Annotated in this window: 55 protein-coding genes and 1 pseudogene (1 of these 56 cut by a window edge); 26 read left to right on the top strand and 30 right to left on the bottom strand. The window is 45.4% G+C overall.

Annotated features, from left to right (window positions below; all coding sequences use genetic code 11):
- Positions 1-301: 301 nt before the first annotated feature.
- Entirely contained in the window at positions 302-1,081 is a 780-nt protein-coding gene (locus K7B07_RS02625) for an FkbM family methyltransferase (protein ID WP_223707189.1), read from the top strand.
- 47 nt (positions 1,082-1,128) lie between these two features.
- Here K7B07_RS02625 and rsmG read toward each other — a convergent pair whose 3' ends face one another.
- Entirely contained in the window at positions 1,129-1,779 is a 651-nt protein-coding gene (gene rsmG, locus K7B07_RS02620; protein ID WP_223707187.1) for a 16S rRNA (guanine(527)-N(7))-methyltransferase RsmG, read from the bottom strand.
- Between the two features lie 347 nt (positions 1,780-2,126).
- Between rsmG and dnaB the strand changes: the two genes are divergently transcribed.
- The 5 genes from dnaB (at position 2,127) to K7B07_RS02595 (ending at position 6,482) form a co-directional block, all read left to right on the top strand.
- The gene (gene dnaB, locus K7B07_RS02615; RefSeq protein ID WP_223707185.1) at positions 2,127-3,710 is read left to right on the top strand and encodes a replicative DNA helicase; all 1,584 of its coding nucleotides are present in this window, start codon (positions 2,127-2,129) and stop codon (positions 3,708-3,710) included.
- A gap of 74 nt (positions 3,711-3,784) precedes the next feature.
- Positions 3,785-4,495, top strand: a complete 711-nt coding sequence (locus tag K7B07_RS02610) for an RsmE family RNA methyltransferase (RefSeq protein ID WP_223707183.1) — start codon at positions 3,785-3,787, stop codon at positions 4,493-4,495.
- Positions 4,496-4,551: 56 nt separating this feature from the next.
- Positions 4,552-5,469, top strand: a complete 918-nt coding sequence (locus tag K7B07_RS02605; protein WP_223707181.1) for a phosphotransferase — start codon at positions 4,552-4,554, stop codon at positions 5,467-5,469.
- 87 nt (positions 5,470-5,556) lie between these two features.
- The gene (locus K7B07_RS02600; RefSeq protein WP_223707179.1) at positions 5,557-5,964 is read left to right on the top strand and encodes a GNAT family N-acetyltransferase; all 408 of its coding nucleotides are present in this window, start codon (positions 5,557-5,559) and stop codon (positions 5,962-5,964) included.
- A gap of 35 nt (positions 5,965-5,999) precedes the next feature.
- Positions 6,000-6,482: an anthrone oxygenase family protein gene (locus K7B07_RS02595; protein WP_223707177.1), complete on the top strand. Its 483-nt coding sequence runs from the start codon at positions 6,000-6,002 to the stop codon at positions 6,480-6,482.
- Between the two features lie 30 nt (positions 6,483-6,512).
- Here the strand turns inward: K7B07_RS02595 and K7B07_RS02590 are convergent, their stop codons facing one another.
- Positions 6,513-7,010, bottom strand: coding sequence for a deoxycytidylate deaminase (locus tag K7B07_RS02590; protein ID WP_223707175.1), 498 nt, complete (start codon positions 7,008-7,010; stop codon positions 6,513-6,515).
- Between the two features lie 95 nt (positions 7,011-7,105).
- On the opposite strand from K7B07_RS02590, the gene nagA reads away from it, so the two are divergent.
- Both nagA and dxs read left to right on the top strand, forming a co-directional pair.
- Positions 7,106-8,236: an N-acetylglucosamine-6-phosphate deacetylase gene (gene nagA, locus K7B07_RS02585; protein ID WP_223707173.1), complete on the top strand. Its 1,131-nt coding sequence runs from the start codon at positions 7,106-7,108 to the stop codon at positions 8,234-8,236.
- Between the two features lie 74 nt (positions 8,237-8,310).
- A complete protein-coding gene (gene dxs, locus K7B07_RS02580) occupies positions 8,311-10,251 on the top strand; it encodes a 1-deoxy-D-xylulose-5-phosphate synthase (protein ID WP_223707172.1) in 1,941 nt (646 codons plus the stop codon).
- A 130-nt stretch (positions 10,252-10,381) separates the two neighbouring features.
- Here the strand turns inward: dxs and K7B07_RS02575 are convergent, their stop codons facing one another.
- Positions 10,382-15,241, bottom strand: coding sequence for a translocation/assembly module TamB domain-containing protein (locus tag K7B07_RS02575; protein WP_223707170.1), 4,860 nt, complete (start codon positions 15,239-15,241; stop codon positions 10,382-10,384).
- Between the two features lie 244 nt (positions 15,242-15,485).
- Here K7B07_RS02575 and K7B07_RS02570 point away from each other — a divergent pair, with 244 nt between their 5' ends.
- Positions 15,486-18,293, top strand: a complete 2,808-nt coding sequence (locus K7B07_RS02570) for a PQQ-like beta-propeller repeat protein (RefSeq protein ID WP_223707169.1) — start codon at positions 15,486-15,488, stop codon at positions 18,291-18,293.
- A 28-nt stretch (positions 18,294-18,321) separates the two neighbouring features.
- On the opposite strand, the gene K7B07_RS02565 is transcribed toward K7B07_RS02570, so the two are convergent.
- The 3 genes from K7B07_RS02565 to K7B07_RS02555 form a co-directional block, all read right to left on the bottom strand.
- Complete coding sequence (locus tag K7B07_RS02565; protein ID WP_223707167.1) at positions 18,322-18,876, bottom strand: DinB family protein; 555 nt, start codon at positions 18,874-18,876, stop codon at positions 18,322-18,324.
- Positions 18,877-18,927: 51 nt separating this feature from the next.
- On the bottom strand, positions 18,928-19,461 hold the full coding sequence (locus K7B07_RS02560; protein ID WP_223707166.1) for a Crp/Fnr family transcriptional regulator: 534 nt from the start codon (positions 19,459-19,461) through the stop codon (positions 18,928-18,930).
- Positions 19,462-19,525: 64 nt separating this feature from the next.
- The gene (locus tag K7B07_RS02555; RefSeq protein ID WP_223707164.1) at positions 19,526-20,410 is read right to left on the bottom strand and encodes a LysR substrate-binding domain-containing protein; all 885 of its coding nucleotides are present in this window, start codon (positions 20,408-20,410) and stop codon (positions 19,526-19,528) included.
- A gap of 110 nt (positions 20,411-20,520) precedes the next feature.
- Between K7B07_RS02555 and hutH the strand changes: the two genes are divergently transcribed.
- From hutH to hutG, 4 genes are all read left to right on the top strand, one after another.
- Entirely contained in the window at positions 20,521-22,095 is a 1,575-nt protein-coding gene (gene hutH, locus K7B07_RS02550; RefSeq protein WP_223707161.1) for a histidine ammonia-lyase, read from the top strand.
- A gap of 2 nt (positions 22,096-22,097) precedes the next feature.
- Positions 22,098-23,348 carry an imidazolonepropionase gene (hutI, locus tag K7B07_RS02545; RefSeq protein ID WP_223707159.1) on the top strand — a complete coding sequence of 417 codons (1,251 nt, stop codon included), beginning with the start codon at positions 22,098-22,100 and terminating at the stop codon, positions 23,346-23,348.
- A 160-nt stretch (positions 23,349-23,508) separates the two neighbouring features.
- Positions 23,509-25,509 (top strand): urocanate hydratase, encoded by a 2,001-nt coding sequence (locus K7B07_RS02540; protein ID WP_223707157.1) that lies wholly within the window; start codon positions 23,509-23,511, stop codon positions 25,507-25,509.
- Between the two features lie 55 nt (positions 25,510-25,564).
- The gene (gene hutG / locus K7B07_RS02535) at positions 25,565-26,551 is read left to right on the top strand and encodes a formimidoylglutamase (RefSeq protein WP_223707155.1); all 987 of its coding nucleotides are present in this window, start codon (positions 25,565-25,567) and stop codon (positions 26,549-26,551) included.
- Between the two features lie 27 nt (positions 26,552-26,578).
- Here the strand turns inward: hutG and K7B07_RS02530 are convergent, their stop codons facing one another.
- Together K7B07_RS02530 and K7B07_RS02525 are read right to left on the bottom strand one after the other, a co-directional pair.
- Positions 26,579-27,097, bottom strand: coding sequence for a hypothetical protein (locus K7B07_RS02530; protein ID WP_223707154.1), 519 nt, complete (start codon positions 27,095-27,097; stop codon positions 26,579-26,581).
- 86 nt (positions 27,098-27,183) lie between these two features.
- Positions 27,184-28,311 (bottom strand): 5-(carboxyamino)imidazole ribonucleotide synthase, encoded by a 1,128-nt coding sequence (locus K7B07_RS02525; RefSeq protein ID WP_223707152.1) that lies wholly within the window; start codon positions 28,309-28,311, stop codon positions 27,184-27,186.
- Positions 28,312-28,506: 195 nt separating this feature from the next.
- Between K7B07_RS02525 and K7B07_RS02520 the strand changes: the two genes are divergently transcribed.
- On the top strand, positions 28,507-28,941 hold the full coding sequence (locus tag K7B07_RS02520; protein WP_223707150.1) for a carboxymuconolactone decarboxylase family protein: 435 nt from the start codon (positions 28,507-28,509) through the stop codon (positions 28,939-28,941).
- Positions 28,942-29,014: 73 nt separating this feature from the next.
- On the opposite strand, the gene leuB is transcribed toward K7B07_RS02520, so the two are convergent.
- The 10 genes from leuB to K7B07_RS02470 form a co-directional block, all read right to left on the bottom strand.
- A complete protein-coding gene (gene leuB, locus K7B07_RS02515) occupies positions 29,015-30,085 on the bottom strand; it encodes a 3-isopropylmalate dehydrogenase (protein ID WP_223707148.1) in 1,071 nt (356 codons plus the stop codon).
- Between the two features lie 192 nt (positions 30,086-30,277).
- Positions 30,278-30,823 (bottom strand): hypothetical protein, encoded by a 546-nt coding sequence (locus tag K7B07_RS02510; protein ID WP_223707146.1) that lies wholly within the window; start codon positions 30,821-30,823, stop codon positions 30,278-30,280.
- Complete coding sequence (locus K7B07_RS02505) at positions 30,820-32,337, bottom strand: alpha-isopropylmalate synthase regulatory domain-containing protein (RefSeq protein WP_223707144.1); 1,518 nt, start codon at positions 32,335-32,337, stop codon at positions 30,820-30,822. The genes K7B07_RS02510 and K7B07_RS02505 overlap by 4 nt, the downstream gene beginning before the upstream one ends.
- Before the next feature lie 113 nt (positions 32,338-32,450).
- Complete coding sequence (leuD, locus tag K7B07_RS02500) at positions 32,451-33,047, bottom strand: 3-isopropylmalate dehydratase small subunit (RefSeq protein WP_223707141.1); 597 nt, start codon at positions 33,045-33,047, stop codon at positions 32,451-32,453.
- 50 nt (positions 33,048-33,097) lie between these two features.
- Positions 33,098-33,493 (bottom strand): hypothetical protein, encoded by a 396-nt coding sequence (locus K7B07_RS02495; protein ID WP_223707139.1) that lies wholly within the window; start codon positions 33,491-33,493, stop codon positions 33,098-33,100.
- Between the two features lie 108 nt (positions 33,494-33,601).
- Positions 33,602-35,017: a 3-isopropylmalate dehydratase large subunit gene (gene leuC, locus K7B07_RS02490; RefSeq protein WP_223707138.1), complete on the bottom strand. Its 1,416-nt coding sequence runs from the start codon at positions 35,015-35,017 to the stop codon at positions 33,602-33,604.
- Positions 35,018-35,388: 371 nt separating this feature from the next.
- On the bottom strand, positions 35,389-35,889 hold the full coding sequence (locus K7B07_RS02485) for a GNAT family N-acetyltransferase (protein ID WP_223707136.1): 501 nt from the start codon (positions 35,887-35,889) through the stop codon (positions 35,389-35,391).
- A gap of 36 nt (positions 35,890-35,925) precedes the next feature.
- A complete protein-coding gene (locus tag K7B07_RS02480) occupies positions 35,926-36,090 on the bottom strand; it encodes a hypothetical protein (RefSeq protein ID WP_223707134.1) in 165 nt (54 codons plus the stop codon).
- 101 nt (positions 36,091-36,191) lie between these two features.
- On the bottom strand, positions 36,192-36,566 hold the full coding sequence (locus K7B07_RS02475; protein WP_223707132.1) for a PorT family protein: 375 nt from the start codon (positions 36,564-36,566) through the stop codon (positions 36,192-36,194).
- A 157-nt stretch (positions 36,567-36,723) separates the two neighbouring features.
- Positions 36,724-37,425, bottom strand: a complete 702-nt coding sequence (locus K7B07_RS02470; RefSeq protein WP_420847745.1) for a porin family protein — start codon at positions 37,423-37,425, stop codon at positions 36,724-36,726.
- 362 nt (positions 37,426-37,787) lie between these two features.
- On the opposite strand from K7B07_RS02470, the gene K7B07_RS02465 reads away from it, so the two are divergent.
- From K7B07_RS02465 to K7B07_RS27770, 4 genes and pseudogenes are all read left to right on the top strand, one after another.
- A complete protein-coding gene (locus tag K7B07_RS02465; RefSeq protein WP_223707128.1) occupies positions 37,788-38,627 on the top strand; it encodes an RteC domain-containing protein in 840 nt (279 codons plus the stop codon).
- 262 nt (positions 38,628-38,889) lie between these two features.
- Complete coding sequence (locus K7B07_RS02460; RefSeq protein WP_089766143.1) at positions 38,890-39,243, top strand: helix-turn-helix domain-containing protein; 354 nt, start codon at positions 38,890-38,892, stop codon at positions 39,241-39,243.
- Between the two features lie 22 nt (positions 39,244-39,265).
- Positions 39,266-39,556, top strand: coding sequence for a helix-turn-helix domain-containing protein (locus tag K7B07_RS02455; protein ID WP_166537405.1), 291 nt, complete (start codon positions 39,266-39,268; stop codon positions 39,554-39,556).
- Positions 39,557-39,657: 101 nt separating this feature from the next.
- Positions 39,658-40,605 (top strand): annotated as a pseudogene (locus K7B07_RS27770) (DUF3945 domain-containing protein); the annotation flags it as partial.
- A 30-nt stretch (positions 40,606-40,635) separates the two neighbouring features.
- Here the strand turns inward: K7B07_RS27770 and K7B07_RS02445 are convergent.
- From K7B07_RS02445 to K7B07_RS02425, 5 genes are all read right to left on the bottom strand, one after another.
- Positions 40,636-40,851 carry a DUF417 family protein gene (locus K7B07_RS02445; protein ID WP_223707126.1) on the bottom strand — a complete coding sequence of 72 codons (216 nt, stop codon included), beginning with the start codon at positions 40,849-40,851 and terminating at the stop codon, positions 40,636-40,638.
- Positions 40,852-40,854: 3 nt separating this feature from the next.
- Positions 40,855-41,991, bottom strand: a complete 1,137-nt coding sequence (locus tag K7B07_RS02440; protein ID WP_089765055.1) for an L-dopachrome tautomerase-related protein — start codon at positions 41,989-41,991, stop codon at positions 40,855-40,857.
- 16 nt (positions 41,992-42,007) lie between these two features.
- Positions 42,008-42,943, bottom strand: coding sequence for an NADP-dependent oxidoreductase (locus K7B07_RS02435; protein WP_223707124.1), 936 nt, complete (start codon positions 42,941-42,943; stop codon positions 42,008-42,010).
- 42 nt (positions 42,944-42,985) lie between these two features.
- The gene (locus K7B07_RS02430) at positions 42,986-44,056 is read right to left on the bottom strand and encodes an L-dopachrome tautomerase-related protein (protein ID WP_223707122.1); all 1,071 of its coding nucleotides are present in this window, start codon (positions 44,054-44,056) and stop codon (positions 42,986-42,988) included.
- Between the two features lie 131 nt (positions 44,057-44,187).
- On the bottom strand, positions 44,188-45,081 hold the full coding sequence (locus K7B07_RS02425) for an MBL fold metallo-hydrolase (protein WP_223707120.1): 894 nt from the start codon (positions 45,079-45,081) through the stop codon (positions 44,188-44,190).
- A 102-nt stretch (positions 45,082-45,183) separates the two neighbouring features.
- On the opposite strand from K7B07_RS02425, the gene K7B07_RS02420 reads away from it, so the two are divergent.
- Positions 45,184-45,540, top strand: a complete 357-nt coding sequence (locus tag K7B07_RS02420; RefSeq protein ID WP_089765049.1) for a winged helix-turn-helix transcriptional regulator — start codon at positions 45,184-45,186, stop codon at positions 45,538-45,540.
- A gap of 41 nt (positions 45,541-45,581) precedes the next feature.
- Here K7B07_RS02420 and K7B07_RS02415 read toward each other — a convergent pair whose 3' ends face one another.
- From K7B07_RS02415 to K7B07_RS02400, 4 genes are all read right to left on the bottom strand, one after another.
- Positions 45,582-46,472 (bottom strand): helix-turn-helix domain-containing protein, encoded by an 891-nt coding sequence (locus tag K7B07_RS02415; RefSeq protein ID WP_223707118.1) that lies wholly within the window; start codon positions 46,470-46,472, stop codon positions 45,582-45,584.
- Between the two features lie 35 nt (positions 46,473-46,507).
- The gene (locus K7B07_RS02410) at positions 46,508-47,332 is read right to left on the bottom strand and encodes an SDR family NAD(P)-dependent oxidoreductase (protein WP_223707116.1); all 825 of its coding nucleotides are present in this window, start codon (positions 47,330-47,332) and stop codon (positions 46,508-46,510) included.
- Between the two features lie 187 nt (positions 47,333-47,519).
- Positions 47,520-48,059, bottom strand: a complete 540-nt coding sequence (locus K7B07_RS02405) for a carboxymuconolactone decarboxylase family protein (RefSeq protein ID WP_089765042.1) — start codon at positions 48,057-48,059, stop codon at positions 47,520-47,522.
- A gap of 108 nt (positions 48,060-48,167) precedes the next feature.
- Positions 48,168-48,995: an AraC family transcriptional regulator gene (locus K7B07_RS02400; protein WP_089765040.1), complete on the bottom strand. Its 828-nt coding sequence runs from the start codon at positions 48,993-48,995 to the stop codon at positions 48,168-48,170.
- 81 nt (positions 48,996-49,076) lie between these two features.
- On the opposite strand from K7B07_RS02400, the gene K7B07_RS02395 reads away from it, so the two are divergent.
- From K7B07_RS02395 to K7B07_RS02380, 4 genes are all read left to right on the top strand, one after another.
- Complete coding sequence (locus tag K7B07_RS02395; protein WP_089765038.1) at positions 49,077-49,469, top strand: DoxX family protein; 393 nt, start codon at positions 49,077-49,079, stop codon at positions 49,467-49,469.
- A 4-nt stretch (positions 49,470-49,473) separates the two neighbouring features.
- A complete protein-coding gene (locus tag K7B07_RS02390; protein ID WP_223707114.1) occupies positions 49,474-50,436 on the top strand; it encodes a polysaccharide deacetylase family protein in 963 nt (320 codons plus the stop codon).
- A 111-nt stretch (positions 50,437-50,547) separates the two neighbouring features.
- Complete coding sequence (locus K7B07_RS02385; protein WP_223707112.1) at positions 50,548-51,351, top strand: SDR family oxidoreductase; 804 nt, start codon at positions 50,548-50,550, stop codon at positions 51,349-51,351.
- Positions 51,352-51,391: 40 nt separating this feature from the next.
- Positions 51,392-52,309, top strand: a complete 918-nt coding sequence (locus K7B07_RS02380) for a helix-turn-helix domain-containing protein (protein WP_223707111.1) — start codon at positions 51,392-51,394, stop codon at positions 52,307-52,309.
- A 12-nt stretch (positions 52,310-52,321) separates the two neighbouring features.
- Here the strand turns inward: K7B07_RS02380 and K7B07_RS02375 are convergent, their stop codons facing one another.
- From K7B07_RS02375 to K7B07_RS02365, 3 genes are all read right to left on the bottom strand, one after another.
- Positions 52,322-53,143: a helix-turn-helix domain-containing protein gene (locus K7B07_RS02375; RefSeq protein ID WP_223707110.1), complete on the bottom strand. Its 822-nt coding sequence runs from the start codon at positions 53,141-53,143 to the stop codon at positions 52,322-52,324.
- A gap of 172 nt (positions 53,144-53,315) precedes the next feature.
- On the bottom strand, positions 53,316-54,533 hold the full coding sequence (locus K7B07_RS02370) for an MFS transporter (RefSeq protein WP_223707109.1): 1,218 nt from the start codon (positions 54,531-54,533) through the stop codon (positions 53,316-53,318).
- A 63-nt stretch (positions 54,534-54,596) separates the two neighbouring features.
- On the bottom strand, positions 54,597-55,421 hold the full coding sequence (locus K7B07_RS02365; protein ID WP_223707108.1) for an SDR family NAD(P)-dependent oxidoreductase: 825 nt from the start codon (positions 55,419-55,421) through the stop codon (positions 54,597-54,599).
- Positions 55,422-55,574: 153 nt separating this feature from the next.
- Here K7B07_RS02365 and K7B07_RS02360 point away from each other — a divergent pair, with 153 nt between their 5' ends.
- The 3 genes from K7B07_RS02360 to K7B07_RS02350 all read left to right on the top strand — a co-directional run.
- Positions 55,575-56,432, top strand: coding sequence for a helix-turn-helix domain-containing protein (locus K7B07_RS02360; protein ID WP_223707107.1), 858 nt, complete (start codon positions 55,575-55,577; stop codon positions 56,430-56,432).
- Between the two features lie 119 nt (positions 56,433-56,551).
- A complete protein-coding gene (locus K7B07_RS02355) occupies positions 56,552-56,965 on the top strand; it encodes an OsmC family protein (RefSeq protein ID WP_223707106.1) in 414 nt (137 codons plus the stop codon).
- Between the two features lie 5 nt (positions 56,966-56,970).
- Positions 56,971-57,671 carry the 5' portion of an alpha/beta hydrolase gene (locus K7B07_RS02350; RefSeq protein WP_223707104.1) on the top strand. It continues 343 nt past the right edge of the window, so 701 of the gene's 1,044 nt are visible here — the first part of the coding sequence; it begins with the start codon at positions 56,971-56,973; its stop codon lies off the right edge, out of view.

Below are 57,671 nucleotides of genomic sequence, written 5' to 3'. Positions count from 1 at the left end.
TGCTGCACCGCTGCAGCAACAATACTTTGTGCGATACCGGTAGCCCGGAGGGCATCCGTTTGAATAGCCCTCCGTGGTGCGCTTGAGGGCTATTCACATTGAGGCTTTCAGGCCTCTTTCTTGATTAAGGATCAGATTATTTTTAGTCTGAGGAATGCGCTTGGACAGCCGGCAATACTGGCTTTTGGTACCGCCTCCCCGCTTCTTCTGGTAATGCCTGCCGGCAGTTGTTCCGGACCACAGCTGAAAACCCGGCAGCCGAAAAGAAACAGTAAGTCATAATGCCCTATTTTTACACCCCATGAAACGCAAGCATGTTCCACAGGTTGTAACAACAGTTGCCAAAAAACTGGCATACCGGTTCTATCATTTTAGCGAGAAGGTTTTTCAGCCGCCGTTCGACCGGTATGATTTTGAAACCTTTGATGTAATCAACCGTGTGGTAAAAAGAGACAGTAACTGTATCGACATCGGCGCACATAAAGGAGAGATCCTGAACGCACTTATAAAAAAAGCTCCTGCCGGCCGGCATATTGCATTTGAACCCATACCTTACCTGTTTCAGCGGTTGAAGAAAAAATATAAGGACCGGGTACAGCTTTTTAATACAGCGCTTTCCAGTGAAGTCGGGGAAGCGACCTTTACCGTTTTTAAGGACCGGCCCGCCGTCAGCGGTCTGAAAGAACGCAATTTTGATAATGCCGCTTACAACAAGGAACAGATCATTGTAAAGGTAGAGCGACTGGAAGACCTTGTTCCTGCCGGGCAGCCGGTACACCTGATCAAGATCGACGTGGAAGGGGCAGAGCTGGAAGTGCTTAAAGGGGCGAAACGTATATTAGAACAGTACCATCCCGTTGTACTGTTTGAGTTTGGAAAGGGCGGCAGCGATCTGTACGGCGCCACGCCGGAACTGATGTATGATTTTTTTGATGCGCTGGGATATACACTTACCCTGCAGCAATATTTTCTGAAGAACCAGCCGGGGTTCAGCCGCGCGGAATTTATCGGGCAATTTGAAAAAGGCTATAATTATTTTTTCCTGGCGCATAAGGCAGACAAACCGGTTTTAACCTCGTAAGCTGCAGCAATGCATTGACGGACCCTTTGTTGTTTCCGCTTTACCGGTTATTTAGGGACATATACCAGGTATTTTTCCTGGAAAAAAGGCTCAGTGAACAGATCGCTGACGGCCATGATATGTGGCCGGGTGCCGCTATCAAAGATCTCTTGCGCGAGATCGCCGCCCTTCAGGCAGATCAGCCCGGGGGCGTGTTCCCCTTGCTCTATAAGCCGGGTCGTATGCAGCGTATGATCCTTGCGGATCAGCGGCCTGCTCCATTGCCACAGATCTTTCAGGGGCGCCACTGCGCGGGAAACAACAAAATCAAATTTTTTATCTTTAATGTCTTCGATCCTGCAGTGACGGGTCTGTACATTTTTTAACCCGATGGCTTCCGCCACACCATCCACCACTTTTAGTTTTTTCCCGATACTGTCTACCAGTAAAAACTCCACTTCCGGGAAAAAGATGGCCAGGGGGATACCGGGGAATCCGCCTCCGCTTCCAAGATCAACGATCTGTGTGCCGGGTCTGAAACGGAAGATTGCCGCGATGCTGAGCGAGTGCAGTACATGTTTTTCATAAAGGCTGTCAATATCTTTTCTGCTGACCACATTTATTTTCTCGTTCCACTCCTTATACAATCCGGAAAGGGCGGAGAACCGGGCTGCTTGTTCCGGTGTAAAATCATCGAAATATTTTGAGACGATATCCATGCTGCAAAGAAAACAATTTCCCGGCGATCGGACGGTATTTATCCGGCAGGGGGAGCGCCTGCACTTCCTGATGACCCGGGGAACCGGGCCCTGGATTAGCATCCGGTTCCGGGGCCTGTTGTTTATTTCTTTGTGAATAACCCTGTTAATAATTCGTACACAAATAAAGATTTTTTTCTACCCTTTTTAGGGTCTAAATTCGCTTCCTGATTTCAAGGGCACAAAGCGGAATCCCCTCAAAAATCAATAAATTTAAGGTTGGAATAGTTACCCGCGGAAATGTTAATTAAAGACCCGAGGTGTCGGTTTCTTGTCTTAAGAGGCAGGAGGTCAACTTTTTTAATATAATGGATTTAAAGAATGTAAATAAAGACAGGAAGCAGAAACGCAGAACGGCGGTAGACCTTGGAACCATGGTATACGGGAAAGTGCCGCCGCAGGCGCGGGAGCTGGAGGAAGCCATCCTGGGTGCGATCATGCTGGAGAAAAATGCTTTTGATGCTGTTATCGAAGTATTAAAACCGGAATGTTTTTATGTGGACGCCAACCAGCGGATTTTCCGTTCCATGCAGTCGCTGGCCAATAAAAGTCAGCCCATCGATATCCTTACCGTTGTTGAAGAGTTAAAGACCCGGGAGGAACTGGAAATAATAGGGGGTGCGTATTATGTTACCAAACTGACCAATACCGTAGTATCGGCCGCAAATATTGAATCGCATGCCCGTATCGTGCTGCAGAAATTCATACAACGGGAGCTGATCCGCATCAGCGGAGAGATCATCAATGATGCTTTTGAAGACAGTACGGATGTATTTGAGCTGCTGGATGATGCCGAATCAAAGCTTTTTGAAATAACCAACTCACACCTGCGCAGTACCATACAGCCGATCGATTCGGTGCTGGTACAGACCATACAACGGATCGAGGACCTCCGGCACCGCAATGAAGATATTACCGGTGTGCCCAGCGGCTTTAAAATGCTGGATAAAGTGACGTACGGATGGCAGAATACGGACCTGATCATCCTTGCTGCCCGCCCTGCGGTGGGTAAAACGGCGTTTGCCCTTAACCTGGCCCGCAATGCTGTGATGAATAAGGTCAAGGAACATCCCACCCCGGTGGCCTTCTTCTCGCTGGAGATGAGCGCCGCACAGCTGGTACAGCGGGTGCTCTCCGCCGAAAGCGAGATCATGCTGGAAAAGATCGCCCGTGGTAAAATGGAAGACCATGAGATGAAACAGCTTTATACCAAAGGGATCCAGCGGCTTTCCCAGGCGCCGTTATTTATTGATGACACCCCTGCGCTGAACATCTTTGAACTGCGTGCCAAATGCCGTAAGCTGAAAAACAAGCACAACATCGGTATGATCATTATCGACTACCTGCAGCTGATGAGCGGCAGCGGCGACAGTAAGGGGAACCGGGAGCAGGAGATCAGCTCCATCAGCCGGAACCTGAAAGGATTGGCTAAGGAATTAAGCGTACCCATTATTGCGCTTTCACAGTTAAGCCGTGCCGTGGAACAGCGGGGCTCCAAGGATGGCAACCGGGTACCACAGTTGAGTGACCTGCGGGAATCGGGTGCTATTGAGCAGGATGCCGACATGGTGATGTTTCTCTACCGCCCGGATTATTATGATATGAACACCAATTCGGAAGGTGAGGATCAGCGCGGACTTACGGAGGTGAAGATCGCCAAGCACCGGAATGGTTCGCTGGAAACAATCAAGCTAAAAGCGCTGCTGCATATCCAGAAATTCATCAGCTGGGAAGAAGATCCTTACAATATCATGAACACCCCTGGAAGCAGCTGGAAGCGTATTGATGAAGAAGAAGGTGCGGGCGGAGGCGCCAAACTGTTCCAGGTAGAGAGCAAAATGAATAAGATGAAGGATGATGAGTTTGATGATCTGGAGGATGCCCCCTTCTAAAAAAATAAACCTTCCCGGTTTACTGTCTGATATTGTCCCGAACTTTGCCTTGAAACTTAAACGATATCCAGGTTTTGCAGCTTCCTTTTTTTTATATCAGTGCGTATGCGCCCGGCCAGCAGGCATTGGTGCTGGATGAAAATAATTCCCGGCATGTGGTGCAGGTGCTGCGTATGCAGACCGGAGAACAGCTGCATCTGACAGACGGATGCGGGCATTTGCTTACTGCATCTATTGTGCAACCGCATAAAAAACACTGCGAAGTAGCCGTGGAACATGTGGTCTTTACGGAACGGCAGCGACCAGAGATCACGATAGCTATTTCTTTGCTGAAGAATGCAGGCCGCTTCGAGTGGTTCCTGGAAAAGGCAACAGAAATAGGAGTGGCGGCGGTGCTCCCGCTGATCTGCGAACGTACGGAAAAAGAAAGGGCCAAATCGGAACGGTTGCAAAATATACTGATCAGTGCCTTATTGCAAAGCCGGCAGGTATGGCTGCCGCAGTTGCCCGATCCGGTTAAATTTGCCGACCTGCTGAAGGAGACTGCCACCTACAGCACCGCTCAGCGGCTGATCGCACATTGCATCGATGATGAAAAATATTCCCTCAGGGAACAACCGGTTGAAGAGAGGGGCATTATCCTGATCGGACCGGAAGGCGATTTTACCACCGATGAAATTGGCGCCGCTCTGCGGCAGGGCTATAAACCCGTAACACTTGGTGCCACCCGGCTGCGAACCGAAACCGCAGGAGTGGTTGCGGCCGCGCTGCTTTGTGTGCGGTGAGCAGCGACCGTTAAAAGAGCGGTCCCGGCAGTGACACCACACGATAATAAAGCACAATGAGTTCCAACAATACAATGAAACCTCCGGAATACCTGCGGGAGCTTGTGGAAGACCGGCTCCGGAAGAAAGCGGTTGAATGGACCATTCCCGAATGCGGCCTCTCGGCGGCCTACCGTTTTTCTGTAACATTTACGGACCATAGCAGCGTATTTGTAAAAGCAGCTACGGATGCTCCGACATCGGATTGGCTCCGCCGGGAACACCTGGTGCTGTCTTCGGTGGAAGCACCGTTTCTGCCCCGCCTGATCGATTGGATCGACATCCCCGGAACAGATCCGGTATTGCTGACACAGGATCTGAGCGGAGCCTACTGGCCCGCAGGCGCTTTGGGGGTGCACTGGAGACCCGGAGATATGGAGCGGCTTTTTCAAGGATTGAACAGTGTGGCTGCCTGCAGCGCTTTACCCGGTCTGCCGGCCCTGGGCAACGGGCCCCTGTGCTGCTGGCCGGGAATCGCCGCAGATCCCGGATCCTTCCTGGCGCTCCGCTTGTGCACTGAGCACTGGTTTCGTAAGGCGGTGGATGTGTTGACCGCCGCAGAACCGCTTGCAGACCGGTCGGGGGATCAGCTGGTGCATGGTGATGTACGAAGCGACAATATCTGTTTCGTGGGAGATCAGGTGGTGTTTGTAGACTGGAGCCATGCCGCCGGAGGCAATGCCGATGCGGATCTGGCCCTGCTGCTGCCGACACTTCACCTGGAGGGCGGACCACTTCCTTCGGAGATCATGCCCGGCGGCGGCAACATTTCGGCAGCGCAATGTTCGCAACATTTTATGCGGCTGCAACAGGATCACCTGATGCCGCCGTGGCTAAAGACCGTTTTTATAAAGCTCATTGCCATAACGTTGGAATGGGCAGCAGACGGCCTGGAACTCGGAAAGCCCGATGGAATATCCTGGCATTCCCTGTAATGCTATTTGGAATTGACGGCAAAGCAAATTACTTTTAATACAGGAGTTACCGGTATGCCGGTGCTGTTCTGTCTACAAATCGTTACGATGATCACTTATCAGGAAGAAAAAAATCTGAGCGCAGAGGAATTTATTGATGTGCTGGTACGGTCGACACTGGCCAAAAGAAGACCCGTGGATGAAACGGAACGGATCCGCAACATGCTGGAACAGGCCGGCCTGGTGATTACCGCCCGTGACGGGAAACGGCTGATTGGAGTGGCGCGCTCTTTAACGGATCATGTATATTGTACTTATCTTTCCGATCTGGCGGTTGACCTGGTCTATCAGAAAATGGGGGTCGGGAAAGAATTGATACGGGCTACAAAAGAAGCAGCTCCCCGGGCACGGCTGATCCTGCTGGCAGCACCTAATGCGGTTCAGTATTATCCCAGTATGGGAATGAAACAATGGCCGCATTGTTATTTCCTGGATGATGCCAACGAGCTGAAGTAACGCCTGAACCGGCATTGCCATCAAAATTATATAATATGATACTGGATAAAATCTTGTTTTTTACTGCCCTGCTGCTGGTAGCACTGATGGCGGGTCTTTTCTTTTCCTTCAGCGTATCGGTAACACAGGGGTTGGGAAAGCTGGACAACCTGAATTATTTAAGGGCCATGCAGCACATCAACCGGGAAATACTGAACCCCGTATTCCTCCTTTGTTTCACGGGAGCTCCTTTTGCGCTTATCGGCGCCACGATCACAAAGTTTATATACCACCGCGAGTTATTCGTATTCATGACAGGGATCACGCTTCTGTACATCATAGGTGTATTCCTGGTGACCATGCTGGCAAATGTGCCGCTAAACAATTACCTGGCAGCTCTTCATCTCGATCAGTTGAGCGCGGCAGAACTGGAAGCAGCCCGGTCGAAATTTGAACAGAGCTGGAACCGGTTCAATCATATCCGGACGGTTTTTTCTATTGCCGCCTGTGCATTGCTCATTTATATCAAGATAAAATAACCTGCAAGGGACCGACGCGGAGAGGTGCTGTTATACTGCGTGCGCGTCAAAGGACAGTACTACGTCGGTAATACCGGGTTTCATCTGCCGGAGGGCCACACCCGCTGTTTCCAGCATTTTCTTGGCTGCTATAAAGCTTTCCCTGGTGGCGTATTTATCGGAGAGATAAATGACCTCTTTAATGCCCGATTGTATAATGGCTTTACTGCATTCGTTGCAGGGGAATAATGCCGTATAGATCTTACAGCCGCCGAGGTTGATCCCGATATTGTTCAGGATCGCATTCAGCTCTGCGTGGCAGACATAAGGATACTTTGTTTCCAGGAAAGCGCCTTCGTTCTGCCAGGGAAAAGCATCGTCGCTGATGCCGATGGGCAGCCCGTTGTAGCCTACACCCACAATTTTGTTCTGCTCATTTACGATACAGGCCCCAACCTGTGTGGATGGATCTTTGCTGCGCTTTCCGGAAAGCAGCGCCACACCCATAAAATATTCATCCCATGAAATGTAATCAGTTCGCTTCGACATGATATAACGGTTCCTGTAAATATACGGTAAGCTGCCAATATGTAGCCATCGCCTCCCGAATAGGATTATATTTGTAACGCAAAAAAAAGAAAGGAATGAAAGCGATCAGCAATGTGGTGATTTATACGGGTGATGAGGTCTTGAGGGATCAGTGTATTCTCATAGATCAGGGTACGATCGTTGCAGTACAGCCGGAGATCCCCGCCGATGCGGAGGTAACGGACCTTGGCGGGAAGAATATTTCAGCAGGCTTTATTGACATCCAGCTGAACGGGGGCTATGAACATTATTTTTCACGGGACCCGGGCCGTGCGGCATTGGAAGATATGTGCAGGGCGAGCGATGCCTATGCCACGCCCTTTTTTCTGGCCACGCTTATTTCTTCTCCCCATGAAACCATCCTGGAGGCCATCACGGCCATCCGCAGCTTTAACAACGAAGGCCCGGGAATATTGGGTATGCACCTGGAAGGGCCATTTATGAATCCCCAGAAGAAGGGCGCACACAGCAGCAGCATTATCCGGAAACCCACGGATGAGGAACTGGATACCATCATCTCCCTTGGAAAGGAGGTGATACGCGTGATGACCATTGCCCCGGAATGCTTTACTGATCGTCAGCTGGAACGGTTGCTGGAAACCGGTATCGTTCTGTCTGCGGGCCATTCCATGATGACCTATGAGCAGGCGCAGCATTGTTTTTCCAGGGGAATTACCCTGGTGACCCACCTCTATAATGCCATGACCCAACTGGGGCACCGCGAATGCGGGCTGGTGGGCGCTACTTTTGATAATGACAACGTATACGCGCCGATCATTTTGGACGGCGGACATTGCGATTATGCAGCAGCGCGGATCGCTTACCGCCAGAAAAGGGATCAACTTTTTCTGATCAGTGATTCCTCCTTCCTGGGGCGTAAAAAAAAGCGTTTTGACTGGGAGGGGCTCGATATTGAAATGATCGATGGATATTACCGTGATAAAGCAGGACATCTTGCCGGTGCGGCGATCTCCATGCCCGAAGCGATGAAGAACGCCATGGATTTTGTGGGCGCCACCTTACAGGAAGCCGTGGAAATGGCCACCAGCAGGCCCGCCCGCGCCATCCGCCTGGCCGACCGGATCGGCTTTGTCAGAAAGGGATATCCCGCTGTGTTCTCGGTTTTTGATGACAGGTTAGCCGCTGCTGAAACCCTCGAATTTCCCGGTGGCAGGCACCGGTTCTGACAAAAGACCCCCGGATCGGATTTCGCCGCCATAACGGGAATATTTATGTACTTTTGCCGCATAATTTAATGCGAATGGCTATAACCCCAGGACCGCTTTTGCAGCAGGTAAACGCTCCTGCCGACCTGAAAAAGATACCGGAAGATCAACTTCACGAATTTTGTGATGAGCTCAGACAGTACATCATTGATGTGGTGAGCATCCACGGCGGACATTTTGCCGCCAGTTTGGGGGTTGTGGAACTGACGACAGCCCTGCATTATGTATACAATACACCAAACGACCTGCTGGTATGGGATGTGGGGCACCAGGCTTACGGGCATAAGATCATCACCGGCAGGAGGGACCGTTTTGAAACAAACCGCAAATACAACGGATTGAGCGGCTTCCCCAAAATTTCTGAAAGCGAATACGATACATTTGGAGTGGGGCATTCCTCCACTTCCATTTCAGCGGCGCTGGGAATGGCCATTGCTGCAAAATATAAGGGAGAACAGGAGCGGAAAGTAGTGGCGGTGATCGGCGACGGATCCATGACAGCAGGTATGGCTTTTGAAGCAATGAACCATGCCGGTGTGTCCAATACCGATATGCTGATCATCCTGAACGACAATGGCATTGGTATCGATCCCAATGTGGGGGCTTTAAAGGAATACCTTACGGATATTACCGTTTCACCCAAGTATAATAAATTCAAGGATGATGTCTGGAATGCCCTGAACAAGCTGCCGGTGGGGAAACGGATCTCCAAGAGCATTGCGCATAAAATGGCGGAGGGACTGAAAGGAATGCTCAACAGCAATGCCAACCTTTTTGAAGCACTGAAACTGCGCTATTTTGGCCCGATCGACGGTCATAATATCACAAAACTGGTAGACACGCTGAGAGACCTGAAACAGATAGGAGGTCCCAAGATCCTGCATGTGATCACCACAAAAGGAAAAGGATATGCCCTGGCGGAAAAAGACCAGACCAAGTGGCATGCCCCAGGGTTATTTGATAAGGTGACCGGGGAGATCATCAAAAAAACATTTGCGACTCCGCAGCCGCCGAAATACCAGGATGTATTTGGTAAGACGATCATTGAACTGGCAGAAAAAAATGATAAGATCTTCGGTGTTACTCCTGCTATGCCTTCAGGCAGCTCCTTGAAATATATGATGGAGCAGATGCCGGACCGCGCGCTGGACGTAGGCATCTGTGAGCAACATGCCGTTACATTAAGCGCGGGAATGGCCACACAGGGCCTGCGGGTATACTGCAATATATATTCTTCATTTATGCAGCGGGCCTACGACCAGGCCGTACATGATGTGGCCATTCAGAAGCTCCCGGTTATCTTCTGCCTCGACCGGGCAGGGTTGGTGGGTGATGACGGCCCCACGCATCATGGCTGTTACGATATTGCTTATTTCCGTTGTATTCCGAATATGATCGTGAGTGCACCTATGAACGAATCGGAGCTCCGCAACCTGATGTATACGGCACAGCTGCCTTCCACAACACTGCCTTTTGTGATCCGTTATCCGCGGGGTGAAGGGGTGATGCCGGAATGGAGAACGCCGCTGGAGGAACTGCAGGTTGGTAAAGGCCGTAAACTGAAAGAAGGGAAGGACATTGCCATACTGAGCTTCGGGCACCCGGGTAATTTCGCCGCTGCTGCGATTCGGACCCTGCAACAGGATGGCATCATGCCCGGTCATTATGATCTCCGGTTTGTGAAGCCGCTGGATGAAGCATTGCTGCATGAAGCCTGCCGGAACTATCCCAAACTGATTACTGTGGAAGATGGTACCGTAATAGGTGGTGTAGGTGCGGCCGTACTGGAGTTTATGGCGCAACATGGTTATAAGAATGAAGTGCGCATCCTGGGAATACCGGACCGCATCGTGGAGCACGGGACACCCAAAGAATTACAACGCGAATGCGGATATGATACGGAAGGGATCATAGCAACGGTACGGGAGATGATGAAAGAAAAACTGGTAGTGACCTCGGGAAGTATTTCGGTGTAAGAAAAAAAATATATATAAGAATAAGCGGTGTTGCAGAAGCAGCACCGCTTTTTTGTGCCGGATAAACTGCTGCGGTGCCGGCGATGATATGTTTATGGATGAATCGTGAATGAAGGGGGCGGATACCGGATCACTCCACTTTCTTTTCGGGGGTTGCGGATAACGGTTCCTTTCGCTGTTCCAGCATGGCCGGCTCTACACGTTTCTGAAGGGAGGAATCAGGAGCCGCAGGCCGGGACGAATCCGGTCGTACCGGGCTTTGCTGTATTTCACGTTGCATTTGTCTGCGTACATTCCGGAATATCTCACCCAGCGTATCAAATTCCTTCCGGAACGAGATACCGCCACCGGTACGTTTGAGTTTGGCGGCACCGGTGCTGTTGGTGGTGAGGTAGTCCAGGTTCTCCCGGTAAAAGAAATTCAGCCGGATGCTTCCGCTCTGGTTCAGCATCCATGCAGCGGTTACGTCCGGCAGGAACTGTACTGTTTGCTGGATGGAAGATTGCAGGGGAACCTCCATGGAACTGCCCAGTGAAATAACGAACCGGTCCTTAAAGAGCGGTACCAGTATGGCACCGTTTACATTGGCCTGGTTGATGTCAAAATTACTGCTGGGTGCAGAAAGGATATTCCTGTTGTACACCGAGCCGTTAAAGACCACACTTACGTCAGCCCCAAGTATCTTTCGCAGCTCATTGTTCAGCTTTTTGTTGATCTCATTAAAGAACAGGCCTGATAAACTCGAGATGGTATTATAGGTGAATTCATTTACGGTACTACCGAAATTAGATCCCGTTTCCGGTGGCGCAAAACTGTTGAATACGATCAGATAGGTTACCTGTCGGGTTACCTCCGTCTCATTGTTCTCTATCTGCAACAGGGCATTGGTGATATTGAAATCATTGCGGTACTTGCTGTTGGGATCCAGTTCCAGCTGGAATTTAAAGTCCGGCTTCGACAGCAGGCCGGTAAGTGTTGCGGTTACATATACATTTTCGCGGGTGCTGGAGTAACTCTGGTCAATATTGGTGATGGCCGAGAGCGGCGAAAAGCTCACCCGTTCGGCTTTATACTGTGCTTCCAGGTTCAGGTTGGCCCTGATGGGGTCCCCCGTCCAGGAGATATAATTCTCGCCGCCTTTTTTTATTTCAAACGGCTTCTTAAAGAACGACTGGAAGGTATAGTTGTAACTTCCTTCGGTGATATCGAACCGGCCGTGGATGCTTAGTGGTTCTGTGGTTCCCGAATGGATATTCAGCTTACCGGAGCCCCTGCCCTTGATCTCGTCCCCGGTGAGGTCGTCCATCACAAATTTCATTTCAACCTTGGGGTTGGCCGTTACATCAAGATCATAGGTGATCTTATTGTTCCTGTCCTTGAAAACGCTGTCGTCCATGGCCTCCCCGTATTTACGTTCCACCAGCCAGTCGGGCATCTGACCTGCTTTGGAGCTGGAGGAGGCAATAGTGAAAGTGCTTTCATCATTATAGGACGCAATGGCATCGATCTTCATGTAGGCGTTCTCTTCCGGTCCTACCAGGGAAAATGAACCTGTTGCCCTTACATTTCCATAAAATGTTTTATTATCGCTGTAAGTCGTATTCAGTACCTGCACCGGGCGGTTATTGGCCGCACCGCGGGTACCTGGTTTCCGGGTAGACACATTCACGTCAAAGAACATGTTCTTAAATGCATTATGTGTGATGTTTCCCTGCAGGTAAACCGGGTTGTTGGTGATGGTATCCCGTAGTACGATACCATCCAGGTTGATCTCATTTTCCTTCAGCTCGATCTCATTGTCCTCAAGTGCATAATAACACTGGGTGAAATTGACCCTGAGCCCCGCCTTATGAAGCCGTCCCTTACCTACGATGTTAAGGTTGTCGAACGGGCCCTTCAGGTCGAACTTCCCGGTGATCTCCCCCTGCATATCGGAGAACAGGAATCCAAGGAAACGGTTGATGTACTTGATATCAAAGCTGGTGGCATTCAGTGAAATGATATTCTTCTCCTGGCTTTGACGGTCCTTTAAGAACAGGTTGATATTAAAGGCCAGGTCCTTCTGCTGCGGGTGCAGGGTCTGGCCATTCGCCATCAGTTCCATGGTGGCCAGGTCAAAAACGATCTTAGCGGAAATGTCTCCGATCGAATCATTATCGAAACGCACAGCCCTCCCCATAAAATTATCAGAGATGATCCGCATGTTCTTTCCGGGGTTTTCCAGCAGAATATCCCCTGATACCATGCCTTCCAGGCGATTGTTGGGAACGATATATTTGGAGAGGTCTCCCAGGTTGAGGTCTTTAAGCGTAACGGCAATATCGTTCCAGCTGCCCACATCCGAAGGCAGTGTACGGATCCGTATTTCCTGCGCGTTTTCGCGAAGCACGAGTTGCCCGTGTGCTGGTACATTCTGCCGGAATTCCAGCTCTCCTTTGTTGTCGATGGTCCAGGTCTTTCCGTTTAAAACAAACGAGGAAGGCGCAAATTCGATTTTAACCCCGTTACTGTAGGTGCGTACGATGGTATTCAGTCTTGCCTGATCAAGACCGGCGGTGCCCCCGGAATAGATCATGACGCGGGATACATCATTTTTGGCAGCGATATTGAACAGCGCCAGCGGTACATTTAAACTGTCACCGATCAGAATATTAGTGGTCCTTCCCGTAAGCGACAGACTGTCGTAATTTCCCCTTCCGGTAACCGACACATCATTGAATTTTAAACGGTCGTAACTGAAGAAAGGAACTTCGGCATCCAGCATCAGGCTGTTGGTAAAAGTGTTGATGCTTCCCGTGATCACTGCGTTATTAAACCCGCCCAGACTGCTGTCTATGATCGGCGTAAAGCTGTCAAAATTCTGTGTCTTTATTTCAAATGAAAAGGCCTGTTCTTTTACTTCGCGTGTGGGCGGCTTTATGTAGGCCGGATAATAACGGTTCAGGAACCCGATAACGGAATTGGGCAGATCGCGTATATTATAGATCCCGAAAACATTTACCGAGAATTCATTGGAAGCAATGCTGAGCCGCTTTTTATCTCCTTCGAGAGAGGAATTGATGGCCAGCGAATCGAAGGATAAGGGAGAGCTGTCGCGTACCATTACGGCATCCGTAATGGTGGCATGACCGAGGAAATCATCGATGGATTTTCCTGTAAATGCCGCATTGATCTTTCCGGACAGTACCAGGTTCTCCTGGAGCAGGTTCAGTTCCCTGAAATGGATCTTCCGGATGTCCGAAATAAAATTAAAGACCGGTACCGGCTTGCTGAAGTCAACAAGCCCGTTCAGATCCAGATCGGCATTCGGGTCGGTGATGCCCAGTTTCCCGTCAAAGACCTTATTGTTGATTTCGCCATCAGCAGTGATGTTCTGGTAACGGTATTTATTAAAGTCTACATAATTGATCTTTGCGGATAAGGCCACGGAACCGCTTTCAGGATTGAAGCCGGCACCTTTCAGCTTGGCATTAAAGCTTACATAACCCAGGTCTCCGTTCTTTAACAGCGGCCCCAGGTTGAAATTATCGGTTGCAACGCTTCCCGAATAAACCGGGTTACCGCCTTTCGGGATCTTCATGTTCACATCCGTTTTTACGGTACCCAGGCCGGTACGCAGTGTTCCGAAGGTTACAAAGTCGCGGATAAAGCCCGTATAGCTTCCTACGAAATTGAGGTATTTCAGCTGCGAAAGATCCGGTATGGAGATCTTCTTCAGATCAGGCGCAAAAGCAAGGGCATCCGCATAAGTGGTCCGGAAATCGGCTGCCTTTATATCCATAAAGGTTTCGTTGATGTCCGGAAGCCCGCTCAGGGAGGCGTCTCCGGCAAAGTAAGTATTATTACCCGCCTGTATTTCCAGTTTGCGTCCTACCAGGGCTGCTACCGGTCCTTTGATATCGCCGCTGAGGATGATCTTTTTCTTCCAGGTGCGCATAGCCGGCGCAAAGAATGCAATGTCATCGCTGTTGATATCCGCTTTCTTAAAACGGCCCTCCATATGCACCTCCGAAATGAAATTGCTCATACTGGAGAAACCGGCGAATTTCATACTGAAATAATCCGAGAGCCGGCTGTCATTGGTACGCAGATCGAGGTCATTAAAAGTGATCTCTTTCGGCGTCACCTTTGCATTGGCCGCGAGTTTTTTTACTTCCAGTCCGCTCCGTTCTTTTGTGGTCAGATCAATCTTCGTGGTAATGGTATCCATCCACCACCGGACGCTTTTCAGGTCGATATCTATTTTGGAAAATTCAATATGTTTTCCGTCGAAGGCTTCCGGGGCAGGCGGAATGGTATCATTATCTGTTTTAAAGGTGCCGTCGTTTATTGCAATATTTCCGGCCTTGATCTCCCATTGTGAGCTGTTCCATTCCAGCCCCCCCGGTACCGTTTTCCCGGACGATGTATCCCGGGGGGTATCATTGTCGGTTGTCTCCGGTTTTCTGCCGTCATAGGAGTGCAGGGCTACATAGGGCTTGTTTACCGTAAGCGCATCGATATCGATCAGCTTCCGGTCGAAGTCGATCTTTTTGGGATCTACATGAAGTGAGGCGAGCGAGAAAGTAAGGTCTTCCCCGGTCCAGCGATCTTTCTTTTTTAAAAGGATGTTTTTCAGATCCACCTCCCGGAAAGCGATATTGACCGTTCCTTGCTTTTTGGGCTTTTTGCTTGCCGGGGTGCTGAAATAATCCAGCAGGAACTGATAACGCCACACCGAATCGGTACGTTGCAGTTGTATATACGCATCTGTAAGCCCGATGTATTTCAGTTCGATATTCTTTTTAATAAAGAACCAGTCCGTAATGTTAACGGTTATTTCGCCCGCACTAAGGATCGTATCTTTCTGACGGTCCTCCACCAGTACACCCTGGAGGTGCATCTTGTTAAAGAGGGAAAAATCAACATGGCGGATATCGATGCGGGTCTGAAGGTCTTTCGACAGTCTTTTTGTTACTTTGCTGATCAGCCAGTTTTGTACCCCGGGCATCTGCAGGGCCAGCCACAATACAACAATGAGGCCTAAAAGGGCCCCAAAAACAATCAGTGTTATTTTTTTTAGCTTCTTCAGTAATTTACGCCATTAAAATATGTGTAAAAGTACTTGATTCAATGAGTACGCACAAATTTGCAGGCGATCTCTCTGTAATTTTATAATTTTAATTGCAATGGTCCGGATAACCCTTTACAGGGATCAGGACAATGGCGCCGGGAAGAATATTTAAAAACCTCATATGCGTAAACTGTTGTGCGTGATCGTTCTTTTTCTGATGGTTCCTGTCGTCAGGGCCCAGCAATTCGGCGGAAACCCTCCTGCTGTCCGCTGGAAGCAGATCAATACCGATACCATGCGGATCATCTATCCGGAAAAACTGGACACAACTGCAAGCAGGATCGCTGCGATCATTAACGACCTGGCGGCAAAAAACTATCATCCCCTGGGAAAGCGGCTGAAGAAGATCGACATCGTTTTACAGAACCAGCCGGTCAATTCAAACGGTTATGTGAGCCTGGGACCCTTCCGCAGTGAATTTTACCTGACCCCGCCTTCCGATAATTTTGACCAGGGCAGCCTGCACTGGCCCGATCAGCTGGCATTGCACGAGTACCGGCATGTAGAGCAGTACAATAATTTCAACCGGGGACTGAGCCGGGTAATGAAAACACTTTTTGGCCAGGAAGGCTATGCGGTTGCCATCAATGCCGCTATACCGAACTGGTTCTTTGAGGGAGACGCGGTGTACCAGGAAACCAGCCTGTCTGCACAGGGCAGGGGACGGATGCCTTCTTTCCTCAAAGCATTTCCTTCCTTGTGGAGCGATGGAAAACAATACCGCTGGATGAAACTGCGGAACGGCTCGTTAAAGGATTACGTGCCCAATCATTACGACCTTGGCTACCTGCTGGTGAACTACGGGTATGAACGATACGGAGCGGATTTCTGGGGCAAGGTCACTTCAGAGGCAGCCGCCTATAAAGGATTGCTCTATCCCCTGCAAAAAGCCATAACAAGAAATACCGGTTTGTCTTATAAAAACTTTACAACCGCTGCGTTTGCTTTTTACAGGGACCGCTTCGGATCAAGGACCACAGGCGCCTTTAATGACAGCGCCGCTGCCGTTTTCCCGGCAGATCATAAAACCCTCACCAGCTATTATTATCCGCAACAGGTAAGTGCCGATTCCCTGCTTTACCTGAAAACCTCCAACAAAGAACGGCCGGGATTTTATCTGCTGGATAAAAAAGGAGAGCACCGGTTACGCATCCGGGATATCAGCAGCGAACAGCAGTTCAGCTATGCAAACGGAAGGATCGTATATGCCGCGGTGGAAACTGATCCCCGCTGGTCCTGGAAGACTTACAGCGTGCTGCGCGTGGTTGACCTGAAGACGGGAGCACAAAAACGGCTGACAAAAAAAACGCGCTATTTTTCTCCCGACATCGCCGCGGACGGAAACCGTATCGTTGCCAACAAAGTAGACCTGCTCGGGCATTCTTCCCTGGTGGAGCTGGATGCAGCAAGCGGAGCCGTGCTCCGGGAGTTTTCGGCTGCGGGCACCGACTATTTTGCAAATCCCAGGATCAAGGATGCGGACCGGGTAGTGACTGCCATCCGCCAGAAGGACGGCACAACCTATGTCGGCCTTGTGGATCTGAACGAAAAAACCATCCGGCCCCTGACGCCGCCTTCCTTTAAAACAGTAGGTCAGGTCAGCATCACCGGCGATACCGTCTATTTTGTAGGAGCGGATGATTTGAGCGATGCGGTCTTTTCAGTGGAGCTGACATCCGGCGCATTGAGGAAGCTGAAGACCGCGGAAAACAACAGTTACTTTGTCAATGCAGGTTTTGGCAAACTCAACCGGAGCCGGTTCACTGCGGATGGTTTTCAACTCCGCCAGTCAGCCGCTGCTACGGCTGTATGGGAACCGCAGGAACCTGCAGCTTTTGTTTCCGGAACTACCGGGATCGTCAGCGATTCATTGACCGGCGGCAGTGGTCCGCTGGAGCAGGAAACAGGCTTGCTGCCTTCAAAAAAATACCATGCACTCACCCGTCCCATTAACCTTCACAGCTGGAGGCCCAATTACGATGATCCTGAATACAGTTTTACCATCTACGGGAATAATGTATTGAACACCACACAAACCGAATTGTATTACCTGTACAATGAAAATGACCGTACCCATGCCGTTGGCGGAACCCTGACCTATGCAGGTTTGTTCCCCTATATCGGCATCGGAACGCAATACCGTTTTAACCGGAACCAGGTGGTACAGAAAAAACTGCGTCAATGGGATCAATGGGATAATTATCTTTCGCTGAGTGTTCCGCTGAACTGGAATCATGGAAGGGAATTCCGTTTTTTCAATTTAGGCACCAATATCGGGTACCGGCAGGATTTTTCCAGGGGCGTTAACCAGGCGGGTTTCCCCTCTTCCGGTTTCGGATACATTACACACAGCATGGGGCTTGGAACACAGGTGCAGCGGGCAATACAGGATATTTATCCCCGCTGGGGGATTAACCTGAGCACGCAGTACCAATATGCGGTTAATAAATGGAGCGGTCAGCAGCTTTTTGCGCGGACAACCGCGTATCTTCCCGGCATTTTTAAAACACATAGCCTGGTGCTTTCAGCAGCCTGGCAGGAAGCCTTCTCGCGGTCCCTGCTCTTCTCCAACCGGATCAATTTTGCCCGGGGCTTTAATGGTATCGATTCGGCACGTATCGGAACGGTTACAGCCGCGTATCATTTACCGTTATGGTATCCCGACTGGGGCTTTGGGAACATACTGTACCTGCAGCGGCTGAGAGGCGCAGCATTTTACGATTACACAGCGGTTAAAGGAAAGCAGACCGGTTACTACCGCGGACTTCAAAGTGCCGGCATCGAGATCTATGCCGATACACAATGGTGGAACCAGCACCCGCTGACCTTTGGGTTCAGAACCGGACGATTGCTTACCCGGGATCCTGTAACACCCGGCCGGAGCTGGTTCTATGAGTTTATACTGCCGGTGAGCATCATACCCCGTTAGATCTCAGGGGCGCGGGCAGGACTGGATTTCAGACCTTCGTACCACCCGTCACGTTTTCTGCCTGGCGGATATGCCGTTCGTTGTGATAAATAACAAAGCGCAGGGTATCTCCCAGTTTTAACCGGATCAGCTTTGAAAGACTGGTCCCCGTTTTTTCTTTTCCCAGGTCGACCTTCCGCGCCTGTTCCAGCAGCTGCAAAAGCTGCCGCTGGTTATCAATAAATGTGGTCACTACCGATCTGTTCAGGGATGCATGGAGGGCGTTCATAGGTTGTGGGGTCTTCATTTTTTTTCGCGAAGTATCCGGGTGAATGATCTTTGCAAAATAATTGCCCAGCCGGCCTGGCCGGTAGGTGGCAGCCGGCAGGGAAGCAGCTTTGCTGATACAGGATTGGAGCGCATCGAGATAATAGCTGCTGTACCGGTTCAGGTGCTCAAGGCATTCCAGCGCGTTCCAGCCGCCGGCAGCGGGCCGTTGGGCTAATGCTGTTTCGGGCAGCGGCAGCAGTGTTTCTGCAAACCGGATATGCTTCTTTGTAAGCTGAGCCAGGGAATCAAGTAAGGATTGCGATTGAAGGGTCATATCTTTTTTTGCAAAATTCCGCCGCTGTCTGAAAAAAACTATTGACGAATATCAATGTTTTTTCAGTCGTGAAAGTGTCTCAGGGCTCATGCGGAGGTAATTGGCGATATGCCGGTTGGAAATTTCCTGGAACAGCCGCGGGCTCCGTTGCAGCAGCCGCCGGTACCGCTCTGCAGGAGAACCGGTAAGAATATCCTTTTCCCGTTCCAGCAATTGCAGTACGAGTTGTTCCAGCAGCAACTGCCAGGTTTTGCGGTTTTCGGGCACCGCTGCGATAAACTGTTGCAGAGCGGTCTTGGAAATGACTGTTACGCTTGTTTTTTTCAGCGCCTGTATCCGGTAGGAAGAAGAAGCGCCGGTTAAAAAGGAATCCATCAACACCACAAGATCGCCCTTGTAACCAAACCGGATGTTCTGTTCCGCATCTCCGTCTTCAATAAAGATCCGCATGCTGCCGCTCTCAATAAAATAGATATTTGTATCCGTATTGTTTTTTGTACGGATGTACTCATTTCGTTTTAGTATCCGTTGTACGGCTGTAGGCTCAAAAACAAGGAGCTGGTTCACAAAGTCGGGACGGTTCATGCTATAATTGTTTTTTATGTTGGTATACCTTTTCCGTTGCAGTTATTCCCTGTATCGGATTGTATTATTTACCGGCGATCTCCAGGAACGGTTTCATTCCGGGATTGCGGTTATTACGATTCCAGAGCAGTGACAACTGGCTGCGCTGGGGGATCCTGTTCAGTTCGATAAAGCGCACCGGCACATCATATCCGCGGCGCAGGGAAGCAGGTACTACCGCAATGCCCATTTTCTTCTCTACGAGTTTAAAGATCGTCAGGGCATTCACCGTTTTATGGTGGACACGCGGTGTAAAATCATGGTCACTAAAAATACTCATTACCAGTTCATAGTAATCATTGCTGTAATCGCGTCCGAAAAGGATGAACTGTTCTTTTTCGAACTGCTTCAGTGATCTGAAATTTTTTGCCTGAACGGGATGGTCTTTGGGTACCACAAGCGCGAAAGGTTCTTCATATATTTTTTTTAGTCTTAATCCTGCAGGGGCATAGCGCATCCGCACCACTCCGCAATCCAGTTTGTCCTCCAGCAGGTATTCCACCTGGGTTTCATTGGGCAGTTCGTTCAGGTTTACCTCGATGCCGGGATATTTTTTATTAAGCCGGTAGAGGATATCGGGGATAGCGATCTGTGCTGCCGAACCGATGAACCCGATCCGGAGCTCTGCTATTTTTCCTTCGCCGATCTGGTGTAACTGAAGCCGGATATGCTCCAGATGACCGGTCAGTATATCGGTTTCCGATTTCAGGTACCGGCCTGCCGGGGTAAGTTGTACAAAACGTTTTCCCCGTTCAAACAGCAGGGTGCCGTAGATTTCTTCCAGTTGTTTGATCTGCCGTGTTAATCCGGGCTGGGAAATATACAACCGTTCCGCGGCCTTCCGGAAATGCAGTTCTTCTGCCAGTACCTGGAAATAATGCAGGTGCCGCAATTCAACCTGATAACTCATAGTTATTAATTATTGATAAAGATAGTATTATTACTTATTAATTCTCAAAAGTACCTTTGAGGGATATTGGTGCTTCGTGAGTACCCGGACACAAATAACAGGAAGCTGATATGAAGGAACAAACATTTCAATATGGTGAAGCACACCTGAACATTTCCACGGCGCTTGCCATTGCAAGCGGAACGGTAAAAGGGTGCCTGTCCGAAAACGGAAGGATACAGGTGCGGAAAAGTGCTGCCCTGGCGGCACAGATCGCAGCATCCGGTACTGTGGTCTATGGTATTAACACCGGTTTTGGGCCTTTGTGCACGACCACTATTAACCGGGAGGAAACCCGCCTGCTACAGGAAAATATATTAAAGAGCCATGCCGTGGGTATGGGCGAACCCATCAGCAGGCAGCTGGCAAAGCTGATGCTGGTGTTAAAAGTACATGCACTGGCCAGAGGCTTTTCCGGTATCCGCGAAGAGACGCTTGACCGGATCATCTGGCACATTGAAGAAGACCTCGTGCCTGTGGTGCCGGAGCAGGGCTCTGTTGGTGCATCGGGCGACCTGGCGCCGCTTTCACATCTTTTTCTGCCGTTGATCGGTCTTGGCCGGTTGTATGATAACCATGAAATAAAGCCGGCCGCCGAAGTACTGAAGCAATACGGGAAGGACCCGCTGCAACTGAGTGCCAAAGAAGGGCTGGCATTGATCAATGGTACCCAGTTCATCGCGGCGCATGCGGTAACGGCGGTAGCCCGCTTCCATCAATTGCTCACACAGGCCGATCTGAATGCCGTGCTGATGCTGGAAGGATTGAGTGCTTCCGGAAAGCCGTTCTACCGGGAGCTGCACGAGTTACGGCCTTTTAAAGGCAATCAGTTCGTTGCTGCGACGATTGACAACCTGCTGCGCGGGTCGGAGATCGTGGCGGCACATGCCCATTGCTCAAGGGTACAGGATCCTTATTCGCTGCGGTGTATTCCGCAGGTACACGGCGCTTCCCGGACGGCCTGGCTGCACCTGAAAGAGCTTGTGGAGACGGAGATCAATTCGGTCACAGACAATCCGCTCCTGATCAATGAATCGCTTACCATCAGCGGCGGAAACTTTCATGGTCAGCCGCTGGCACTGGCACTGGATTATGCCTGTGTGGCAGTGTCAGAGATCGGAAATATCGCAGACAGGAGGGTCTATCTGTCCCTGGAAGGCGATACGCCGGGTGTGCCGAAGCTGTTGCTTCCATCTACCGGTCTGAATTCCGGGTTTATGATCCTGCAATACACCACGGCTGCGCTGGCCAGTGAAAATAAAAGCCTTTGTTATCCGGCCAGTGCCGACAGCATTCCCACTTCACTGGGTCAGGAGGATCATGTAAGCATGGGATCGATCAGCGGGAGGAAGTTGCTGCAGGTGATCGGAAATGTAGAGAAGATACAGGCCATCGAATTGATATGTGCTGCACAGGCGCTGGATTTTCATGCACCGCTAAAACCCACACCGGTAGTGGAAAGCGTGCACCGGAAAATACGATCAGTGATCCCGCATATCGACACCGACCAGGTGATGACGGATTACCTCGATGCAGCAGTATTGCTGGCACGTACAGGTGCGCTGATCACGACGGCAAGGACCGCCGCAGCAGAAAATGCATTGCCCTATATTACCCTTTACGGGGAACTTTTTGATGTTTATTGATTATGAAGAATAATATATCCTATCAACTGACCGGTCCTTTCAGGGAAATAGTTACCCTGGCCGGACTTCCGCTTAAAGGCGCATTAAAAGATGAGGCCCTGCAGGTGATACCCAGCGGGGGGATCCTGTGGAGGGAAGGGATGATTGAAGCGGTTGGTGCTTTTGAAGCACTGGCAAAGACCCCCGGCGCCGTTATCACGGAATCAAGGACAGGGGGAGTGGTTTTGCCGGGCTTTATCGATATGCACACCCATATTGCCTTCGGAGGTACACGTGCGGATGATTTCGCGTTACGCAATGGCGGAAGCAGCTACCTGGAGATCGCGGAAAATGGCGGCGGTATCTGGAGCACTGTAAAAGCCACAAGGGACCTCGATCAGCAGGAACTGGCGCAGCTTACGGCACAGCGGGCGGATGCATTGCTGCGGCAGGGGATCACCACCATTGAAGTAAAAAGCGGTTACGGATTAAGTGTAGAGGAGGAATTGAAGAGTTTACGCGCGGTACAGGATGCCGGACGGATCGCCAAAGCGGATCTTATAGCTACCTGTCTTGCCGCACATACATTACCAAAGGATTTTAACGGACCGCCCGGTGCCTACCTGGAACTGATGGCCCGTGAATTGCTTCCGCTGGTGAAATCCGGCCAGCTGGCCCATCGTGTGGATGCATTTGTTGAAAAAGGTGCCTTCTCCGCAGCGCAGATCCTGCCGTATTTCCGGGAAGCAAAAGCACTGGGGTTTGCCATCACCGTGCATGCTGATCAGTTCAGCACTTCGGGAAGCGAAGTAGCCGTGAAGACCGGAGCATTAAGTGCGGATCACCTGGAAAGTGCAACGGAAAAAGCGATCGCGTTACTCGCGGGTTCTTCGGTCATTGCTACGGCATTGCCGGGTGCTTCCATAGGATTGGGCTGTGCCTTCGCACCGGCGCGGAAATTGCTGGATGCCGGTTGCAGCCTGGCGATCGCCACCGACTGGAATCCTGGATCGGCACCCATGGGTGCTTTAATGACGCAGGCCTCCATACTCGCCTGTTTTGAGAAGCTGACGAATGCTGAAGTACTTGCGGCGCTTACCTTCAGGGCCGCAGCAGCACTGGCCCTCCGGGATCGCGGGGTGCTCACATCCGGTTATAATGCTGATTTTATATGCTACGACGCAGACAGCTATAAAGAGATCATTTATCAGCAGGGGCGGTTGCAACCGGTGCAGGTATGGAAGAACGGTGTGTGTGTGATGAATAGGGAGTAAAGAATAGCAAGAAGGGGAACCGGAAAACAGGAAGCGTTAAGACAGGTATGGCCAGCGAATGATCACCCGTGTTCCCTAAAGACGAAAAGAAACAGATATTACCCAATGCTGATAACTAAAAGCTGATAGCAGACAGCTCGATTCTCAATTCTAATAAACAATGACATTTAAAGAAGAAATACAACAGGGTATACCGGAAATACTGCCGGAGCCGAAAGCAGCGGATCCCGGTCTGAGCCATGCACCAAAACGTAAAGCCATTCTGAACCGTGATGAACAACAGCTGGCACTGCGGAATGCATTACGTTATTTTCCCGCTGCCTGGCATACGGAACTGGCAAAAGAGTTTTTGCAGGAGCTGCATATGTATGGCCGCATTTATATGTATCGCTTTATGCCGGAGCATCCGGTATATGCGCGCTCCATCGACCAGTACCCTGCCCATTCGCAACAGGCAGCAGCCATTATGCTGATGATCCAGAATAACTTGGACCCCGCCGTGGCACAGCATCCGCAGGAGCTGATCACCTATGGCGGCAACGGTGCCGTGTTCCAGAACTGGGCACAATACCGGCTCACCATGCAGTATCTTTCTCAGATGACGGAAGAACAGACATTGCATATCTACAGCGGGCATCCTATGGGGCTTTTCCCTTCTTCACCTGCAGCGCCCCGGGTGGTGGTCACCAATGGCATGATGATTCCCAATTATTCAAAACCGGATGACTGGGAACGCTTCAATGCATTGGGCGTAACGCAATATGGACAAATGACCGCAGGGTCCTATATGTACATCGGTCCGCAGGGCATTGTACACGGAACCACAATTACAGTCATGAACGCCTTCCGCAGGCAATTAAAGCGGGATGCGGATTTCAGCGGAAAACTTTTTCTTACCTCCGGACTCGGCGGCATGAGCGGTGCACAACCCAAGGCCGGAAAAATTGCCGGGTGTGTAACCGTATGTGTGGAAATAAATCCTGCCGCGGCACAAAAACGGCACCGGCAGGGATGGGTGGATGAATTGCTGGAGGATATGGAAACATTGGTACAACGTACCAGGAAAGCACTGCAACAAAAAGAGGTGGTATCGCTGGCTTATATCGGAAATGTAGTGGATGTGTGGGAACGGTTTTATGAGGAGGCTATTTTTATTACCATCGGCAGCGACCAGACCTCTTTGCACAATCCCTGGTCCGGCGGCTATTATCCCGCTGGGCTTTCATTTGAGGAAGCCAACCGGCTGATGGCGGACGAGCCGGACCTGTTCCGTGAAAAGATAAAGACTTCCCTTGTCCGGCAGGTAAAGGCCATCAACCGGCATGTGGTAGGGGGGACTTATTTTTTTGATTACGGAAATGCTTTTTTGCTGGAGGCCGGCAGAGCGGGTGCTTCCGTGTTTGCAGCAGACGGAACCACTTTCAGATACCCTTCCTATGTGCAGGATATACTGGGTCCTATGTGTTTTGATTATGGCTTCGGACCCTTTCGATGGGTCTGCACTTCCGGTAAGGAAGAAGATCTTGCGGTTACGGATCAGCTGGCGCTGGATGCAATGATGGCATTGAAGGAAGAGGCACCGGCCGGCATATACCGGCAGCTGGAAGATAATATCCATTGGATCCGGGAAGCAGCCCGGAACCGGCTGGTAGTGGGTTCACAGGCACGCATCCTTTACGCGGATGCAGCAGGACGTATACGGATCGCCAGAGCCTTTAATGAAGCGGTGCGGAACGGATTGCTGACGGCGCCTGTTGTGCTGGGGCGTGATCATCATGATGTCAGCGGCACGGATTCTCCTTACCGGGAGACCAGCAACATCTATGACGGCAGCCGTTTTACGGCAGACATGGCCATCCACAATGTGATCGGAGACAGCTTCCGTGGTGCTACCTGGGTGTCCATACACAACGGTGGTGGCGTGGGATGGGGCGAGGTGATCAACGGCGGATTCGGGATGGTGCTGGACGGGACCGCAGCGGCAGACAGCAAACTGACTTCAATGCTGTTCTATGATGTGAACAATGGTATCGCACGCCGGGCCTGGGCCCGCAACCCCGGAGCGATGGAAGCCCTGGAGCGTGAGCTGGAACGTACACCATTGCTGAAGGTGACGCAACCCAGCTTGGTGAATGATGAAGTGCTGAAGGCATTGTTCTGACGGGGCTTTCAGCAACCACATATATCTCAGATCTCAAGTCTCAAATTCAAACCCCATGATCAACGGATATCAACCACCAACAACAGAAAACTGGCAGGGGCGTATTGATGGTACCGGGCCCGCCTGCCAACGCTGGCACCAGGTAATGCAGCTGCTGGATCTGAATGAGACGATTACAGCAGATCTGGCAGGAGCTTTTGTGTTGCTTGGATTTGCCTGTGATGAGGGCGTGCGCCGCAACCAGGGAAGACCGGGAGCTGCCGCGGGACCCGGAAGCATCCGTACTGTTTTAAGAAACCTGCCGGTACATCATACAGCGCAGGTTATGCTCTATGATGCCGGAAATATCATATGTGAAAACGATGATCTTGAAATGGCACAGGAGCAGCTTGCCGCAGCGGTCAATGCGATTCTGGAAAAAAAGGGGTTCCCTGTGGTACTGGGTGGCGGACATGAAGTGGCATACGGCCATTTTAAAGGGATCCGCCGGAGCAGAAGGAACAATGATATTACAGGCATCATCAATTTTGATGCACATTTTGATCTGCGGGAACCGGGCGTATCAGGAGCGAACTCCGGTACCGGCTTTTACCAGATCGCAAATGACCTGCAGGAGCAGGGCGCTCTTTTTGCCTACCTGCCTGTGGGCCTACAACAGATCAGCAATACGCTACAGCTGTTTGAGACGGCAGGAGCACTGGGTGTGAAGTATATTGAAGCAGCCGCGATGTACGACCTGAACCTGCCATCCCTGGAACAGCAGGTGCAGGCATTTCTGAACCATGTGGATGAAGTTTACCTGACCATCGATCTTGACGTATTTGCTGCAGCTTATGCGCCCGGGGTAAGTGCTGTTGCATTTAATGGCATTACACCGGGTTATTGCTTCCTGTCGTTGTTGCAGCAGATTTTTCAGTCGGGCAAGCTGGTGTCCTTTGATATCGCCGAGCTGAATCCCGGTTTTGACAAGGACCAGCGAACGGCCAGACTGGCTGCAGAACTGATCTTCAGACTTGTCTGTACCATTGATGCTTCTCAATAATCGTGCTGGGCTGTTTTATAACAGAAATTACATCTTTACAGCTGTTGCCGGAGATAGATCATTGAACGCTGTTTTACCATTGGCCGCCGGTGCATATATCCGTGTTATTTTTACCAGCCTGTTATACCGGCGTTGTGCATACTGGTATTTGGGCCGGGCCGATGTTTCAACCGATACCTGTACATTGCCGGAAGTATCGATCCGGTAACTGTCCGGATCCGCAACGGCCTGGTTATCGACGATCACCAGGGTGCGGCGGGTTAGGGCAATATTGCGGAGCAACAGGAAGTGCCCGAGCGATAAGGTATTCCGGGAGGCTTTTGTTTTGATGCGGACGATGCTGTTTTCACCATATTGTGCAGTGGCGGTAAAGGCGGCCGCTCCTTTTAACAGGGTCAGGGAGCTGGCACTGTCGGCAGGGGGCTTTCCGGTTGCCGGTTCCTTGTCCGGAGTTTCAATGTATGGCCCGTTCTGTGCCTGCAAGGGATTCTGCATGCTGCCCGGCAGTATGCAATTCATCAATAAAATAAAAAGTGCTTTTTTCATAGCAACCGTTTTTAATAAAGCAATTCCCGGAGGGATAATGATACAGCCACCCGGATACAAACAATACCGGGCCCGGCTCAATGACCTCAGCCTTTTGAAATGACTGCCAGTCCGTGTTTGATCTTGTTGGCCTTGTGCAACAGATCGGCTTTTTCATCACTGATCACGGTAACATGCCCCATTTTACGACCGGGCTTGGTCTGGCGTTTTCCGTACAGGTGGAAAAATGCATTTTCGATTTTCAGCATTTCATCAAGGCCTTCGTAAAATACATCACCGGAATGCCCCTCCTTACCCACGATGTTCAGCATGACAGAAGGCATGATCGCCTCTGTATTCCCCAGCGGATAATTGAGCAGGATCCGCCACACCATGTCAAACTGGGAACTGTAATGAGCTTCGATCGTATGGTGTCCGCTGTTGTGGACCCGTGGGGCTGTTTCGTTGACAAGGACTTCTCCGCCGGGTGTAACAAATAATTCCACGGCAAAGATCCCCGGAGAATTGAAATTTTTTACAGTGGAAAGCGCAATAGCTTCTGCTTTCCAATAGGTCTTTTCTTCCAGATCCGCCGGACAGAGCTGGAAGTCGAGCAGGTTTAACCCTTTGTCAAAGATCATCTGAACGGCAGGGTAGATTGCTATTGCACCGGTCTGGCTGATGGCGATCAGCATCGCGATTTCTTTTGCCACGTCCACTTTTTTCTCCAGTACGGACATGGCATCAAAACCTTTTGCAACATCCTGTTCCGTTTCCATGATCTGCACACCCCGGCCGTCATAACCGCCTTCGGCGATCTTATGTACTGCGGGAAAAAAAGGAACCTGTTCTGCCAGTTCCTGTATGTTATGTGTAAGGATGTACTCGGCGGTGGGTATCTGGTGATCGGTATAGTATTTTTTTTGTGCGGCCTTGTTGCGGATGGTGCGCAATACAGCGGGACGCGGGATCACCTTTACCCCTTCCTTTTCCAGCGCTTCCAGTGCATCCACATTTACGTTTTCGATCTCGATGGTAAGGGCATCCAATCCTTTCCCGAACTGGTATACGGCATCATAATCCCTGATATCGCCTTTTACAAAATGATGGCAGAGATGCGCGGCAGGACAATGCTCGTCATTTTCGAGGACATATGTTTCCACCGGATAGTTCGCCGCTTCCTGTAGCAACATTCTTCCCAATTGGCCACCGCCAAGAATACCTGTTTTTTGCATGGCGCAAAGATATGAGATTTGGGATTTGAGCAACCAGATTTCAGCGATCAGCTTTCAGACGCCTGATGCCGGATCGCAGCTGAATGCAAAGAACTGACGGCTGAAAGTTCAATTCCCGATCCTCAACTCTGAATGCTCGGTTCCCCTTTCCCGATCCCTGATGACCAGGAATATCATTATTTTAGCACAAAAAATATGCGTATTGATTATGCGGCGACAGCCCCCGACGGATATAAAACCCTGCTGGCGATGTATGGCTACCTGAAAACAACGGATCTTGCACCGGTGCTGCTGCATATCGTTTACCTGCGTGTTTCGCAGATCAACGGATGCCCTTATTGTGTAGACCTGCACTGGAAAGATGCGGTGCGGGAAGGGGAGGAGCCCAGAAAACTGAACGGGGTTTCCAACTGGAAATACATGCCTTTTTTTACACCGGCCGAAAAAGCCGCGCTGGCACTGGCGGAAGAAATGACCCTGCTTCCGGGGCAGGAGGTGAGTGCCGCTGCTTTTGAGGAAGCACGTCTGCATTTTAATGATAAGGACCTGACGGACCTGAGCCTGGCCATCGCTCACATGAATATGCTGAACCGGGTAGCCATTACGTTTCACAAGCTGCCGGCAAAATAGAGCGCGAAACGAAATAAAAAAGCGGACGACAGCGCCCGCTTTAATCATATCCGTCTGCTTTTCAGCAGGTAATTCAGATCCGTTTTAAAAGCTCCTCCCCAATGGCATCGGTGCCAAGGATCATTTCTTTTGGAGTAGCAGCGTCGGCAATATCACCGGTACGGAATCCGGCTTTCAATACCTGGTCTACCGCGCTGATCAGGTCTTCACTCTCCTGTTTCAGTCCGAATGAAATATCAAGCAGCAATGCGGCAGACAAAACAGATGCCATCGGATTGGCAATGCCTTTCCCTGTGATGTCGTGCGCCGAACCGTGAATGGGCTCATAAACGCCGGTACCATCACCAATGGATGCGGAAGCCAGCATACCCATAGAACCTGCGATCTGGGAAGCTTCGTCGGTAAGGATATCCCCAAAGAGATTGGCGGTAACCACCACATCAAAACGTTTGGGATCTTTTATGAGCAACATGGCGGTAGCATCCACAAACTGGTGCTCTACCTGTACTTCAGGATATTCTTTAGCCACCTGCTGTACCACTTCGCGCCAGAGGCGGCTGGTTTCAATAACATTTGCTTTATCTACCGAACATAATTTTTTGTTACGGGTCATTGCTGCATCAAATGCCTTGCGGGCAATGCGCTCCACCTCGAACCGGCTGTATTGTGCAATGTCAAAAGCAGTATCGCCATTGTCCTTGCGGCCTTTTTCTCCAAAATAGATATCGCCTGTAAGCTCCCGGAAGAACAGGATATCCGCACCCTTTAAGATCTCGGGCTTAATGCTGGAAGCACCCAGGAGCTCATCAAATAATTTGATAGGCCGCAGGTTGGCATAAAGCCCCAGTTCCTTGCGCATCTTCAGCAAACCCTGTTCCGGCCGCACTTTGGCGGAGGGATCATTGTCGTATTTGGGATGCCCTACAGCACCGAACAATACCGCATCGGATTGTTTCATTTTTTCCAGACTTTCATCAGGAAGCGGGTTGCCGGTGGCCTCGATGGCTGCATGCCCGATCAGGGCCTCATCATAGGAAAATTCATGGCCATACTTTTCGGCGATCCTGTCCAGTACTTTTTTACCTACCGCTGTCACTTCCTGACCGATCCCATCCCCGGGAACAATGAGAATATTTTTTTTCATGTGTCTGTTTTATTTGATTTTAGCCATAAGGCCTGTTTTATTAGAAATTTTTCAAAAAGCCTTTCTGGCGGGCCTCTAAGTTAAGGAAGCCGACCTGTTTTGTAAAAAAAACTATAAGCAATTTGTATGCCCCTGCTATCGTGATGGTCCGCGCTGCGCGGCTTCCGGAGCGCAGGGCAGATCGGTCCGGCATTACCATTTCCAGTTCAGCAGCTCCTGATAGGGCTTTTGTTGCTGTTCCGCAATCGCTTGCAGCAGTTGCTTTACCGCACCGGGGTCCTGTATCCTTAATTTGGGTATAAAGATCATAAAACCCGCGCTGCGCTTTATAAAATAATAAGTACCTGTTTCGAATATGGCTTCCGTTTCCCTGGTTGAGAACCGGAGGGAATGCAGCTCGGTGTTTATCTGTAACTCCTCATCAGAAATGTCAAGGGTAACATATTTATTAAAATTTGCAGAAAAGGTTTTCTCGGCATAAGATGCATAAAAGTTCCTGTACCTGATTTTCAGATACCAGCCGCCGAAGACCATGAACACCACTCCTGCTGTCGCAAAATAATAGAGCGATCCGTTTCCGGATCCACTTTCTTTGAAGAGAAATCCCAGCGCAATAAATACCACTCCGTACAACAATCGCTTTCTCCTGATGTTCTCCCGGATATTGGATACTACAGCTGCTGAGAACAGGGTGTAATAGATATAATCTTCTTTATCCGTCCGGTATTCCAGGCTCATATCAGGTTCAGCATTTTTTGCGTGGCCTTGATGGCGGCAACGGTCTGGTCGCTGTCGAGCCCGGTAGTAGTGAACTCGCGTCCATTGTGGTTCCAGGTAATGATGGTCTCACAAAGTGCATCCGATTTTCCTCCCGGTGGTATGCGGACAATATAGTCGCTCAGTTTGGCGAGCGGTAGTTTTTTTTGCGTATAGATCTTGCGCAGGGCATTCATAAAGGCATCGTACTGACCATCGCCCTGGGCATTTTCCTCCACTACACCGTCTTCGAATTTAATACGGACGGTGGTGGACGGGCGCATGTTCTTGGAATGGGTCAATACATAATTTTCAACATGTACCTTTTCTGCAGCGGTATTGCTGTCCAGCACGTCCGAGATGATAAAAGGCAGATCGTCCTGGGTTACGGTCTCTTTTTTATCACCCAGTTCGATAATGCGCTGGGTTACTTTTTTCAGGTCTTCATCCGGTAACTGGATGCCCAGCTGCTGCAGATTATTTTCGATATTGGCCTTGCCCGATGTTTTCCCCAGCGCGTATTTCCGTTTACGTCCGAAGCGTTCGGGCATCAGGTCATTGTAATAGAGGTTCTTTTTTTTGTCGCCGTCTGCATGGATGCCGGCCGTCTGGGTAAAAACATTCTCACCTACTACCGGCTTGTTGGGGGAGACGCGGAATCCCGAAAAGGCTTCTACCAGCTTGCTGATCTTGTACAATGCCTTTTCATTGACGCTGGTCTTGACATCTTTCTGAAAATCGTTCAGTACGGCTACGATGCTGGCCAGCGGCGTATTTCCGGCCCTTTCACCCATGCCGTTGATCGTAAGGTGCAGTCCGCGGGCGCCGGCTTTTACGGCTTCCAGCGCATTGGCCACTCCAAGGTCATAATCATTATGGCCATGAAAATCGAAATGCAGCTGCGGATAGCGTGCTGTGATCTCGGAAATATAGGCCTGTGTTTCGGAAGGGATCAGGATGCCCAGCGTGTCCGGCAGCAATACCCGTTTTACCGGTTGCCTGGAAATAAAATCCAGGTACTGGAAAACATACTCCTTGGAGTTGCGCATGCCATTGCTCCAGTCCTCCAGGTATACATTGCAGTCGATGCCTTTTTTCTGGGCCTTTTTTATAACGGCGGCAATATCTTTAAAATGTTCGTCAGGAGTTTTTTTGAGCTGATGGGTAAGATGATTCAATGAGCCCTTGGTGAGGATGTTCATCACTGTTGCCCCCGCTTTCTCTACCCAGTTGATGGAGGTGTCGCCATCCACAAAGCTGAGTACTTCAATTTTATGAAGATGCCCGTTTTCCTTTGCCCAGTCGGTGATGCGTTTTACGGCCTGGAATTCACCTTCCGAAACGCGGGCAGAGGCGATTTCGATCCGGTCTACTTTTACTTCCGTTAAAAGCAGTTGGGCAATCGTTAGTTTTTCCGTTGCTGAGAAGGATACACCGCTGGTCTGTTCACCATCCCGCAGCGTGGTATCCATTATTTCGATCGGTCGTTGTTTCATTTTTTCCGGTGTGTTACCTGATCCCGACGAAGGGTGCACTAAAACGATGGTGTCCTGCTTCGTCAGGCTCAGTAGGACACCGTTTTTAAGAGGTCATAAAGCGGATGGCCTGACTAGTACAGACTTTTATCCGCAAATGCGCTGATCTCCTGTTTCATGGATTGTAAATAGTCGATATCATCAAACCCATTCATCATGTTGTGCTTTTTATAGGAATTGATGTCGAAGCTTTCTTTTTCCCCCGTAGCGAGGATGGTGATGGTCTGCTCCGGAAGGTTCACTTCTATTTCTGCTTTGGGATCTGCTTCAATGGCCTTAAAGATCTTATCGAGGAATGCTTCGCTTACGGTAACCGGAAGCAGACCGATATTGAGCGAGTTGCCTTTGAAGATATCTGCAAAAAAGCTGGATACCACGCAACGGAACCCATAATCATAAATGGCCCAGGCTGCGTGTTCGCGGCTGCTGCCGCTTCCGAAGTTCTTGCCACCCACCAGGATCTTACCGGAGTAAACAGGGTTGTTTAAAACAAAGTCCTGCTTGGGGGTATCATCATTACTGTACCGCCAGTCGCGGAACAGGTTGTCGCCAAAACCCTTGCGCTCCGTGGCTTTCAGGAAGCGTGCGGGAATGATCTGGTCCGTATCTACATTTTCAATGGGGAGGGGGACTGCTGTTGCTGTTAATACTGTAAATTTATCGTATGCCATTTTTTAAATTATACATTAAATATTATACTTTCAAATGTTGAGCATCTTTATTAGATCGTTACTGTCCAATCTATGCCCATACCAATTCTTTTTGTTTTTACCCGTTTGTCTTTTTTCTTCAGATAAATACTGTCGGTCTTATTGACAATAATTGCAAATTGCTTTGATGGTCCGTTAATTCCCCCGTTTACGATTACCTGTTGTTTTGCAGGAATGAAAAACGAGTAGGAGAGATCCTGGTAGTTCTTTTTAACAGCGATCTTCGGACCCGTATTCGGCAGGGTACTCACCGAATCCGGATGGTACCGTAGCGCGTTGTTATCTGCAATTAAAACATCCATTTGTTTATCTTCTGAGGAATCGTTTCTTGCGATGACCCTGTACATCGGGTCACAAGAGACCGTGAGAAAAATAAGAAACAATAATAAGAAACGAACTATGTCCATATTTATACGTGTATTCCTCATCACAGAGCACCGGAAAGATTTATTTGCGATAGTCCAAGTGTGCGACGCAACGCAGCTGCCATGGATACTGCTGCCCGGACAAAAAAATTATGCCGGAACTTCCTCCATAAGCTCGCGCGGATCTGTTACCACACCGGTTACGGCTACTGCGGCAGCTACATAAGGACTGGCGAGCAGGGTGCGCGCACCGGGACCCTGGCGGCCTTCGAAATTACGGTTGCTGGTGCTTACCGCGTATTTGCCGGCAGGTATCTTATCTTCATTCATCGCCAGACAGGCAGAACAGCCGGGCTGACGCAGTTCAAAACCCGCATCGGTTAAAATATCCAGGATGCCTTCTTCTTTGATCTGTGCTTCCACAATATGCGAGCCGGGTACAAGCCAGGCGGTGATATTCGCTGCTTTCTTTTTGCCTTTTACGATGGCTGCAAATGCGCGGAAGTCTTCGATGCGGCCGTTGGTACAGCTGCCCAGGAATACATAGTCGATCTTTTTACCCAGCAATGCTTCACCCTCTGCAAAATCCATATAGGCCAGTGATTTTTTATAAGAAGCTTCACCATCCTGAACTTCGGAAGCTTTGGGTATATGGTGGGTGATGCCGGTTCCCAAACCAGGGTTGGTTCCGTAAGTGATCTGCGGCTCGATATCGGCTGCATCAAAATGAAGTTCTTTGTCGAATACCGCGCCTTCGTCGGTCTTCAGGGTCTTCCAGTAAGCGAGGGCGGTATCCCAGTCGGCTCCTTTTGGAGCTTTATCCCTTCCGTTGATATAATCAAACGTGGTCTGGTCAGGGGCGATCATACCACCACGTGCGCCCATTTCTATCGACATATTGCAAACGGTCATACGGCCTTCCATGCTCATCGTTTCAAATACCTCACCGGCATATTCAGCAAAGTAACCGGTGGCACCACTTGCCGTGATCTGAGAGATCATATACAGGGCCACATCTTTCGGAAGTACGCCTTTCCCCAGTTTGCCATTAATGGTAATGCGCATTTTTTTGGGTTTGGGCTGCATGATGCACTGGGAAGAGAGTACCATCTCCACTTCGGAAGTACCGATCCCGAAGGCGATACAGCCAAAGGCCCCGTGTGTTGAAGTGTGTGAGTCGCCGCAAACGATGGTCATGCCCGGCTGGGTGATACCATTTTCGGGCCCTACCACGTGTACGATGCCATTCTTGGGGCTGCCAAGCGCCCAGAGCGAAATGCCGTATTTGGTCGCATTGCTGGAAAGCGCGGCCAACTGGTTTGCTGATAAAGGATCGCTTACCGGCAGGTGCTGGTTCAGCGTGGGGGTGTTGTGATCGGCGGTAGCAAAGGTCCGTTGCGGATACATTACCGGAACGCCTCTTGTTTCAATGCCAAGAAAGGCCACGGGGCTGGTCACCTCATGGATAAAATGGCGGTCAATAAACAAAACATCAGGGCCATCCTCAATATGGCGTACCACGTGGGCATCCCACACCTTATCAAACAAAGTAGTCGCGTTGCTCATTATAAATCTTAAATGGTTTAAAATATATCCAAATGAATGTCTGTAAAATTAGACAAATTTTTAATGGAATAGCACAAGCGGGGAGGCCTATTTAAGGATCTGCCGTTGTTGTTGGAATTTTTGGAAAATGTAAAACACCTCCGGGTTTTGCAGGGTATACGCCCGGGGAGCAGGATTTAATGAAATGTGGTAATTATTTGATAATCAGTTGTATGTGAATGTTTGATGGCTTTGTGATGATCCGGGTTGCCGGATTTGTCCGGTTTCAATAACCGGCATTTGGCAAGCGTAGATCCGGATGGAATTTGATAGCGCAGGGGAAGGGGCTGAACCCTCCTTCCGGAGCCTGAAGCGGGCGGGGAAGGAGATGGTTAAAGATGTTTCCGCAGCTGGTAATCGTTCATAAAAAAGCCGTTACCGATATCGATATCTTCGGTTTTTATGACCTCGTAGCCCTGGCTTTTATAAAAGCCGAGCGCCTTATTGTGGCGGTTCACATTCAGGTAAAGGTATACCGCTCCATAACCTCCGGCAACAGCCTCCATGGTTTGCAACTGGTATTTGCCAAGGCCTTTTCCATGCAGTCCCTGCGAAAGGTAGATCTTATGCAGTTTCCAGGAGGTGGGGTCTTTTTGTTCAATCGCCGTATAACCGGCATCCTTTCCGTCGTGGTTCAGGATAAAATATTCCACGCCGCGGTCCATTTCTGCTTCCAGTACCGGAAGGGCATACATGCGGTCCAGCATATAAGCGATCTGCGGTTCGGTAAGGATTTCTTCAAATGCCTTCGGCCAGATATCCAGCGCCAGCTGATGAATGACGGGCGCCTCGTGTCGGGCGGCTTTTCTTATGGAAGTTTTCTCCTGCTGCATACTCATCAAAGATAGGGAAGGAGCGATGGACTTGTATCAGAGGTTATAACCAACCGAAAGACTGAGTCCCCGGTTGCGGAACTCCTCCCGGGTCATTTTCCCGTTTTCTTTCGGGGCGATATTTCTCAGTCCGGCCTGTGCAGTCAGCTGCAGGTAGAACCTGTCAAGCAGCATCATGCCGGCCAGCAGGTTCAGGCCCACATCAGTACGTTTCCCGTAATTGAATCTCCGGTCATGAGGGTCCTGTCTGTCGATATTGGTATATTCGATGGTACCGGTATTCCACCCCGGCGAATTGTAGTTCAGTGTCCATCTGCCGCCGATGCCGCAGGCAAAATAAGCCCCGGCACCAATGTAAAACCGTTCCGCATCAGACAGGGATTAATGCTGAGTATGCCCGCACCATCATCGTCTTCATAATCCTGCCGGTAGCCCTTTGTCGTAAATGAAAGACCGGTTTGCAGGTACACATTGTGCCGCTGGAGTTCCACGGGGATCAGGGCGAGCAACCCTAGGTTATAACCGGTGTTGAACTTATTATCGATCGGAGTGCTGTTGCGGCTCTCTTTCCAGCTCACTTTTGAAAAATTGATACCGGCTTTCAGGCTCACTTTTGTCTGGGAACGGGCAGAACACCAGCAGGAGAACAGCAGTATTAGGATAAATGGATACTTCATAAGCAATAGTTCGTTGAATTGAATGGATCAATATTTTCAGGATCAAGTTACTGCTATTTTAGCCGTGCCGGGGATCAGCGGATTAAAAATTTTGGTTAAAATTAAAAGCCACCCCCGGAGGGGTGGCCTATGTTTCATGAGTTCGGGACTAAGGGTTTTAGAATTTATATCCAACGGAAATTCCAAATCCGGTATTTTTCATTTTTGCGTCTGGTTTGTCACCATTCACTTTGGGAACGATATTCAGCAGACCTAATTGCCCGTTCAGCTGAAAGGACAGTTTGTTTGCAAATTCATACCCCACGAGCAGGTTAGCACCGGCATCAAAAGGTTTACCATAAATTTGTTTGTCACCACCAGAGGCATCTTTTGTGTCATTTTTAAATTCCAGTTTGCCATCAGTGCTGATAGAATTATTACCGCTGGAGACCTTGCTATCCCATTTTCCGCCGATACCATAGGCTACATACGGACCAGCACCCAGTAACAGTTTTCCTGATCCCAGTTCCGGCTTGTAAAGGAAGTTTACAGGAACCTCAATATAGGAAGCGGAAACCTTAGAGTTTGTGTTTGCATTGCCACCGAAATAGCTGTTGTCTGTTTTAAAACCTTTTGTGCTGAACAAAGCACCCGGCTGTACATAAAACTCATCAGCCACCGGGATATCAAATGTTACTCCCGCATGGAAGCCCGGGTTCAGTTTAGTGTCCACTTTATTATTATCTGCATCTTTAATGGTGGCGTTTGAAAAATTCGCGCCCGCCCGGATACCGATCTCCACCTGTGACATGGCTGCACCGGAAATGGTGACCGCTGCAGCGACCATTAATGTCTTCAAAAAATAATTCTTCTTTTTTATAAAAAACATTAGAAAACTCTAAGCGAGTTAATACAGAGTAGATTACGTTAAGGAGGTTTGTTATAGGTAACGATTTAGTAATGGTGCTCATTGCACTCACTTTCAGTGGTTTTCTCCTTGTAACTCAACGCAAATTTACAAAATATGAATAACATCTTTTGTGCTAAGCAGATTGTTTGCTTTTTAAATTTGATATAAAACAAATAACATTCAGTATTATATAGAGAAAAGTAAACCCGTATAAGAAAAAAAATCTTACCCAACTTGGGTGTAACTTGGGAAAAAGAGCGATTGATAATCCCAATCTTTGTATAGAGCAATTCTTCAATTGCAATTAGTATTCTAACAAAAACTATATTGCCATGAAATACTCTTTACATAAAATCATAGACGATGTAAGTCAATATGAAATCAAAATTGTGAATGAGGCATCTGGATCTTTGGACGAGGCACTCAAAATGATTAGCTATTTGCAAGAAGTCCTTATCGCATTTAAAGCATCTGTCGTCAAAGAAGGTTTTGATAGTGAATGGGAAGAAATCAATTTTTTCAGGAACGTCAAACCTGGTGTTCTCTGTAAACTGATTTATTATAACAAGGTTTATCGTATTGAATGTGCCTGCCCTCTTGGTAGCGGGAAAATATACAGAAACTATTTTTCCAACCAAATAAAAGAACTCAAGCAGGAATTTGAAGAGAATATTTTTAATTCCGAATTCTACCGATACTATCGGTCGGGAAGAAATGACCGAGACCAAACCTTTTTCAGATTGGGCAATATTAATCTCTATGATGGGTTGAACAGCTTTGTTTTTGAAATCGACCATCACTTTTCCACTTATTATGATTATAAAGTTGCACGCATCATAGCCAACGATCTGCTCCAAAATTATTTGCATCTTAAAATAGATTCAATCGAGGACAGTAACTTTAAGGATGAAGAAGCCACTAAAGACATTTTTTGGACGAGTAGTAAAAATGCCCTTGTAGAACTCATATATGCGATGTATGCTTCAGGAGCTGTGTCACATGGAAAAGTGGGGATAAGAAAACTAAGCATGATAGCGCAGATAGTTTTTAGTGTTTCGTTGGGTGATCTTCATCATGCGTTTCACCGTATGAAAACAAGAGCAGGTTCCCGGACAGCATTTTTAGATCATCTCAAAATTTCTCTCGAAGAATACATGGATAAAGATCTTTAGCCATTTTATACAGCTTACATTCAAAAAAGTTAAAAGCAGTACCAAAACGTACTGCTTTTTCTTTTACCCATATGTGCCAATTGGCAAATGTTAGCAAAACTCCTTTCTAAAACCCCTCTAATGCCTTGAAAACTCTATAAAACGAGGGTTTTTCCTAATTGTGAAAATTTCTAAAAAAACAGCCAAACCAATTGGTAAGGCTTGGCAGACAAACCCTGCCAAACTACTCAATTTTGCATAAGTGACATTAAAGAGTTGTGCAATGAAAATTATAACAATTGAAGAAGAGGCATGGAAACAGTTGAACAACCGTATCAATGCCATTGCCGATTACCTTAAAAGACAGGAGGAAAATAGCTACGATGAGCTATGGTTGAATAACCATGAGGTATGCCAATATCTGCATATCAGCGAAAAAACCCTATGGCGAATGCGTACCAAGGGTGAGATAGCTTATTCAAAGTTTTATGGACAATATTTCTATACCATAGGGGCTATCAAGGATATGCTAAATGCCAATGCTGTACAAACCAGTGACGAGTATGTAAAAGAGCTGATGGCAAGAGGCAAAAGCTATATCGAAAAAGGCAGAAAGTTGAATACTGGCAAGCAATAACACTACCATTAAACATATGAATATGAATATCGACAGAATTGAATTTATAGCGTGGATGGAGCGTATTTTAGAACGTCTTGATCTATTAAAAGAGCATATAGATGAAAGCAAGAGAAGCCGTAACAGTATAGACGGTGAAGAATTATTGGATAATCAGGATTTGCTACAGATGTTGAAAATAAGTAACCGCTCATTACAACGGTATCGCTCCATCGGTAAGCTGCCTTACTATACAATTAGCGGAAAACTCTACTACAAACTATCGGATGTACACCAGTTTATTAGGGAAAGTTTTAATCCTCCCGCCAAATAAATAAAGCCAAACTGTGACAAATGCTGCCTTTAACTGCCAATTGTCCTAAACCAATGAACGCTTCTTATACATTCGGCAATGAATAATAAATATTTGATAGTATGAGTGAAGAAACAACAACACAAAAAATGCCCGAACAATTTTCAGACATACTGCTAGTATTGGATAAAGAGAAAAAGAAAATTCAGGCTGTAAAGAGTATTGATGATAACGGGAATATGGAAACCGTTGATCCTACGAAAAAAAATCAGAACCAGTTTATGCGGGTGGACAAACATGGAGACTTCTTCTCCAACTTCTTCTCCAATTTTTTTAGCCAGCTAAAGAACCCTAGCAATTTTTCATTCTTCAAGGTACCTGCACCTGTTGCGGTTGAGAAAGCACAGGAAATGCAGCAACAAATAAACAATCCAACTCCCGAGGGAGAAAAAGTGATGAAAGATCAAGAATTAAAACCAGAGTTAAACCTGGATAAAAAACAAGAAAATCAAGACAATATGGAAACAACACAGACAACACCGGAAACAAGCGAATACCGCTACAAACCGGAACAGATAGATTGGGAGACGATGAACAATCTTGGGTTGAGTAAAGAAAAACTTGAAAAAATGAACCTCCTTGACCCGCTGCTTAAAGGCTACAAGACCAATGAACTGGTTCCTGTGAGCCTGAACCTCGGGACAGCTGTTACCCGTATGGATGCTCGTTTGTCGCTACAGCCGAATGATAACGGACAAATCGTGGTTGCCATTCACGGTATCCGTAAAGAGCCCAACCTCAACTTTGAATTTTTCGGACATAAATTCAATCAAGATGACAAGGATAACTTGCTAAATACCGGAAATATGGGGCGTGTAGTCAACCTGACAAATCCGAAAACAGGAGAAACCATTCCATCAATCATTAGTGTGGACAGACTGACAAATGAATTGGTTGCCCTAAAAACCGATTTCATTAAGATACCTGACGAAATAAAAGGAGTAAAACTTGATGAAACTCAAAAGCAAACTTTAATGGAGGGTAAACCGCTTCAAATAGAGGGTATGATTTCTAAAAAAGGAACAGAATTTTCGGCAACATTACAATTCAATGCTTTTATGCGCTTTGTATTCTTCAGGATGATTATAGAAAAAGCTCATTACGGGACTGTTGGCTACAAAGGGAACGATGCCGTCTGCTTCATATTGGAAGGCTTTCAAGCCACCAATCCAAGCCATCACAATGAAAATGGCTATCCTGGTGAAATTGATAAAAACCTTTTGGCTGTCAGCTAGAATTTGGATAATGCTTTTCATCGTTTAAATTTTAATTCTCAACACTTTAAACGGCTTTTTAAACTGCACTACCCCCTCGTGAAACCAAGGCATCAACTGAATTTGCGAATTGGAAATGTATAAATATCCATCTTCAGAAATGCTGTAACTGTCTGGCCAGATCAGTTGTTCATCATCCTTTACAATCGTCTGCATTTTCAAATCCGGAGTAATTTTTACGATTGAATTCTGCTCCAAATCTCCAAAATATAGATTCCCTTTTTTGTCGAAGATCATTCCGTCCGTTGTGACGAATTTTCCTAAATCTTCTACACTTTTGTTTAAAACAGTCTCAGTTGTCTTAAAATCTCTCAACAAATCGGTTTTAATTCTATACAAACGGTTATCTGTAAGCGGCTTGTAGTACACATATTGATTATCGGGAGTGAGCGCAATACCATCTGAATTCACTTTAAGTGAAGAACCGTCACCTTTTTTAAGCTCCGTCCCCAATGGAGAAAAATGATAATTCGGGTCAGATTTTACAGAAGGGGAATTGGCTAAAACCAATCTTGATTCTCCTGTGTTAATATTCAAAACAATGATTCCACCTGTATTTGAATTGCTTAAGTAAGCAAAACCATTTTCATTATCCACCCGGATATCGTTGATGTAAACATCTTCTCGTACTACATTTTCTGGAAATCTGTATATTTTCTCGATTTTATTAGTGGCTAAATTTATTTTAACCACTTTACTGCTGTGCTGGTATACTTTTCCAAGCCCGATTCCTGCTGCATCTACCACCCAAAGAAATCCTTTGTCATCAGTCACCACTGCTTGAACGCATACAAATTTATTTTGGCCATCTTCACCTTTTTTAAAGCTATTCCATTCAGCATCGGGATAAGGAACTGGTTTTCCATCTTTCACCTCAACCACTGAATAGGAATGCGAATCCAGCCAATAAGGATAATTCACAAAAACTCGGTTGTCTTTTGCTACAGCAACACCTGTTAATTGATAAGTACTGTCTGCAAAAACTTCTTCTAAAATTGGCTTTTGTTCAGCAACCTGCTCAATTGTGTTTTCTTGAGCATCGGCTTTGGTTGATGAATTATTATTGCAAGCTGTAAACAATGTGACCAACATTGCAATAGCCGTTAAATATGTCAATTTCATAATTTTAAATTTTGATTTAAAGCGTTATCACTATTTTACCCACCGTTCTGCCCGTTTCCTGCTCCAAATGAGCTTCTCTCATTTGTTCGAAAGGAAAAACCTTTGAAACATGAGGTTTTACAGCACCACTTTCCAAGAAAGAAGCAATCTGTTTCATATCCTCACCGCTGGATTGTACTAGAATGAAATAACCTTTCACTCCTTTAGAGTTTGCCTTTGAAGTGACCTCTTCATTCAATCCTGTCGGAATACTGATGATAGAACCACCTTCTTTGGTCACTTCAAGAGAATGGTCGATATTATCTCCTCCAATCGTATCCAACACAAAATCAAAAGTTCTGCCCGCTGATTTCCAGTCGAAACCGTGATAGTCGATATGTGAATCTGCACCTAGGCCCAAGACAAAATCTTTGTTTTTAGCGGAAGAAGTTCCCGTTACTTTCGCTCCCAAATGTTTGGCAATCTGTACCGCGATATGCCCAACTCCACCTGATGCGGCGTGAACCAAAACTTTTTGCCCTTCCTGAATATTCGCATTGTGAACCAAAGCCTGATACGCCGTAAGCGCAACCAAAGTGGAAGCTGCAGCATCTTCAAAAGAGATATTTTTTGGTTTTAATGCCAGTTGATTGGCTGGAACCGCTACAAATTCTGCATACGCTTTTCCGTGTCCGGGAAAATTAACCATTCCGAAAACTTCATCGCCTATTTTAAAATCTGAACTTTTAGTTTCTTCCACGATCCCGGAAATATCCCAACCCAAAATCAATGGATTTTCTGTTTTTATTCTTCCATAAACGCCTTTTCCAGAACGGCTTTTTGTGTCTACAGGATTAATACTGATAGCTTTTACTTTTATCAATACTTCACCTTCGTTAATGGCAGGTCTCGCCAATTCCACATATTCTAAATTTTCTACGCTTCCTGCTTCTTTTAATATGATTGCTTTCATAATTTTTTTTTAAATGTTATATATGATGTTTGATCTTTTTACTTAGTTATTTAGAGGTTTTGCATTGATTTTCAACTTGTAAATCACAACGGGAAGTTCCACTTTGCTTTTTCCGTTTTGAAATGCCGCCAAACGGTTGAGCTGACCTGTGGGAATCCATAGATAGCCGTTGTCATCAATCCATAAAGCGTCTGCCCAAAGCAATCTTTTGTCTTTAATGACCAGACTTTCTTTTCCTTCTGGTGATATTTTAATGATTTCGCTTTTATTGACATCGCTTACATAAATATTTCCGTCTGCATCGATGGCTGTTCCTCCTGTTGATGGGGTTTTATAGAATAATTCTACTTTCGATGCCAGATCTTTTTCAGATATATTTTCATCATTCAGATATTGCGTTTCCACTCTCCAAAGCGGACCGCTTGCAGGCTGAAAGTAAAGCCATTTCCCATCGGGAGAAATTTCCAATTGGTCTGCGTGGATTCTCACTTCATTTCTTTTTTCATCTTTCATGATTTTCCCTTCCGCTTTTATGGGTAAATTATCCGTGGTTGAAGGTTGATTTTCTAAAACTCTTCTTCCTTTACCTGTCGTTTTATCCAAAATAATTAAAGCCGGTTCTCCCGCATCTGTCAGATAAATGATGTTTCTCGAAATTCTTAGATCATCAATAAAAGTTGAAGGTTTTGCAAGTCCAGTAAGGGGAATTATCTGTTGAATGGTATTGGTTTTAATATTAATCGAAACCAATTTTAATGCATTTCCTGATAACGGATTTTGTCCCATTGAAGGTGTTCCGGTATCCACAATCCAAAGCTGACCATTTACGATACGTATGGAATTCGTCCTTACAAACTTTTCGTTTACATCTTCACCAGGTTGCCAATTGTTCCAATCTTCATTGGGGTAGGGAATGATTTTCCCATCTTTTAAAACTTCGCCCACACTCATTCCTTTTCCGCCTTCTATTTTAGGGAAGTTGACGAATATTCTTCCATCGGAACTTGTGGTTACACCGTTCCAAACTAAGTTCGAAGTTGCTACTTGCTGTAATTGTGCATTGGCAAATCCGCAGATAAGCAGCAGAGGTAAAAGGCTAAATGTAATTTTCATCTTTATTTGATTTCAATAATTTTGATAGTACAAAGTTACCTTCAACTATACCTGAATAAATAGTACATTTCGAGGAATAAATAGCACAGATTTACATAAACTAAAAATCCTCCACCTGGGAGGATTTTACTTTAAACGGTATAAAAAGCTTTTGGAATGTATCGATACCCTTCTTCATTTCTTTCGATAAAGCCTAAGCCGGGATATGGCAAATGATCTCCAAAAAGGAGTTGGTTTGAAGATGCTAATTTTTCAAGAAGATTTTTTCGTGTTTTAATACCTAATTCAAAATCAGAATCAATTTGATTACCCCATTCAGGATGCGCGACCAACAATATGTGCTGAAAAGTATCAGCTATATGTAATAATTCTTCTCCCTCAGATGTAATGGTAATAATTGTGTGTCCAGGCGTATGACCTGGTGCATGTTCCAATCGAAGAAAACCAAACAGGTCGGCGCTATCTTCATAAAAAGTAAGTTTTGAATCGATTGGTTTAAAATGGTCTCTTGCAAACTGGATTTCAAAATCGGAAAATTGATTTTTCGTACCTTTTGAAAAGTCAGGTTCCTCAGACATCCAGAATTTATATTCTGTTTCTGAAATATAATAATGAGCATTTTCAAAAACCAATTTGCCTTCTTTGTCAACAACTCCTCCAATATGGTCAGGATGGGCGTGAGTAAAAACAATATCCGTTATTTCTTGAGGACTAACACCTAAATTCGCCAGGTTTTCAATTAACTTGCCACCAAGAGGTGAAAGCATAACACCACTACCTGTGTCTATTAGAATATTTTTCTTCCCGTCTGTTATTAAAAGAATATTACCTGCCAATTCTAATTTGTCTTCCGTAAGCCTATTTTCATTTAAAAATTTTTTGAGTTTCTCTTTTTCAATATTAGGTGCAAACATTGGCTGAATGTTTTCAATTTCAATAACTCCATCTGTAATCACAGCCAAATGAAGTTTTCCTAATTGGAATTTAAAATATCCCGGATTTTTAATGTTGTTGAGTGTATTCATTTTTTTATAAATTTGTTGATACAAAATTAAAGCAAGTAACTATCTAAAAGATATTACTATCTTTTTAGATAGCACTATCTTTTAAGTAAGTAATGGAATATTATGGCTAGAGTAACTGACGGTACTGAACAAAAAACTTGTATGGAAATAATGCTTCCAATACAGGACGCATTAGAAATTTTAAAAGGAAAATGGAAATTACCAATTATCGTTTCTTTATCTTTCGGAAGTAAAAGGTTTAGGGAGCTTGCAAGAGAAATTCCTAAGATTACAGATAAGGTTTTATCAAAGGAACTAAAGGAATTGGAGACAAATCTATTAATTACCAGAACCGTACATGACACATTTCCCCCAACAGTAGAATATGAAATCACTGAACACGGATTGTCCTTAGAAAAAGTAATTATGGCGATGAAAGACTGGGGCCTGGAACATAGAAAAAAAGTCACAGCAAGTTGATTCTTGCTATGACTGTAACAAATTGTAATGCAGTTTTAATTTCAGTTCATCTGCAATTTCCTAAACTCCAAAGGTTTCATTCCCGTCTGTTTCTTGAATAATCTTGTGAAATAAGAGGCGTTTTCAAAGCCTAATTCATAAGCAATTTCAGCCACCCCTTTTTCGCCCAATCTCAATAGGTTTTTCGCTTCAGAAATCATAAAAATATGAATCAGTTCCATTGCGGTTTTTCCGGTTTCCTGTTTTAATAAGTCACTTAGGTATCTTGGAGAAACAAAAAGTTGATCGGCTAAAAAAGCAACATTCGGAAGACCATTTTTCTCTAATAAGCCTTCATCCAGATATTTTTTCAACGCGTCATTAAACTTGGAAGCTGTCTTGCCTGTTACCTGCGCTCGGTCGATAAATTGCCTTTTGTAATATCGCTGCGCATATTTTAAAATCGATGAAATATGACTTAAGATAATCTCACGGCTGTACTCATCGGGGTTATTAAAATATTCTCCCTGAATTTTTGAGTGGAGTTCCAGTATAATCTGTTCTTCTTTTGGCGAAAGATGCAGTGCTTCCGTTACTTCATAATCGAAGAAGCTATATTTTTCAATTTCCTTGAAAAGCTCGTGTCCATTCAGATAATCTTCGTGGATCATCAGCATATAGCCTTTTTCTTCGAATTGAAGGTCCTTCAACTCTATGATTTGACGTGGTTTTGCAAAAAACAAACAACCATTATCGTGGTCGTATTGCGTACGACCGTACATAAAAACTCCCGATTTTATTTTTTTGAAAGCTATCACATAACAATCTGTTGTAAACTCCCGGTTTCCCAAAGTACACGCCGATTGGCATCCAATCATACTGAAAAGCGGATGTTCAGGAGCATCCCAATGATTCCCCAAATGCAATTCGGTAAGGGTTTTATAATGTGTCATTACTGTTGAATTTGAAATACTAATTTACTGTTTTTTTAATGACCGTGAGCGGCAATACTCACTTCTTTCCATTCTTGGATATCATTTAATCTTTTGGTGTAAATCTCATTGATAGCGTGATACGCAATTTTACCCAACAATAATCGTTGAGGAGGATTTTGATTGTCGATAAGATTCAAAACAGGTTCTACTGTCGCTTCTGGTTTTCCCCAGGTATCCGGATTTTCCCCACTTTCGGCAAATGCAGCACGAACAGGGTTATAATCTGCAATCTCCGAAGAAGTCTGAACTGCCGAAGCTCCTGCCCAATCTGTGGCAAATCCGTTAGGTTCTATTAATGTCGTTTTAATTCCCAAATGAGCTGTTTCTGAACCAATCGTTTCAATTAAACCTTCTATCGCAAATTTTGAAGCGTTGTACAATCCTAAAAGTGGCAAAGTCGTTAATCCCAAAAAGCTGGAAATCTGAATGATATGTCCGCTTTTTTGTTTTCTCATCACTGGTAGAACGGCCTGTGCTACCCAAAGTGAACCGAAAAAGTTGGTTTCCATCTGGTCTCTCGCCTGCTGTTCTGTCGTTTCTTCCGTTGTTCCGAATAAACCAAAACCTGCATTATTAATCAAGACATCAATTCTTCCGAAATGTTTTTCTACCTGTTCCGTTACTTCAAAAACTTCTGAACGGTTATTAACATCAAGCTTTAAAGGCAAAATATTGTCGCCGTATTTATCTTTCAAATTCTGTAATGAAGAAACGTTCCTTGCGGTTGCCGCTACTTTGTCTCCTCTTTCCAAAAGTGCTTCAGCCCATAATTTTCCGAATCCTTTTGATGCTCCTGTGATAAGAACTATTTTACTCATTGTTTTAATTTTTTAGTGTTATTTAATGAAGCAAAGTTATCATCAAACCCAACCGAACTGCTAGCTCATTTTAGCTGAAAAATAGCACAGAAATACGTTTTGGAAAAAATTTAAAAATAAAAAAGCCTCCCAAATATACATCTGGAAGGCTTCCACTTAAAACTAAATACTTATATTAAAACACTTCTTAAATAGCCTGTGCCAAAGGAAAATCAATAGGAATCTGAGTGTTGGCAAATACATAGTTGGTAAAACTTCTCAACGCCACCAAAGCAGTCAGTTCAACTAGAGCTTTTTCGTCGAAACCTGCATTGAAGAAATTTTCTAAAGCCCCGTTTCCTGCGTTGCCTTTATTGTTTGCAATGGAGTGAGCCAATTTAATCGCAGCTTCTAATTTTGCCTCAGAAAAACTTCCTTTTCTGATTTCCAGCGTATCTTCTTCTGTAAAACCTCTCATTTTCGCCAATGTAGTGTGCGCTGCCAAACAGTAATCACATTCATTGACTTGCGAAACGATTAGATTAATCGCTTCTCTTTCTTTTGCCGTAAACGATGAGTCGTGTGCCAAAGATGCCTCGGTTTCCAACATTGATTTTAAAGCGGATGATGAATAGCCTATCGTTGCGTACAAATTGGGAATTTTTCCCATTTTTTTCTCTACAGATTCTAAAATGCTCTGTGCACTAAAGCTTAGCTGTTCTTTTTCGGGTACTGAAATTGTTTTCATTTTTTTACGATTTAAATTATTTCATTTTGTTAATACAAAGTTATATCAGCACACAAAGAAATTACTAACCCATTTCAGCGGAAGAATAGCACAGAAATACCCATAGTATTAAATGCTTCTCTTTCGATACGAAGAAGGGGATTTACCTTTATATTTTTTAAAGATCCTGTTTAAATGACTTTGGTCTGTAAAACCAAATTCTAAAGCAATTTCATTAATACGCATATCAGTTAACATTAAACGGCTTTCAATGAGCTTCAACTTATAAAGCATAATATATTGTTGCAGGCTTTCTCCGGTGTGTTTTTTAAAATATTCGCCCATATATTTTGGAGAAAGATGAAACTGTGCCGCCAGTTGGTTGACTTTTAATTTCTCTGGCTCGAAAATATGTTGATGAAGGTAATTAATGATAGGCATTACACTGGAAATTTTACCATTGAAAACTTCCTTTTCCTGCAAAGTAAGATTGCGGGCAGCATAGGTAATAATGGTATTTATTAATTGTTGAATGACTTGCTCCTGATGAGGTGCCTGGCTTGCCCTTTCACGAATTAAAGCTTCGACGGCGGCACGGATAAACGGCTTGTCGGTAACGGTTTTTAGAATGCAACCCGGAAGATGATTGTGGCTGTTAAAAATATATTCCAGCTCACGGATGTTTTGGCTGTTTTGGGTTTTAATATAATCGTTATTAAACCTGATGAAGAAAAACTGGCTTAACGATTGAACCTCGAAACTATGCAGATCCTCTGGAAAAATCAGGAATAATTTGTTAGGCGCATAAGGAAGTTGATGCTCATTAATGATTTGGATGCCTGTTCCTTCCATCACAAAAACCATCTCAAAAAAAGTATTTTTTCGGGGTTTGGCGGTGTACTCGTGCGTTTCGAGCCATTCTAATTCATAGGTACTGTATAAATTTTGCACTTCCATACCTGCAATTTTACAAAAAAATCCAGTAAAAAACCTTGTTTACTTCCTTGTGTTTAGTTGAACTTTGTAAAAAACTTTATTATGAATGATATTTCTTATCTCATGTTACGTCTGGTGGCGGGCATCAGTTTTTTCGGGCACGGTTTGGTAAGGTTACCAAAATTGAATGCTTTTAGTCAATGGATGACTGGCAGTTTTTCAAAATCAATGTTGCCACAAAGTTTGGTTACGCCTTTTAGCTACGCCTTGCCAGTGGCAGAATTCACTATCGGTATATTACTAATCTTGGGCATCTTTTCTCCTAAAGTAATTATCGCAGGTTGGGTTGTGATGCTCCTATTAATGTTCGGCACTTGCCTAATAGAAAATTGGGAGGCTTTACCATCGCAAATGATACACGCCATCATCCTTGTTGCGCTGTACCAATTCATCGCTGCAAACAGCATTTCACTAGACCAATTTTTTAAAAAATAAAAATATGATTGACAGAAGAAAGTTCATAAAACAAGGCAGTTTGCTTACCACAGCGGGCTTGGTTGCAAGCGCCGTACCATTTTCTGGAATGGCGCAAAGCGGAAAAAATATGCAACCAGAGTCCAAATCAAAAAAATCAAAATGGTTGGATGGTTCAAGATTGGTGGTTTCAGTTTCTATGCAGTTTGAAGCCGGCGGGCAACCCGAAAATGCAGAAAGCCCTTTCCCTCAAAATATGGAAAAAGGCTATAAAGATTTACCGGCAACAACCTGGTATGAGTACGGATATAAAGAAGGTATTCCTCGGATGTTGGATAACTGGGATAAGTTGGGTGTAAAAATCACCTCGCATATGGTGGGCAGTGCAGTGCTAAAAAATCCGGCATTGGCAAAAGAAATTGTAGATCGTGGTCACGAAGCTGCTGCACACGGAATGAACTGGGCTACGCAATACACAATGTCATACAACGAGGAGAAAAAGTTTATTAAAGACGGTGTGGATGCCATCAAAAAAATTACTGGTTTTGATGCAATTGGTTATAATGCCAATTGGTTGCGCAGGGGCGAAAACACGTTGAAAATTTTACAGGAATTGGGATTTTTGTACCACATAGATGATTTAAGTAGGGATGAACCTTTTATTCAAAAGGTAAACGGAAAGGATTTTGTAACGGTTCCTTACACATTACGTTGCAACGACATTCAACTCATTGAAGGCAAAAATTTCTCTGTTGATCAATTCGTACATCAGGTGAAAATGGAGTTTGATCAGTTGTATGAAGAAGCCGCAAATCGCAGAAGGCAAATGTCCATCAGCTTCCACGACCGAATTGGCGGCACACCGCAAATGGTACAGGCGGCGAAAGAACTGTTCACATATATAAAAAAATACGAAGGTGTAAGTTTTAAGCGTAAAGACGAAATTGCGAAGATGGCTTTGGAAGATAAAACCACGATAAGAGAATGATAAGTGAAAGGTGTCAGTTGCGAAGAAATGTATAAGTCTTTCCGTAAAATCTACAATTGTGGTTTGGCGTGTTGCCGGAACTTTGCATTATAAATTTTAAACAAATTCATTATGAAAAGTACAGTATTCATCACCGGTGCATCATCGGGATTAGGAAAGGCAACCGCCAGATTATTTCAGCAAAACGGATGGAATGTAATAGCTGCAATGCGATCGCCGGAAAACGAAAAAGAACTGAATCTTCTTGAAAACGTTTTGTTGGTAAAATTGGATGTCACCAATTCACAACAAGTTCAGGAAGCAATAGCAAAAGGCACAGAAACATTCGGTTCGGTTGATGTTTTGCTAAACAGCGCAGGCTACGGATTGATGGGCGTTTTTGAGTCTTCAAATCCTAAACAGATTCAGCAACAATTTGAAGTGAATGTTTTTGGTTTGATGAATGTTACCAAAGCCGTTTTACCAATAATGAGAGCACAGAAAAAAGGAACAATCATTAATATTTCTTCGTTCGGAGGAATTACCGCCGGAGCTTTTGCCAGCTTGTACAACAGCTCGAAATTCGCAGTGGAAGGATTTTCCGAAGCTTTACATTTTGAAGTTTCTGCGTTCGGAATTGATGTAAAAATCGTAGAACCTGGAAGTATCGCTACGAATTTCAGAAGCGGAATCGAAATGATTCAGAATACAATTGAAGAATATAATGCGGAATTGGCAGCATTCGTTCCGAAATTTACCAAACGCACAGAACATATTCCAAAAGCGAGCGCAGAGCAGGTTGCGGAAACTATTTTCGGGGCTGCAACAGACCAACTCCCCAAATTAAGATATGTAATTGGCGAAGATGCACAGTTTTATATCGACTTGAAAAACAAAAATTCCGAAGCAGATTTTTTGAGATTGATGCAGGCGTAATTCAGCAGAAAAGTTTAAATTTAATACTAAAATCAGAAAAATGCCGGAAGCTTTTATTTCCATAAAATCGGTTGCAGACCTTCATCGTTTTTACAATTACGGAAGCCCAAAACATCCTTTGGTGACGGTGATTGATTTGAAAAACATAAGCCGATCTGACGAGAATTTTGCCAACTATTTTTACAGCCTTGATTTGTACACAATTGTTTTCAAAAAGTTCAAAGGAAGTTTAAAATACGGTCGTTCCCATTACGATTTTCAAGAAGGAACTTTGATGTTTACGGCACCCATCCAGGTAATGAGCCCGAGTGCAGATACCCAGATTGAGGAAGGTTGGTTTCTGGCATTTCATCCTGATTTTATTTACGGGTCAGATTTAGGAAAAAAAATTCAGAAATACACCTTTTTTCAATACGAAAGCAAAGAGGCACTTCACATTTCGGAAGATGAAAAAGTTTTGCTTGATGAAGTAATTGTTAGGATTAAAAAAGAATATTCGCAGAATATCGACCGCCATACTCAAGGTTTAATTTTAAATCAGATTGAAATGCTTTTGAATTATGCTGACCGATTCTATGACCGACAGTTTTTTACCAGAAACAAAACCGGAAACGATGTAACCCAACGTTTTGAAAGTTTTCTTAATGCTTATTTTAATGAGGAACAATTGATAGAAAAAGGCATTCCCGAAGTAAAATATTTTGCCGACAAACTAAATTTTTCTCCCAATTATTTATCAGACTTGCTCAGTAAATTTACAGGCAAAACAACTATAGAACACATTCATTTAAAGCTGGTCGATAAAGCAAAAAACATCCTTTTGGGAACTACAAAATCGGTAAGCGAAATTGCTTATGAACTTGGTTTTGAACATCCCTCGCACTTCACTAAAATTTTCAAAACCAAAGCCGGAATTTCTCCGCTGCACTTCAGAAAACAGTTTCCTGAGCAGAATTAAAAACATATAAAACTACTTAACCGCTTCTTTTTTATATTGAACAGGCGTTACCCCAACCACTTTTTTAAATAATCTGGTAAAATATGACGGACTTTCGAAACCTAAATCATAGGCAATTCCTGCAACGTTGCTTTCTGAACTCAACAGCAGATTTTTAGCTTCTTTAATCAAATAAATATGAACGTGTTCCAAGGCTGTTTTTCCGGTTTCCTGTTTCAGAATATCGCTGAGATAACGGGGAGAAATCGCAAGTTCTCCAGCCATAAAATTAACGCTTGGCAAACCGTCATCAATATGTTTGTTCGCTTTGATATACTCATCCAGAACCATCAGGAATTTTTTAACCATACTTCCCGAAACATTCGGGCTTCGGTCTATGAACTGTCTTTTGTAAAAACGGTCAGAATATTTTAAAATAGAATCGATATGCGACAAAATAATTTCCCTGCTGAATTCGTCCGAATTTTCATCATATTCTCTTCTGATTTTCTCATAAAGTTCCCACATAATCACTTCTTCCGAAGGCGAAATGTGAAGCGCTTCATTGATCTCATATTCAAAATAACCGTACTTTTTGATTTGCTCGTTCAGTGGATGTCCCGATAAATAATCTTCGTGGAAAAACATCACAAAACCCTTTTCAGCAAACTGAACATTGCGAACTTTAATGATTTGTCTGGGCTTCATAAAAACCGCCGAGCCATTGTTGTGATCATATTTAGTTTTACCATACAACACATAACCAGACTTGATTTTTTTTAAACCAATCATATAAAAATCTCCTGTAAATCGGTCTTCACCTACAGAATAGGTCATTAATTCTTTACAAGTCATCAAACTAAAAGGGGATTTTTCGGAGGTTCGAAACCGCTTTTCTCGTGCAATTCTACGATGCTTTTATAGTGATTGATTTTTTCCATATTTAATTGGGCTAAAAGCTTTAAGTATTATCAAATTTAAGAAATTAAAAAACAGAAATGGACAGCACTTCTGTTTTGTATAGTAACTAACTTACCTGCGAGCTTGCTTCCAATCTTTGATGCATCGAAGCTTTTCTGAACAGTAAAATGGTAACGAATAATGTCCCAACAATGATAAAATTTACCGAAGCAAATGTCTGAATATCTTTAATTTCAAATAAATTAATTAATCCATAGCCCGCAACTGAGCTTACTACATACACACCACCACCAGTCAAACCACTTGCAATTCCGGCATTTGTCCTGAATCTCTGTAAACTGTACGCATAAACATTATTGAAAATAAATCCCGATAAAAGATGTAATGATAAAGTGAAACCCAGTAAAAATAAAAATCCGTCATACTTTAAAGTGACAGTAAGCATTGCAAAAACGATGAGTAGCTGTAAAATTATCGCCGTATTTATTTTGGTAAAAAGTCCCTTTTTAATCATTAATTTAGAAGTAATTCCGCCACTCATTAAAGCAATTCCCGAAGCCAGTGAGCTATACCCCGTAACGACTGGCGAAAATCCATATACTTTTTCAATAATAAAGGGACTTACCATTCCGTAAACTACTAGAAGTGAATAGCTTAAACCAATAATGATTAATCCTAAATAAAAATCAGGTGTTCCCAACATTTTTTTGTAAACTGCTACAATTTCTTTTCTTTTAAACACCTGAAAATTCTGTAGAGATTCTCCTGTAAACCGAAGTTCGAAAATCAAAATAATGATGGTAAGAATTCCTAAGAGATAAAAATTGGATTTCCACCCGAAAAGTACCTGTAAATAGCCACCAATGAAGGGTGCAACAATAGGTGCAGTTGCCCAGACAATCGAAAAAAGACTGGTGTAGTGTTTCAGCTTTTCGCCTTTGTATAGGTCAACAAAAAAAGCTCTTTTCCCGACAATAATGAGTGAAACCGTGATCCCCTGAATAATTCTCATCAAATAAATCACATAAATTTCCGGAACCAAGGCAATGATAAAACTTGCCAAAGAAAAGGTGATTAAAGCAAAAATATTGATTCTGTATCTCCCAAAACTATCAAGAGTACTTCCGATAAAAAGCTGGCTAAATCCTGAACTTACCATAAATAAAAGCAGTGAAATCTGCACTTTCTCAACCGGTACACTCAAATCTTCTGCCATCGCAGGAAGTGACGGAATGTAAATATCCGTCGTTAAGCCATCCAGCGGAATGAGCATAAACGCCAATATTGTACTGATGTACAAATATTTTGTCTTTTGAAATTTCATATTGATAGGATTTAAAAAAAGAAAGCCTTGCTCTTTTTTATCAGCAAGGCTTTCATAAAAAAATTAATGACCGTGAGCTGCTTCGGAAACTTCTTTCCAATCGTTCCAGACCTTTAGTTTTTCGGCATAAACTCGTTCGGTTTTTCTTAATCCTACTTTTCCTAAGAATAAACGAAGTGGCGGGTTTTCGCTGTCGATTAATTTTAAAATTGCAGGAACGGTAGCATCCGGTGTTCCATAATCTTCAGGTAAAAGACCTTCAGCTTCTCCCAAACTGGCTTTCAAAGCATCATAAGCCGGAATTGCATCGCCGTGAACTGCAGAACTTCCACCAAAATCGGTTGTGTAGCCATTAGGTTCAATCATGGTCACGTTAATTCCGAACGGTTTCACTTCTGTTGCCAAAGCTTCGCTGAAACCTTCCACCGCAAATTTAGTTGCGTTGTAAATTCCTAAAGTCGGTAAGCTCCAAACCCCTAAAACACTCGATAACTGAATCACATGACCGCTTCCCTGCGCTCTGAAAATCGGCAAAGCAGCCTGTGTTACCCAAAGCGTACCAAAAACATTGGCTTCAAAAACATCTTTAATTGCTTTTTCTCCCACTTCTTCCACCGCTCCGAAAACACCATAACCGGCGTTATTGATGACAACATCTAAACTTCCGAAGTGATTTTTAGCTTTGTTTACTGCTTCAAAAACCGCTTCTCTGTCGGTGATATCTAAAGAAATAGGAAGAAAAGTTTCGGGATATTGTTCTGCCAAAACTTTATAAGCTTCAATGTTTCTTGATGTTGCCGCTACTTTGTCGCCTCTTTTTAGCAATGCTTCTGTCCAAAGTTTTCCAAATCCTCTTGATGCTCCTGTGATAAAAATTGTCTTTGCCATTTTTTAAAATTTTGATTGTTTTGTTTTTAAATTTTGATAAGACAAAGTTATCTCGCATCAGCACCAAGCTTGTAACCCAAATCAGCGGAAGAATAGCACAGAATTACGTTTTTGAAAATAATTTTAAATTTGTACTAATAACATAAGTAGATAATGAGCAATTTGACTCCCATTTTCGAATCGCATCACAAAAAATTAGGATTGGTTTCTTTTAATTCCGAAACGTTGGATTTTGTGAATGGAGAAACATTCAGACCTTACATCAAAGTTTTGTTCGTTCCCGCAGGTTATTCTTTGACGGTAGATTTCAATGTTTATGAAACTGAAAATCCGGCTTTGTTTTTCATTAACACCAATCAATATCTTGATATTCAATCGGCAACTGATGAAGATGCTTTTTTGATTTATTACAACAGAGATTTTTACTGCATTCAGATTCACGACGAAGAGGTGGCTTGTGACGGACTTTTATTCAACAATATTTTTGAAATTCCAAAGGTGGATTTGCTGGAAGACCAGCTGAAAACGGTGTCGCAATTATTTAATCAAATCAATGATGAACTTAATTTTCAAGACCGTTCATCTGAGGAAATGATTAGAACCTATCTGAAACAAATCATTATTAGAGCTACAAGACAATGGAAAAAACAGAATCTTCAATCCGAACAGTTTAATCTCATTAATGTTGAACAGGATTTTTTCCGAAATTTTAGCCGTCTGGTAAATATTCATTACAAAGAAAAACACAGCGTTGCCGATTATGCAGACCTTCTGAACCTGGCTCCCAAAACGCTTTCCAATAAATTTCACAAACTCAATCTCGAAAATCCGAATGAGATGATTAAAAACAGAATCATTCTGGAAGCAAAGCGATTGCTGCTTTACAGCGAATTGAGCATTAAGGAAATTGCCTATCAATTGGGCTATGAAGACCCAGCGTATTTTAATCGAATGTTTGCCCAAAAATCAGGGAAAACTCCGGCGGTTTTTAGGAAAGAAATTAAAGATTAATTCATCATTTCCCAATAGAAGGAAAAAAGTACAATTCTAATCGACCTTTTGATATTTTTCAGCACCTTGCAGCGACATACCTTTGTTTCATCAAAAAATAATAATTAAAAACAAAGATTATGAAACGTAACGCAACCGCCGTTTGGAACGGTACCATCAAAGAAGGAAACGGACATTTAACCACTCAAAGTACCGTTTTAAATCAAACCCAATATTCATTCAACAGTCGTTTTGCGGACGGCGTTGGAACTAATCCAGAAGAGCTTTTGGCAGCCGCCCACGCCGGATGTTTTACAATGAAACTGAGTCTGGATTTGACACAAGCCGGTTATCACCCCGAAAATCTGGAAACAAAATCTGTCATCACCCTCGACAACGGAAAAATCACACAATCTGAATTGACACTCAACGCAAAAGTGGACGGAATCTCCACAGAGGAATTTGAAAAAATAGCCAGAGAAGCAGAAAAAACCTGTCCGGTAAGTTCGGCTTTCAACTTCGAAATTATCTTAAATATCAACCTTCAAAAATAATTATAATGAAAACAGTATATGTCAAATTGCTAACCTTAGCAACATTTTTTATCATTAATTCTACTATTATGGCACAATCTAATCCAGCCTCACAAGACCCAAATATTGGCAGAGAAACCAGAGAATTTTTAAAAGCTCTCAACAGCGGCGACGGAAAACCATTGGAAACCTTGGCTCCAAAAGATGCCAGATTGGTTCTGGTAGGTGCTCAAAAATCTGTAAACTTCGATTATGCTGACATCGAAGAATCTGAAAAAACCATTACACAAGATGGGCAAACAGTAAAAATCCACATCGTAAAACCAAAGGGCGCAAAGGCCGGACTTCCTGTATTTATGTTCTTTCATGGTGGCGGATGGGTTTTAGGAGATTATCCTACGCACAAAAGATTGGTTCGTGATTTGGTTGTAAACAGTGGTGCAGTAGCAGTTTTTCCGGATTACACGCCCTCTCCGGAAGCGAGATTTCCAATTGCTATCAATCAGGCTTACGCAGCAACCAAATGGGTTTCTGAGCACGGAAAAGAAATTGGTGTTGATGGCACCAGACTTGCCGTTACAGGAAACAGTGTAGGCGGAAATATGGCAGCTGTTGTGGCACTGATGGCAAAAGATAAGAATGGTCCCAATCTAAAACAACAAGTGCTTCTTTGGCCAGTTACAGACTCAGATTTCAGCAGGGCTTCTTACGCAAACTATGCTCAGGA

Origin of the sequence: Niabella beijingensis (assembly GCF_020034665.1) — a bacterium.
Taxonomy (GTDB): Bacteria; Bacteroidota; Bacteroidia; order Chitinophagales; family Chitinophagaceae; genus Niabella; species Niabella beijingensis.
This window is presented reverse-complemented; position numbering and strand designations above follow the sequence as displayed.

Excerpts from the sequence above, each read along its gene's own strand:
- K7B07_RS02625 (WP_223707189.1), top strand. The coding sequence starts at position 302 with ATGAAACGCAAGCATGTTCCACAGGTTGTAACAACAGTTGCCAAAAAA.
- rsmG (WP_223707187.1), bottom strand. The coding sequence starts at position 1,779 with ATGGATATCGTCTCAAAATATTTCGATGATTTTACACCGGAACAAGCA.
- dnaB (WP_223707185.1), top strand. The coding sequence starts at position 2,127 with ATGGATTTAAAGAATGTAAATAAAGACAGGAAGCAGAAACGCAGAACG.
- K7B07_RS02605 (WP_223707181.1), top strand. The coding sequence starts at position 4,552 with ATGAGTTCCAACAATACAATGAAACCTCCGGAATACCTGCGGGAGCTT.
- K7B07_RS02600 (WP_223707179.1), top strand. The coding sequence starts at position 5,557 with ATGATCACTTATCAGGAAGAAAAAAATCTGAGCGCAGAGGAATTTATT.
- K7B07_RS02595 (WP_223707177.1), top strand. The coding sequence starts at position 6,000 with ATGATACTGGATAAAATCTTGTTTTTTACTGCCCTGCTGCTGGTAGCA.
- K7B07_RS02590 (WP_223707175.1), bottom strand. The coding sequence starts at position 7,010 with ATGTCGAAGCGAACTGATTACATTTCATGGGATGAATATTTTATGGGT.
- nagA (WP_223707173.1), top strand. The coding sequence starts at position 7,106 with ATGAAAGCGATCAGCAATGTGGTGATTTATACGGGTGATGAGGTCTTG.
- dxs (WP_223707172.1), top strand. The coding sequence starts at position 8,311 with ATGGCTATAACCCCAGGACCGCTTTTGCAGCAGGTAAACGCTCCTGCC.
- K7B07_RS02575 (WP_223707170.1), bottom strand. The coding sequence starts at position 15,241 with ATGCCCGGGGTACAAAACTGGCTGATCAGCAAAGTAACAAAAAGACTG.
- K7B07_RS02570 (WP_223707169.1), top strand. The coding sequence starts at position 15,486 with ATGCGTAAACTGTTGTGCGTGATCGTTCTTTTTCTGATGGTTCCTGTC.
- K7B07_RS02565 (WP_223707167.1), bottom strand. The coding sequence starts at position 18,876 with ATGACCCTTCAATCGCAATCCTTACTTGATTCCCTGGCTCAGCTTACA.
- K7B07_RS02560 (WP_223707166.1), bottom strand. The coding sequence starts at position 19,461 with ATGAACCGTCCCGACTTTGTGAACCAGCTCCTTGTTTTTGAGCCTACA.
- K7B07_RS02555 (WP_223707164.1), bottom strand. The coding sequence starts at position 20,410 with ATGAGTTATCAGGTTGAATTGCGGCACCTGCATTATTTCCAGGTACTG.
- hutH (WP_223707161.1), top strand. The coding sequence starts at position 20,521 with ATGAAGGAACAAACATTTCAATATGGTGAAGCACACCTGAACATTTCC.
- hutI (WP_223707159.1), top strand. The coding sequence starts at position 22,098 with ATGAAGAATAATATATCCTATCAACTGACCGGTCCTTTCAGGGAAATA.
- K7B07_RS02540 (WP_223707157.1), top strand. The coding sequence starts at position 23,509 with ATGACATTTAAAGAAGAAATACAACAGGGTATACCGGAAATACTGCCG.
- hutG (WP_223707155.1), top strand. The coding sequence starts at position 25,565 with ATGATCAACGGATATCAACCACCAACAACAGAAAACTGGCAGGGGCGT.
- K7B07_RS02530 (WP_223707154.1), bottom strand. The coding sequence starts at position 27,097 with ATGAAAAAAGCACTTTTTATTTTATTGATGAATTGCATACTGCCGGGC.
- K7B07_RS02525 (WP_223707152.1), bottom strand. The coding sequence starts at position 28,311 with ATGCAAAAAACAGGTATTCTTGGCGGTGGCCAATTGGGAAGAATGTTG.
- K7B07_RS02520 (WP_223707150.1), top strand. The coding sequence starts at position 28,507 with ATGCGTATTGATTATGCGGCGACAGCCCCCGACGGATATAAAACCCTG.
- leuB (WP_223707148.1), bottom strand. The coding sequence starts at position 30,085 with ATGAAAAAAAATATTCTCATTGTTCCCGGGGATGGGATCGGTCAGGAA.
- K7B07_RS02510 (WP_223707146.1), bottom strand. The coding sequence starts at position 30,823 with ATGAGCCTGGAATACCGGACGGATAAAGAAGATTATATCTATTACACC.
- K7B07_RS02505 (WP_223707144.1), bottom strand. The coding sequence starts at position 32,337 with ATGAAACAACGACCGATCGAAATAATGGATACCACGCTGCGGGATGGT.
- leuD (WP_223707141.1), bottom strand. The coding sequence starts at position 33,047 with ATGGCATACGATAAATTTACAGTATTAACAGCAACAGCAGTCCCCCTC.
- K7B07_RS02495 (WP_223707139.1), bottom strand. The coding sequence starts at position 33,493 with ATGGACATAGTTCGTTTCTTATTATTGTTTCTTATTTTTCTCACGGTC.
- leuC (WP_223707138.1), bottom strand. The coding sequence starts at position 35,017 with ATGAGCAACGCGACTACTTTGTTTGATAAGGTGTGGGATGCCCACGTG.
- K7B07_RS02485 (WP_223707136.1), bottom strand. The coding sequence starts at position 35,889 with ATGCAGCAGGAGAAAACTTCCATAAGAAAAGCCGCCCGACACGAGGCG.
- K7B07_RS02475 (WP_223707132.1), bottom strand. The coding sequence starts at position 36,566 with ATGAAGTATCCATTTATCCTAATACTGCTGTTCTCCTGCTGGTGTTCT.
- K7B07_RS02465 (WP_223707128.1), top strand. The coding sequence starts at position 37,788 with ATGAAATACTCTTTACATAAAATCATAGACGATGTAAGTCAATATGAA.
- K7B07_RS02460 (WP_089766143.1), top strand. The coding sequence starts at position 38,890 with ATGAAAATTATAACAATTGAAGAAGAGGCATGGAAACAGTTGAACAAC.
- K7B07_RS02455 (WP_166537405.1), top strand. The coding sequence starts at position 39,266 with ATGAATATCGACAGAATTGAATTTATAGCGTGGATGGAGCGTATTTTA.
- K7B07_RS02445 (WP_223707126.1), bottom strand. The coding sequence starts at position 40,851 with ATGAAAAGCATTATCCAAATTCTAGCTGACAGCCAAAAGGTTTTTATC.
- K7B07_RS02440 (WP_089765055.1), bottom strand. The coding sequence starts at position 41,991 with ATGAAATTGACATATTTAACGGCTATTGCAATGTTGGTCACATTGTTT.
- K7B07_RS02435 (WP_223707124.1), bottom strand. The coding sequence starts at position 42,943 with ATGAAAGCAATCATATTAAAAGAAGCAGGAAGCGTAGAAAATTTAGAA.
- K7B07_RS02430 (WP_223707122.1), bottom strand. The coding sequence starts at position 44,056 with ATGAAAATTACATTTAGCCTTTTACCTCTGCTGCTTATCTGCGGATTT.
- K7B07_RS02425 (WP_223707120.1), bottom strand. The coding sequence starts at position 45,081 with ATGAATACACTCAACAACATTAAAAATCCGGGATATTTTAAATTCCAA.
- K7B07_RS02420 (WP_089765049.1), top strand. The coding sequence starts at position 45,184 with ATGGCTAGAGTAACTGACGGTACTGAACAAAAAACTTGTATGGAAATA.
- K7B07_RS02415 (WP_223707118.1), bottom strand. The coding sequence starts at position 46,472 with ATGACACATTATAAAACCCTTACCGAATTGCATTTGGGGAATCATTGG.
- K7B07_RS02410 (WP_223707116.1), bottom strand. The coding sequence starts at position 47,332 with ATGAGTAAAATAGTTCTTATCACAGGAGCATCAAAAGGATTCGGAAAA.
- K7B07_RS02405 (WP_089765042.1), bottom strand. The coding sequence starts at position 48,059 with ATGAAAACAATTTCAGTACCCGAAAAAGAACAGCTAAGCTTTAGTGCA.
- K7B07_RS02400 (WP_089765040.1), bottom strand. The coding sequence starts at position 48,995 with ATGGAAGTGCAAAATTTATACAGTACCTATGAATTAGAATGGCTCGAA.
- K7B07_RS02395 (WP_089765038.1), top strand. The coding sequence starts at position 49,077 with ATGAATGATATTTCTTATCTCATGTTACGTCTGGTGGCGGGCATCAGT.
- K7B07_RS02390 (WP_223707114.1), top strand. The coding sequence starts at position 49,474 with ATGATTGACAGAAGAAAGTTCATAAAACAAGGCAGTTTGCTTACCACA.
- K7B07_RS02385 (WP_223707112.1), top strand. The coding sequence starts at position 50,548 with ATGAAAAGTACAGTATTCATCACCGGTGCATCATCGGGATTAGGAAAG.
- K7B07_RS02380 (WP_223707111.1), top strand. The coding sequence starts at position 51,392 with ATGCCGGAAGCTTTTATTTCCATAAAATCGGTTGCAGACCTTCATCGT.
- K7B07_RS02375 (WP_223707110.1), bottom strand. The coding sequence starts at position 53,143 with ATGACTTGTAAAGAATTAATGACCTATTCTGTAGGTGAAGACCGATTT.
- K7B07_RS02370 (WP_223707109.1), bottom strand. The coding sequence starts at position 54,533 with ATGAAATTTCAAAAGACAAAATATTTGTACATCAGTACAATATTGGCG.
- K7B07_RS02365 (WP_223707108.1), bottom strand. The coding sequence starts at position 55,421 with ATGGCAAAGACAATTTTTATCACAGGAGCATCAAGAGGATTTGGAAAA.
- K7B07_RS02360 (WP_223707107.1), top strand. The coding sequence starts at position 55,575 with ATGAGCAATTTGACTCCCATTTTCGAATCGCATCACAAAAAATTAGGA.
- K7B07_RS02355 (WP_223707106.1), top strand. The coding sequence starts at position 56,552 with ATGAAACGTAACGCAACCGCCGTTTGGAACGGTACCATCAAAGAAGGA.